Origin of the sequence: Neisseria weixii, assembly GCF_042658245.1 — a bacterium.
GTDB lineage: Bacteria > Pseudomonadota > Gammaproteobacteria > Burkholderiales > Neisseriaceae > Neisseria > Neisseria weixii.
Genome location: NZ_JBHSPY010000018.1, coordinates 1 through 42,560, shown reverse-complemented (window position 1 = coordinate 42,560; position 42,560 = coordinate 1). Strand labels below are relative to the sequence as shown.

The 42,560-nt window shown below is 54.1% G+C and carries 67 protein-coding genes; 64 read left to right on the top strand and 3 right to left on the bottom strand.

The genetic code is table 11. From position 1 onward, the window contains the following. Nucleotides 1–188: 188 nt before the first annotated feature. The gene (locus tag ACFPVS_RS09245; protein WP_378595698.1) at nt 189–791 is read right to left on the bottom strand and encodes a S24 family peptidase; all 603 of its coding nucleotides are present in this window, start codon (nt 789–791) and stop codon (nt 189–191) included. A 573-nt stretch (nt 792–1,364) separates the two neighbouring features. Between ACFPVS_RS09245 and ACFPVS_RS09240 the strand changes: the two genes are divergently transcribed. The 34 genes from ACFPVS_RS09240 to ACFPVS_RS09075 all read left to right on the top strand — a co-directional run bounded on the left by ACFPVS_RS09240 (nt 1,365) and on the right by ACFPVS_RS09075 (nt 16,027). Further along, nucleotides 1,365–1,511, top strand: a complete 147-nt coding sequence (locus tag ACFPVS_RS09240; protein ID WP_378595697.1) for a hypothetical protein — start codon at nt 1,365–1,367, stop codon at nt 1,509–1,511. Beyond that, on the top strand, nt 1,495–1,758 hold the full coding sequence (locus ACFPVS_RS09235; protein ID WP_378595696.1) for a helix-turn-helix domain-containing protein: 264 nt from the start codon (nt 1,495–1,497) through the stop codon (nt 1,756–1,758). The genes ACFPVS_RS09240 and ACFPVS_RS09235 overlap by 17 nt, the downstream gene beginning before the upstream one ends. Beyond that, nucleotides 1,755–3,887, top strand: a complete 2,133-nt coding sequence (locus tag ACFPVS_RS09230; protein WP_378595695.1) for a Mu transposase C-terminal domain-containing protein — start codon at nt 1,755–1,757, stop codon at nt 3,885–3,887. The genes ACFPVS_RS09235 and ACFPVS_RS09230 overlap by 4 nt, the downstream gene beginning before the upstream one ends. Nucleotides 3,888–3,916: 29 nt before the next feature. Beyond that, on the top strand, nt 3,917–4,069 hold the full coding sequence (locus tag ACFPVS_RS09225; RefSeq protein WP_378595694.1) for a hypothetical protein: 153 nt from the start codon (nt 3,917–3,919) through the stop codon (nt 4,067–4,069). 11 nt (nt 4,070–4,080) lie between these two features. Then, nucleotides 4,081–4,800 carry an AAA family ATPase gene (locus tag ACFPVS_RS09220; protein ID WP_378595693.1) on the top strand — a complete coding sequence of 240 codons (720 nt, stop codon included), beginning with the start codon at nt 4,081–4,083 and terminating at the stop codon, nt 4,798–4,800. Beyond that, nucleotides 4,797–5,366, top strand: coding sequence for a hypothetical protein (locus ACFPVS_RS09215; protein ID WP_378595692.1), 570 nt, complete (start codon nt 4,797–4,799; stop codon nt 5,364–5,366). The genes ACFPVS_RS09220 and ACFPVS_RS09215 overlap by 4 nt, the downstream gene beginning before the upstream one ends. Continuing rightward, nucleotides 5,359–5,688: an XRE family transcriptional regulator gene (locus ACFPVS_RS09210; RefSeq protein ID WP_378595691.1), complete on the top strand. Its 330-nt coding sequence runs from the start codon at nt 5,359–5,361 to the stop codon at nt 5,686–5,688. Before ACFPVS_RS09215 ends, ACFPVS_RS09210 begins: the two co-directional genes overlap by 8 nt. Before the next feature lie 70 nt (nt 5,689–5,758). Then, on the top strand, nt 5,759–5,938 hold the full coding sequence (locus tag ACFPVS_RS09205; protein WP_378595690.1) for a hypothetical protein: 180 nt from the start codon (nt 5,759–5,761) through the stop codon (nt 5,936–5,938). Further along, complete coding sequence (locus tag ACFPVS_RS09200; RefSeq protein ID WP_378595689.1) at nt 5,935–6,156, top strand: hypothetical protein; 222 nt, start codon at nt 5,935–5,937, stop codon at nt 6,154–6,156. The genes ACFPVS_RS09205 and ACFPVS_RS09200 overlap by 4 nt, the downstream gene beginning before the upstream one ends. Further along, nucleotides 6,149–6,271, top strand: a complete 123-nt coding sequence (locus ACFPVS_RS09195; RefSeq protein WP_378595688.1) for a hypothetical protein — start codon at nt 6,149–6,151, stop codon at nt 6,269–6,271. The genes ACFPVS_RS09200 and ACFPVS_RS09195 overlap by 8 nt, the downstream gene beginning before the upstream one ends. Continuing rightward, nucleotides 6,268–6,429 carry a hypothetical protein gene (locus ACFPVS_RS09190; RefSeq protein ID WP_378595687.1) on the top strand — a complete coding sequence of 54 codons (162 nt, stop codon included), beginning with the start codon at nt 6,268–6,270 and terminating at the stop codon, nt 6,427–6,429. Before ACFPVS_RS09195 ends, ACFPVS_RS09190 begins: the two co-directional genes overlap by 4 nt. Nucleotides 6,430–6,617: 188 nt before the next feature. Beyond that, complete coding sequence (locus tag ACFPVS_RS09185) at nt 6,618–7,295, top strand: DUF7168 domain-containing protein (RefSeq protein ID WP_378595686.1); 678 nt, start codon at nt 6,618–6,620, stop codon at nt 7,293–7,295. Next, the gene (locus ACFPVS_RS09180; RefSeq protein WP_378595685.1) at nt 7,292–7,456 is read left to right on the top strand and encodes a hypothetical protein; all 165 of its coding nucleotides are present in this window, start codon (nt 7,292–7,294) and stop codon (nt 7,454–7,456) included. The genes ACFPVS_RS09185 and ACFPVS_RS09180 overlap by 4 nt, the downstream gene beginning before the upstream one ends. Continuing rightward, entirely contained in the window at nt 7,456–7,767 is a 312-nt protein-coding gene (locus ACFPVS_RS09175) for a hypothetical protein (RefSeq protein WP_378595684.1), read from the top strand. Before ACFPVS_RS09180 ends, ACFPVS_RS09175 begins: the two co-directional genes overlap by 1 nt. Next, nucleotides 7,767–7,943 (top strand): hypothetical protein, encoded by a 177-nt coding sequence (locus ACFPVS_RS09170; protein WP_378595683.1) that lies wholly within the window; start codon nt 7,767–7,769, stop codon nt 7,941–7,943. Before ACFPVS_RS09175 ends, ACFPVS_RS09170 begins: the two co-directional genes overlap by 1 nt. Beyond that, the gene (locus tag ACFPVS_RS09165; RefSeq protein WP_378595682.1) at nt 7,940–8,425 is read left to right on the top strand and encodes a hypothetical protein; all 486 of its coding nucleotides are present in this window, start codon (nt 7,940–7,942) and stop codon (nt 8,423–8,425) included. The genes ACFPVS_RS09170 and ACFPVS_RS09165 overlap by 4 nt, the downstream gene beginning before the upstream one ends. Then, nucleotides 8,422–8,823, top strand: a complete 402-nt coding sequence (locus tag ACFPVS_RS09160; RefSeq protein ID WP_378595681.1) for a hypothetical protein — start codon at nt 8,422–8,424, stop codon at nt 8,821–8,823. The genes ACFPVS_RS09165 and ACFPVS_RS09160 overlap by 4 nt, the downstream gene beginning before the upstream one ends. Further along, nucleotides 8,820–8,966: a hypothetical protein gene (locus ACFPVS_RS09155; RefSeq protein WP_378595680.1), complete on the top strand. Its 147-nt coding sequence runs from the start codon at nt 8,820–8,822 to the stop codon at nt 8,964–8,966. Before ACFPVS_RS09160 ends, ACFPVS_RS09155 begins: the two co-directional genes overlap by 4 nt. Beyond that, a complete protein-coding gene (locus ACFPVS_RS09150; RefSeq protein WP_378595679.1) occupies nt 8,959–9,480 on the top strand; it encodes a host-nuclease inhibitor Gam family protein in 522 nt (173 codons plus the stop codon). The genes ACFPVS_RS09155 and ACFPVS_RS09150 overlap by 8 nt, the downstream gene beginning before the upstream one ends. Beyond that, the gene (locus ACFPVS_RS09145) at nt 9,481–9,681 is read left to right on the top strand and encodes a hypothetical protein (RefSeq protein ID WP_378595678.1); all 201 of its coding nucleotides are present in this window, start codon (nt 9,481–9,483) and stop codon (nt 9,679–9,681) included. 44 nt (nt 9,682–9,725) lie between these two features. Next, nucleotides 9,726–10,613, top strand: a complete 888-nt coding sequence (locus ACFPVS_RS09140; RefSeq protein ID WP_378595677.1) for a recombination-associated protein RdgC — start codon at nt 9,726–9,728, stop codon at nt 10,611–10,613. Nucleotides 10,614–10,807: 194 nt separating this feature from the next. Next, nucleotides 10,808–11,005: a hypothetical protein gene (locus ACFPVS_RS09135; protein WP_378595676.1), complete on the top strand. Its 198-nt coding sequence runs from the start codon at nt 10,808–10,810 to the stop codon at nt 11,003–11,005. A gap of 289 nt (nt 11,006–11,294) precedes the next feature. Next, nucleotides 11,295–11,951 carry an antA/AntB antirepressor family protein gene (locus tag ACFPVS_RS09130; protein WP_378595675.1) on the top strand — a complete coding sequence of 219 codons (657 nt, stop codon included), beginning with the start codon at nt 11,295–11,297 and terminating at the stop codon, nt 11,949–11,951. Between the two features lie 3 nt (nt 11,952–11,954). Then, nucleotides 11,955–12,119, top strand: a complete 165-nt coding sequence (locus tag ACFPVS_RS09125) for a DNA polymerase III (RefSeq protein WP_378595674.1) — start codon at nt 11,955–11,957, stop codon at nt 12,117–12,119. 263 nt (nt 12,120–12,382) lie between these two features. Further along, a complete protein-coding gene (locus tag ACFPVS_RS09120; protein WP_378595673.1) occupies nt 12,383–12,574 on the top strand; it encodes a hypothetical protein in 192 nt (63 codons plus the stop codon). Continuing rightward, nucleotides 12,571–13,041, top strand: a complete 471-nt coding sequence (locus ACFPVS_RS09115) for a DUF2335 domain-containing protein (RefSeq protein ID WP_123804350.1) — start codon at nt 12,571–12,573, stop codon at nt 13,039–13,041. The genes ACFPVS_RS09120 and ACFPVS_RS09115 overlap by 4 nt, the downstream gene beginning before the upstream one ends. A 183-nt stretch (nt 13,042–13,224) precedes the next feature. Next, nucleotides 13,225–13,629 carry a gp16 family protein gene (locus tag ACFPVS_RS09110; protein ID WP_378595699.1) on the top strand — a complete coding sequence of 135 codons (405 nt, stop codon included), beginning with the start codon at nt 13,225–13,227 and terminating at the stop codon, nt 13,627–13,629. After that, nucleotides 13,626–14,138 carry a Mor transcription activator family protein gene (locus tag ACFPVS_RS09105; protein ID WP_378595672.1) on the top strand — a complete coding sequence of 171 codons (513 nt, stop codon included), beginning with the start codon at nt 13,626–13,628 and terminating at the stop codon, nt 14,136–14,138. The genes ACFPVS_RS09110 and ACFPVS_RS09105 overlap by 4 nt, the downstream gene beginning before the upstream one ends. A gap of 152 nt (nt 14,139–14,290) precedes the next feature. Then, complete coding sequence (locus tag ACFPVS_RS09100) at nt 14,291–14,836, top strand: N-acetylmuramoyl-L-alanine amidase (RefSeq protein ID WP_378595671.1); 546 nt, start codon at nt 14,291–14,293, stop codon at nt 14,834–14,836. After that, a complete protein-coding gene (locus tag ACFPVS_RS09095; protein WP_378595670.1) occupies nt 14,833–15,027 on the top strand; it encodes a hypothetical protein in 195 nt (64 codons plus the stop codon). The genes ACFPVS_RS09100 and ACFPVS_RS09095 overlap by 4 nt, the downstream gene beginning before the upstream one ends. Nucleotides 15,028–15,030: 3 nt before the next feature. Continuing rightward, nucleotides 15,031–15,216: a hypothetical protein gene (locus ACFPVS_RS09090; protein ID WP_378595669.1), complete on the top strand. Its 186-nt coding sequence runs from the start codon at nt 15,031–15,033 to the stop codon at nt 15,214–15,216. 11 nt (nt 15,217–15,227) lie between these two features. Beyond that, nucleotides 15,228–15,458 carry a hypothetical protein gene (locus tag ACFPVS_RS09085; RefSeq protein ID WP_378595668.1) on the top strand — a complete coding sequence of 77 codons (231 nt, stop codon included), beginning with the start codon at nt 15,228–15,230 and terminating at the stop codon, nt 15,456–15,458. Further along, entirely contained in the window at nt 15,436–15,843 is a 408-nt protein-coding gene (locus ACFPVS_RS09080; protein ID WP_378595667.1) for a hypothetical protein, read from the top strand. Before ACFPVS_RS09085 ends, ACFPVS_RS09080 begins: the two co-directional genes overlap by 23 nt. Beyond that, on the top strand, nt 15,740–16,027 hold the full coding sequence (locus ACFPVS_RS09075; RefSeq protein ID WP_378595666.1) for a hypothetical protein: 288 nt from the start codon (nt 15,740–15,742) through the stop codon (nt 16,025–16,027). Before ACFPVS_RS09080 ends, ACFPVS_RS09075 begins: the two co-directional genes overlap by 104 nt. A 58-nt stretch (nt 16,028–16,085) precedes the next feature. On the opposite strand, the gene ACFPVS_RS09070 is transcribed toward ACFPVS_RS09075, so the two are convergent. After that, the gene (locus tag ACFPVS_RS09070; RefSeq protein ID WP_123804358.1) at nt 16,086–16,265 is read right to left on the bottom strand and encodes a YegP family protein; all 180 of its coding nucleotides are present in this window, start codon (nt 16,263–16,265) and stop codon (nt 16,086–16,088) included. Between the two features lie 80 nt (nt 16,266–16,345). Between ACFPVS_RS09070 and ACFPVS_RS09065 the strand changes: the two genes are divergently transcribed. From ACFPVS_RS09065 to ACFPVS_RS08985, 17 genes are all read left to right on the top strand, one after another. Continuing rightward, a complete protein-coding gene (locus ACFPVS_RS09065; protein ID WP_233572111.1) occupies nt 16,346–16,495 on the top strand; it encodes a hypothetical protein in 150 nt (49 codons plus the stop codon). Beyond that, entirely contained in the window at nt 16,492–16,833 is a 342-nt protein-coding gene (locus ACFPVS_RS09060; RefSeq protein WP_123804360.1) for a hypothetical protein, read from the top strand. Before ACFPVS_RS09065 ends, ACFPVS_RS09060 begins: the two co-directional genes overlap by 4 nt. After that, nucleotides 16,830–17,096, top strand: coding sequence for a 6TM ABC transporter family protein (locus tag ACFPVS_RS09055; protein ID WP_233572112.1), 267 nt, complete (start codon nt 16,830–16,832; stop codon nt 17,094–17,096). Before ACFPVS_RS09060 ends, ACFPVS_RS09055 begins: the two co-directional genes overlap by 4 nt. Before the next feature lie 10 nt (nt 17,097–17,106). Beyond that, nucleotides 17,107–17,322: a hypothetical protein gene (locus ACFPVS_RS09050; protein ID WP_378595665.1), complete on the top strand. Its 216-nt coding sequence runs from the start codon at nt 17,107–17,109 to the stop codon at nt 17,320–17,322. 2 nt (nt 17,323–17,324) lie between these two features. Then, complete coding sequence (locus tag ACFPVS_RS09045) at nt 17,325–17,840, top strand: DUF1804 family protein (protein ID WP_378595664.1); 516 nt, start codon at nt 17,325–17,327, stop codon at nt 17,838–17,840. A 113-nt stretch (nt 17,841–17,953) separates the two neighbouring features. After that, entirely contained in the window at nt 17,954–19,579 is a 1,626-nt protein-coding gene (terL, locus tag ACFPVS_RS09040; protein WP_378595663.1) for a phage terminase large subunit, read from the top strand. 46 nt (nt 19,580–19,625) lie between these two features. Continuing rightward, nucleotides 19,626–21,059, top strand: a complete 1,434-nt coding sequence (locus tag ACFPVS_RS09035) for a phage portal protein family protein (protein WP_378595662.1) — start codon at nt 19,626–19,628, stop codon at nt 21,057–21,059. Further along, nucleotides 21,052–22,356: a phage minor head protein gene (locus ACFPVS_RS09030; protein WP_378595661.1), complete on the top strand. Its 1,305-nt coding sequence runs from the start codon at nt 21,052–21,054 to the stop codon at nt 22,354–22,356. The genes ACFPVS_RS09035 and ACFPVS_RS09030 overlap by 8 nt, the downstream gene beginning before the upstream one ends. Then, complete coding sequence (locus ACFPVS_RS09025) at nt 22,353–22,661, top strand: hypothetical protein (RefSeq protein WP_378595660.1); 309 nt, start codon at nt 22,353–22,355, stop codon at nt 22,659–22,661. Before ACFPVS_RS09030 ends, ACFPVS_RS09025 begins: the two co-directional genes overlap by 4 nt. Before the next feature lie 54 nt (nt 22,662–22,715). Beyond that, nucleotides 22,716–23,075: a DUF2513 domain-containing protein gene (locus ACFPVS_RS09020; protein WP_378595659.1), complete on the top strand. Its 360-nt coding sequence runs from the start codon at nt 22,716–22,718 to the stop codon at nt 23,073–23,075. 403 nt (nt 23,076–23,478) lie between these two features. Further along, a complete protein-coding gene (locus tag ACFPVS_RS09015) occupies nt 23,479–24,411 on the top strand; it encodes a hypothetical protein (RefSeq protein WP_378595658.1) in 933 nt (310 codons plus the stop codon). Continuing rightward, complete coding sequence (locus ACFPVS_RS09010; protein WP_378595657.1) at nt 24,404–24,745, top strand: oxaloacetate decarboxylase alpha chain; 342 nt, start codon at nt 24,404–24,406, stop codon at nt 24,743–24,745. Before ACFPVS_RS09015 ends, ACFPVS_RS09010 begins: the two co-directional genes overlap by 8 nt. A gap of 64 nt (nt 24,746–24,809) precedes the next feature. Further along, on the top strand, nt 24,810–25,799 hold the full coding sequence (locus ACFPVS_RS09005) for a major capsid protein (RefSeq protein ID WP_378595656.1): 990 nt from the start codon (nt 24,810–24,812) through the stop codon (nt 25,797–25,799). 11 nt (nt 25,800–25,810) lie between these two features. Continuing rightward, nucleotides 25,811–26,227, top strand: coding sequence for a phage protein Gp36 family protein (locus tag ACFPVS_RS09000; protein ID WP_378595655.1), 417 nt, complete (start codon nt 25,811–25,813; stop codon nt 26,225–26,227). A 2-nt stretch (nt 26,228–26,229) separates the two neighbouring features. After that, nucleotides 26,230–26,664 carry a phage virion morphogenesis protein gene (locus tag ACFPVS_RS08995; RefSeq protein ID WP_378595654.1) on the top strand — a complete coding sequence of 145 codons (435 nt, stop codon included), beginning with the start codon at nt 26,230–26,232 and terminating at the stop codon, nt 26,662–26,664. After that, entirely contained in the window at nt 26,657–27,118 is a 462-nt protein-coding gene (locus tag ACFPVS_RS08990) for a phage tail terminator protein (RefSeq protein WP_378595653.1), read from the top strand. The genes ACFPVS_RS08995 and ACFPVS_RS08990 overlap by 8 nt, the downstream gene beginning before the upstream one ends. Before the next feature lie 11 nt (nt 27,119–27,129). Continuing rightward, nucleotides 27,130–27,885, top strand: a complete 756-nt coding sequence (locus tag ACFPVS_RS08985) for a phage tail tube protein (RefSeq protein ID WP_378595652.1) — start codon at nt 27,130–27,132, stop codon at nt 27,883–27,885. 90 nt (nt 27,886–27,975) lie between these two features. Here the strand turns inward: ACFPVS_RS08985 and ACFPVS_RS08980 are convergent, their stop codons facing one another. Beyond that, on the bottom strand, nt 27,976–28,200 hold the full coding sequence (locus ACFPVS_RS08980) for a hypothetical protein (protein ID WP_378595651.1): 225 nt from the start codon (nt 28,198–28,200) through the stop codon (nt 27,976–27,978). Nucleotides 28,201–28,238: 38 nt separating this feature from the next. Between ACFPVS_RS08980 and ACFPVS_RS08975 the strand changes: the two genes are divergently transcribed. The 13 genes from ACFPVS_RS08975 to ACFPVS_RS08915 all read left to right on the top strand — a co-directional run bounded on the left by ACFPVS_RS08975 (nt 28,239) and on the right by ACFPVS_RS08915 (nt 42,474). Next, a complete protein-coding gene (locus ACFPVS_RS08975; protein ID WP_378595650.1) occupies nt 28,239–32,420 on the top strand; it encodes a phage tail tape measure protein in 4,182 nt (1,393 codons plus the stop codon). Between the two features lie 98 nt (nt 32,421–32,518). After that, entirely contained in the window at nt 32,519–32,929 is a 411-nt protein-coding gene (locus ACFPVS_RS08970; protein WP_096294368.1) for a hypothetical protein, read from the top strand. Nucleotides 32,930–32,943: 14 nt separating this feature from the next. Further along, a complete protein-coding gene (locus ACFPVS_RS08965; protein WP_096294369.1) occupies nt 32,944–36,438 on the top strand; it encodes a hypothetical protein in 3,495 nt (1,164 codons plus the stop codon). A gap of 134 nt (nt 36,439–36,572) precedes the next feature. Next, nucleotides 36,573–37,475, top strand: coding sequence for a hypothetical protein (locus tag ACFPVS_RS08960; RefSeq protein WP_096294370.1), 903 nt, complete (start codon nt 36,573–36,575; stop codon nt 37,473–37,475). Next, nucleotides 37,475–37,843: a hypothetical protein gene (locus ACFPVS_RS08955; protein ID WP_096294371.1), complete on the top strand. Its 369-nt coding sequence runs from the start codon at nt 37,475–37,477 to the stop codon at nt 37,841–37,843. Before ACFPVS_RS08960 ends, ACFPVS_RS08955 begins: the two co-directional genes overlap by 1 nt. Nucleotides 37,844–37,856: 13 nt before the next feature. Beyond that, complete coding sequence (locus ACFPVS_RS08950) at nt 37,857–39,734, top strand: hypothetical protein (protein WP_096294372.1); 1,878 nt, start codon at nt 37,857–37,859, stop codon at nt 39,732–39,734. Nucleotides 39,735–39,768: 34 nt separating this feature from the next. Further along, nucleotides 39,769–39,996, top strand: a complete 228-nt coding sequence (locus ACFPVS_RS08945; RefSeq protein WP_096294373.1) for a hypothetical protein — start codon at nt 39,769–39,771, stop codon at nt 39,994–39,996. 1 nt (nt 39,997) lies between these two features. After that, nucleotides 39,998–40,339 carry a hypothetical protein gene (locus tag ACFPVS_RS08940; protein ID WP_096294374.1) on the top strand — a complete coding sequence of 114 codons (342 nt, stop codon included), beginning with the start codon at nt 39,998–40,000 and terminating at the stop codon, nt 40,337–40,339. Continuing rightward, nucleotides 40,329–40,529 (top strand): hypothetical protein, encoded by a 201-nt coding sequence (locus ACFPVS_RS08935; protein ID WP_096294375.1) that lies wholly within the window; start codon nt 40,329–40,331, stop codon nt 40,527–40,529. Before ACFPVS_RS08940 ends, ACFPVS_RS08935 begins: the two co-directional genes overlap by 11 nt. Before the next feature lie 13 nt (nt 40,530–40,542). After that, complete coding sequence (locus tag ACFPVS_RS08930; protein WP_096294376.1) at nt 40,543–41,043, top strand: hypothetical protein; 501 nt, start codon at nt 40,543–40,545, stop codon at nt 41,041–41,043. Beyond that, nucleotides 41,040–41,417, top strand: a complete 378-nt coding sequence (locus ACFPVS_RS08925; RefSeq protein WP_096294377.1) for an H-type lectin domain-containing protein — start codon at nt 41,040–41,042, stop codon at nt 41,415–41,417. Before ACFPVS_RS08930 ends, ACFPVS_RS08925 begins: the two co-directional genes overlap by 4 nt. Nucleotides 41,418–41,497: 80 nt before the next feature. After that, nucleotides 41,498–41,593, top strand: coding sequence for a Com family DNA-binding transcriptional regulator (locus ACFPVS_RS08920; RefSeq protein ID WP_096294378.1), 96 nt, complete (start codon nt 41,498–41,500; stop codon nt 41,591–41,593). A gap of 47 nt (nt 41,594–41,640) precedes the next feature. Further along, complete coding sequence (locus tag ACFPVS_RS08915) at nt 41,641–42,474, top strand: DNA adenine methylase (RefSeq protein WP_096294379.1); 834 nt, start codon at nt 41,641–41,643, stop codon at nt 42,472–42,474. The last annotated feature ends 86 nt before the right edge of the window (nt 42,475–42,560 follow it).

Genomic DNA, 42,560 nt, shown 5'->3' with positions numbered 1-42,560 from the left:
GCTGTGGGGTGGTGTTAGTTTTGTCATGGGACAATAAATACCATAAACGGAAAAAAATCCAAATAAAACAAAAAATAAGGGGAAATTTGAGTAGAAAACAGAAATGCGAAAAAACGCGCGAAAATGAGCAGATTTCTGACATTTTCGCGCGTTTTTTGTCATAGGAATGAGCAGAAAGTTAGCGGTTTTTATTTTGAGATACCGCAGCTCCACAGATAGCGTCCCAATATCTCAAAATCGTGCGGTTCGATTTGGGTTAAATCAAGCTCGGTTGTGGGGTAGATGCCTTTGTTCGGGTTGTCGCTGATGATGTTGAAGGTGTGTGCATTCAGGCGTTGCAGGCGTTTGATGCGGATTTCGTCGTATTGGCGGAACAGGTAGATACCTTCCTCCGTGTAGCGTGCGGTGGCGTACCATAGCACGGTGCCGAGGTCGATAAGGGTTGGGAACATGCTGTCGCCTTTAACGCGGGTACAGAAGCAGCGGTTGGGGTTTACGCCCAAGTGTTTGAAAAACGAAGCTCTGAACCACATGGCTTCAGCCTCTTCGGCATTCCACGCGATTGCTCCGTTACCCGCACTGCCGTACACATTGACATGGTAGCGCACCGGCACGATGCCGCCGGTGTCTTGGGCGGTTGCCCATGCGCCATAGCTTTTGACCAAGTTTTCCATGCCCGAGGGCAAAGGTTCGGCGGCAAACACGGGATTTTCTTTATAAACAGGCGTTTCAGACGGCCTGTTTTTTTCTTCGTACGGCAACTCCGCACCCTCTTCAATCAGGTGTAGCAAGCCTTTTTCTTTAAGTTCATCAATAATATATGTTGGAATTGTGTAGATTTTTTTATATCCACCTTTCCCGCCTTTTGTTGGAATTTCCGAATATTCCCAATTTTCTTCTTTTGCACGATACCCAATACCGGCTGGAGTTGCCGGGAAGGATAGCTGAATCCCATTTGATTTAGCAGTTTGTGCGATGTCGCATATTTCTGCAACGCTTCTTTTGAAAGTTTTCATGTTTAATTCCTTTTTAAAGCTAATCCAACCAGCTTTAAAGAAATAGCTTTAAAAAGAAACAACAGAAATATTAAATAATATTTAATAAATTCAAATCGTTATTAAAATTAAGCCCAAACCAATATCTTTTTAGCTTGAAAATAATCTTTTTAAAGCTATAATGTTTAGAAACGACGAAACAACAGCTTTAAAACATTATAGCTGATTTTTCAATGCTCTTTAACAACTTGGAAAAACGTCAAATAAACGCTACAAACGGTTTTTTATGAGAAGGCCGTTTAACAGGCCGTCTGAAGATTCGGACGGCCGATTAAACGGTTTTGATTTTTTTATTCAAGGAGGTTGGAAATGGATGATTTGGACTTGAAGCAGAAACTGGCAGAACGCCGAAATGAGGAAATGCTGGAGCGCAGCGATATTTTGTTGTCCGGAATAGACATTCAGAAAAAGCAGGTTGAAGCCCTGCTGCAAAAACTGAATGCGATGGGGGTCTGATATGCACCCTGAACTGATTCGAGCACATTTAAGAATGAAAGGTTACTCCTTGGACGACGTAGCCAAGGAAGCAGGAATCGGAGCAGCGACTGTCCGACAGGCTTTAAGCAAACCATCAGCAGCAGGAGAAAAAGCGATTGCCAAAATTTTGAATAAATCACTACACGAATTATGGCCAGAGCGGTGGACTAAGGATGGAAAGCGTATCCGACCCCGATATGCTCACTTATATAAGGAGCCAGCATGAAAGAAATATATTCTCTTGCAGAGTTAGCTTCGATGAGGCTTGAGGGCTTATCCCATACTGTGCAAGGGTTATCGTATAAAGCCAAAAAAGAAAAATGGCCTTTCGTTGAAGTTAATTGCAAAGGCGGTAAAAACGGCCTGCGCCGCGAGTATGCCCCGCCTGCCGAGGTGATGGCGCAAATCAAGGCGAAGGCAACGGAAAAGCTGCTGGCCGAAACCGCGCCTGCACCGCTGCCGGTGGCTGCCAAACCGGCGCTGCCTGCGGTGGCCGATACGGCGTTTGCCAGCACCCAAGCGCAGCGCGACTGCGAAGGGGCGCGGATGGCGGTGTTGAATGCGGTGGAGCGGCTGATGGCGGAATCGGATGTGAGCAAAGAAGCGGCGATGACCACGCTGCTGACGCAGGCGAAGCTGCCCGGTTACGAGCATCTGGCCAAGATGTTTGCTTTGGCCACCGACGGGCGTGGCGGCTCTGGCGGCCTGCCGAGCAGCCGCACCATCAAACGCTGGTTTGAGCGGCGCGACCGCCATGCGCTGGCACCGAAAGCGGTGCAGGCGGATATGGCGATGCCGGCCTGGCTGCCGCTGTTTTTGAAGTTTTACCGGCAGCCCACCAAGCCTTCGGTGCCGATGGCTTATGAGGCTTTTCTGGTTGCACTGGCGGCTGAAAACCCGTTGGCGAAAGTGCCGAGCATTCATGCGGTGCGGCGGGCATTGGGCAAAGTGGGCAAGGTGGCTTTGCAGGAAGGCCGTAAAGGGCCGCGCGAGCTGAAAAACGATTTGCCGTTTACGCGGCGTGAGTTTTTGCACCTGCCGCCTGCGGCGATTTACACGGCCGACGGCCATACGTTTGATGCGGAGGTGTTGAATCCGTTGAGCGGCAAGCCGTTCCGCCCTGAAATCACTACGGTGGTGGATGTGGCAACGCGGCGGTGTATGGGTTGGAGCGTGGGGCTGGCGGAAAGCCGCTTTACGGTGCTGGAAGCCTTGTGCCATGCAAGCCGCACGGCCATCGGTGCGGTGTGGTATGTGGACTGGGGCAAGGGTTTTGAAAACCTGATGATGACCGATGAGGCAACGGGTTTGATGGGAAGACTGGGCATGACGATGAAGCATTCTCGAGCCTACAACTCTCAAGCTAAGGGCGCGTCGGAACGCAGCCACCATATTTTCACCCGCGCGGCGAAAAAGCTGGCGACGTATGTGGGCAAGGATATGGACGCGGAAGCGCGCAAGGCGATGTTTCATTGGACACGCAAGGAAATCAGGCTGCAAGGCAAGATTGTGAGCAGCCCGATTCAGACGTGGGACGAGTTTAAGGCCTTTATTGAGGCGGAAATCGAAGCCTACAACAATAAGCCGCACCGCAGCCTGCTGAAATTTACCGATGCCGACGGCAAGAAACGCCATATGACGCCGAACGAAATGTGGGCGTTGAAGGTAAAGGAATTCGGCGAACCGCCGAAGGTTGAGCAAGGCGATGAAGGCTGGCTGTTCCGCCCGCAGATTATGCGGACGGTGCGACGCGGCGAAATCAGCCTGTTTAACAATGTTTATTTCTCGAATTTATTGGAGGAATTCAACGGCGAAACGCTCAGGGTCGGCTACGACGTGCAGGACGCGCAACGGGTGTGGGTGTATGACGACGAAGGCCGCTTGATTTGCAGGGCGGAATGGCACGGCAACTCGACATCCTATATGCCGGAAAGCGTGATTGAGCAGGCCTTGGACAAGCGCAACGATGCGGCTTTGAAACGCGTGGAGCAGAAACGTCAAAACGTGTTGGCGGAACGCAGGCAGGCGGTAATCGAACACCAAGACAGCGTAAACATCGGCGGCTTGGTGCTGGATATGAACCGCTTGAAAACAGAGGCAGACAAGCTGCCGCGCCGCGAAGAGCCGGAAACGGTGGATGCGGTATTTAAGGAAATCAAGACCGAGCCGTTTCAGACGGCCACGGTTTGGGAAGCACCCGATGCGATGAATCCGAAGGCGCAGTATGCGGAATACCGCTTACTTGCCGCCCTGCCGGAAACGGGACTAAGCGAAGCGCAGGCGAAATGGCTGGATTGGTACAAAGCCAGCGGCCGCGTGGAACTGATGGAACAGATGGCACGGGCTTACGGTTGATTTAACTTATGTTTAAAGGAGTATCAAAAATGGATTGGTATGAGTTGGAACAAAACGGCATCACGGTCAAAAACATCCGCCCGGCCAAGCGTCACCGCGCATGGCCTTGGATGGCGGTGTTTGCCGTAACGGTATTGTTGGGATTGGCCGCAGTAGTGGCAGATATTTTTAAAATTATTTAGGAAACAACATCATGAAAATTGCAAACATCAATAATTTATCTTTGGCTGCGATTGCGATGCAGCGGTTGGTTGCCCGACAAGACGGCCTGCCGGGTTTGGGCGTGTTGTACGGTCCGAGCGGATACGGCAAGACAACGGCGACGGTGGCGGTGGCCAATCAGACGCGCGCTTATTATGTACAGGTGAGAAGCGCGTGGAGCAAAAAAACGCTGCTGGAAAAAATCTGTTTTGAAATGGGCGTACCTGCCGCCAAAACCACCGCGGCCTGTCTGGACATTATCTGCGAACAGTTGGCCGCGAGCCAGCGGCCTTTGATTATCGACGAGGCGGATTATTTAGTTACCAAAGCAGGCATGGTGGAGCTGGTACGCGATATTTACGAGGGCAGCCAAGCCCCCGTGATGTTGGTCGGCGAAGAAATGCTGCCCACCAAGCTGAAAAAATACGAGCGTTTCCACGGCCGCGTGCTGGCTTGGGTGCCGGCGCAACCGGTGAGCTTGGATGATGCGGCGGAACTGGCGGCGGTATATGCGCCGAAAGTCTCGGTGTCGTCGGATTTGCTGAAACATTTGGTGGAAATCGCCCACGGCTCGGTGCGCCGGGTAACGGTGAACTTGGTCAATTTGGCTGCGTTTGCCGCCGAAAAAGGCATGAGCGAGTTGGGTTTGGGCGACATCGCCAAAGCGGAGCTGTATAAAGGCGAAGCACCGAAACGCGGGGTAAAAGTATGAGCGTGAAGGAACTGACCAAGCCGCGCAACCTACGACAGGATGTTTGGGATCTGTTGCGCAACAACCGCGAGCGTTTTCAGACGGTGGACGAAATTTCGGCGGCAACCGGATCTAATTATTCGGCGGTGTATGCCTATCTGCGATGCCTGTTCAACGGCGGCTATATCGGGATACAGCAAGGATTCCGTTTTTCCCGCCGTTTGGGCTACCGGCTGGAACGCGATACGGGCGCGGAAGCCCCGCGCCTCAGGGCGGACGGCAGCATGTGCAACGGTACGGTGATAGAAGCGATGTGGAGGACAATGAAAATCCTGCGGCATTTTGACATTGATACGCTGGTCTCCCATGTCAACATGACCCACCGCCTGACCCGGAATATGGCCAACCGCTACACCGCAGCGCTGGAATGCGCCGGATACCTGACCAATACCGGCAGCCCGCGGTTTAAAAAATTTACGCTGGTCAAAAACACGGGGGCGAAAGCACCGCAGATGGTAGAAGTGCACGAGCTTTACGATCCGAATTTAGACGAAATTATTTTAAGAGAAGTACCTGATTATGAATAAAGATTATATGAAAGAAGAATGGTTTGCGGTGTTGAAGGCGGAAACCGGAAAGAGCAGCCAGGCGGCGGTGGCGGAAAAACTGGGGTATAGCGGCACGTCAATAAATCTGGTGCTAAACGGCAAATACAACGGCAACCCTGCCCGAATCGCGCAAAAAGTCAAGGGTGTGTATTTTAAAGTCGGCTGCCCGCATTTGGAAACAACCATTACCTTAAACGATTGCCGGGATTATGCGCACGCCGCCGCCCCTACCCACAATCCGGCAAAAATGGCGCATTGGCGCGCCTGCCTGAATTGTTCGAAGCGTCCGGGAAATAAGTAAGCCCTTGACACGGCTATATATTTTTTAACTTGGATTTTAAATAACTTATTGATTTTAAAGGAATTAGAAAATGAGCAAGAAATTGAATTGGGAAAAAAGAACCATCCGGAACGGCCTGTTTGAATTTGAAAACCGTTTCTTTTGCCTGATTGGATATCCGGGCAATGAAGACGGGGGGATGGAAATTTTAGTTGCAAAAAATAGGAATGGCGATGTTGTTGTCAAAGGTCCAAAGAAAGGAAAAAAATGATTGAGTATGTAAAACATCTGATGGCGGGCATGGTGAGCGCTACGGTCATGCTGTTGGCCGGAGTCTTGTTGCACTCATGTACCGAAGAAGCCTGGGCAGAGACACCCGATTTGCAGCGTGCCGCGGAGATGGCGGCGCAAGCGGAAATCATGAAAATCGAAGCGGAGTACGAGAGTATGAGCACGGAAAGCAAGATGGATGGGGTGGTCTATGAGTAAAAAACAGGCCAAACGCCCGACACGCAAGGCGCGTGAGCTGGCATTGAAACAGGCGGTGGCGGACATCAAACGCCGCTACGGGGATAAGGCGATAGAGAAAGGATGGCGCAAATGAGTTTCGGCAGACGTAATCAGGATTGGCAGGCTTACGGCCAACACCGCCGCCGCGTTTGGGCACGGCAGGCGCGGAAAAAGCAGGAAACGGCGGAAGAATATCAGGCGCGGATGATGCGGGAAACGGAAGAGTTGCTGAAGAATGAGCGGAAAAAATGATGTGGATTGCAATCGGGCTGGCGGTATTAACCGGGTTGGTCTTGCTGCTGGAGTTTTTGGCGCGGATTGCGCTGCTGCGGATGATCGGCGACGGCTACGACGACAATTAAAACGGCAAACTGTTGATACGGCTATATATTTTTTGCCTTGTGAAAATTACAAGGTATTGATTTAAAAGGATTTTAAAAATGGATAAGGAAAAAGCCTTAGACAAAATCAAAAAGTGTTTGGCCTTGAGTAAATCGGCCAATGAGCATGAGGCGGCGCAGGCGTTGAAGCAGGCGCAGGCCCTGATGAAAAAATTTGAATTGACCGAGATCGAGATAGGTTTGTCGGAAATTTCAGAGGAAATGTCAGGCAGAAAAGTGGCGTTGAAACTGGCTAAATGGCAATGGGACGTTGCCAATTTGGTTGCCGATGTATTCGGCTGCGGAAGCTACAAACAGGGTAATTACATGCACTTTTACGGTTTTGGCAACCGGCCGCAAGTCGCTGCTTATGCCTTTTATGTGGTTTGGCGGCAGATTACCGCTGCACGGCGAAAATATTTGCGCGAGTGTCCGAACGTAATCCCAAGCCGCCGCGAATATCTGGCCAACCGATACTGCGACGGCTGGCTGACCGGAGCAAAGCGTGCCGTACAAATGTTTGCATTTCCCGAAGGGCAGGAGCAAATGATGGAGCGGTATGCAAAAGATGTTTTAAACATCGAAATGGTCAAGCCCAGAACCATCTCCGCGCCACCGACGCTCAGAAATATCGGCGATGATGCCGAATACAGCGGCATGCAAGACGGCAAGGAAATCGAACTGTATCACGCCATGAACGGTGGCGAAGAGCAAAAAATGATTGGAGCGCAAGCATGAACCCGAAAGACCTTATCGAATGGCTCGAAGACCGCGGCGAGCTGGTTATCAGTAAGAGCGACGGCGGTAATTTTGTGGTGGTGGCGCGGCAAAACGGCGTGATGAAAACGGCGGAAGCGGCCACTTTGGAAAGAGCGATTATGTTGTGGGAGGAAGCGTGATGAACATCGCAAAACCTGAAAAACAAGATTTGGCAGCCGCGTGGGATCTGATCCGCATGCTCGATAACGTGAGCTGCGAACTCAACCCCTTAAAACCGGCTGGCGAAGACGGCGATTACGAGTGGTTGGAAGATAAAGACAAGGCCGCCGTGCTGGATGCCGTGATTGAAGCCTACGAAAACTGCAATTTGGGATGGCTGATGACGGCGCTGGAAACCCTGCTTTCGCCAAAAAACAAGATTATCGACCAAGATTCCTACATTTTGGCATTTTCGCCTGAGTTAAAAGCCCTGATGGCAAAGGAGGCGTGATGAAACAAATCGAATTTGCCGTGACCTGCCCGGGCTTGTGCGATGAGTGCGACAGCCGTGTTTTGTTTAAGGCGGATGCCCCAGACAACTGGGACAGTATGACCGACGCAGAAAAAGGCGGATGGGCGGCAGAAACATTTTTCGGCGAACTGGATTGGCATTGGGGGGAATCATGATTTGCCGCTGCCCCAACTGCGGCGCGGTACACAGCTTGGACAGTTTAATCAGCGATGCCGAGGCGGCCGAAGTATTGAAAATGCTGCTGGAACTGGATGCCGACATCGGCAAGGCGGCGATACGGTATATCGGGTTGTTCCGCCCCGAAAAGTCTCAACTGAGCTGGGGGCGCACCGCCAAACTGCTCAAAGAGCTGCTGCCGCAGATTCAGACGGCCACCATCGAACGCGACGGCACGGCCTATGCCGCACCGATGGAGGCATGGCTCTATGCCCTGCACGAAGTCTTGGCGGCACGCGAAGCAGGCCGTCTGAAAACACCGCTGAAATCGCACGGTTATCTGTATGAAATCCTTGTAGGGTGGGCTTGCCAGCCCACCGCAACAGGGAATCAGGTAAGCAGACCGACCCGAGCCGCAACACCTGCAAAACCCAGCCAAACCCTAACCGCAGCCGCCGAGCTGCAAGGATTGAAAAGATGAAAGAACTGCCTACCCAACTGCACAACACCATGATCGACGGCCTGACCATGCTGCTGACCCTGCGCCTGACCGGGTCGCCCGCCGCCGACACCGTGGCGGCCACCGCGCAGACATGGAGCCGCGTACTGGCACACGGACGAGAGTGGGACGAGACGCGCGATTTAAAACGCTTTCAGACGGCCTTTATGGTACTGGCGGCGGAAACCAACCGCTGGCCGAGCCCGCGCGACTTTTTGGACGTGCTGCCGCCACCGCCCGAGACGATGAAGCTGACACACCGCTATAACCCGACAGCCGAAGAAAAAGCCCGAGGCCAAGCGGCTTTAAAACAGATTCAAAGCGCCGTTAAAGCCATCTTAAACGGCAAAACCAACCCAACCGAAAGGAAAACATCATGATTGAACAATACGAATACAGCCTGCTGAATGATTATTTGGAGCAGGACTGGGACGCTTTTATCAGTTTTGCCGAAACACAAGGCTTTGACGCAAGCGAAGTCTATCAATTACTTAACAAACTGGAGGACAAGGCAAATGACTAAAAACCGAATCAAACAGCCCGCCATCGCAGCGGCGCAAGACAAAGCAGAAGTCACCACGTTTATCCGAAAAATCGGCGATTTACATCGCGAAGTCAAGCGGCTGGAAACCGAAGCCGGCGACAAGAAAGCCGCCATCGAAGAAGAGTATGCCGCGCTTGCCGCACCGCTGTGTGCCGAAATCACGAGCCTGACCGAGCGTGTGGCCGCCTACTGCGAAGCACACAAAGACGAGCTGACCGACAACGGCAAAACCAAAACCGTCGACTTTACCACCGGTCTGATTAAATGGCGCATCCGCCCGCCGTCGGTCAAAGTAACCGGCGTGGCCGCCGTATTGGCGTGGCTCTCCGAAAAATCCGCCTTTGCCGAGTTTGTGCGCACGAAGAAGGAAATCGACAAAGACGCGATCCTGAACCAAAAAGAGCGTTTTGCAGACGGTCAAGTTCCGGGGATTAAGATTGTGAGCGGCGTGGAGGATTTTGTGATTGAACCGAGCGAACAGGAACTGGGTTAAATGGCAAAAATCATCATCACGATACAAGACGAGATGCCGATAAACGGCCTGCGCGGCGTAACCATCAGTTATGACGGCGACCTTGAGCCGAACGGCCAGATCACAATGGCTCAGATGACGGCCTATAACATCAAAAAGCTGATGGATGCGATTGAGTTTGAGGCAGCCAAAAAAGCGAATAAAGCAAACAAAGCAAATTGATTCATAGCGGGCAACAGCCCGCCATTTTTAAAAAGGAAAAAATCATGTGGTTTAAACAATTAACCCCCTTCCGGCTGCCGGAAATGCCCGAAGCGCGCCAACTGGACGAAGCACTCGGCACGCATTGGTTTACCGAGCCGCAGGGTTCGGACTGGTTCGGCGAAGGCTTTACCCACCCGAACGCATTTACCGACCTCGCCGTGTATGAAGCACAAAAGGCCATGCTTGTCAGTTTGAAACGCGAAGAAAAAGTACTGCCGAATGCGGTGATTAAAAATAAGCTGGACGAAAAAGTCGCCAAAATCCAAACAGCCGAAGGCCGCAATGTTGGCCGTGTAGAGAAGCAGGAACTGCGCCAAGCGATTATCGATGACCTGCTGCCCAAGGCCCTGACTAAAAGCAGCCGCACAAAAGGCCTGATGGCCGCAGGCTGGTTGTGGGTGGATACGGCCAGCCGCCGCAAGGCGGAAAACCTGCTCACCAAGCTGCGCGAAGCCCTCGGTGGCCTGCCTGCGCAAATGCCCGTAACCCGCCAATCGCCGTCATCACTGATGACCGACTGGCTGCTGCGCGGCGAAGCGCAAGGCCGTTTTGAGTTGGACAGCGATGTAACCCTTGTGGGCGGCGGCGACGTTGCCCCTAAGGTCAAAATCAGCCGTAAAGACCTGACCGACGACGATGTGGTACATCACGCCAAAAACGGCATGACGGTATCCGAGCTGGGTTTGGTGTGGCACGAACGCGTGGCCTTTATCCTGACACAGGATTTTACGATGAAGCGCATTCAGTGGCTGGATGTGGTGCAGGAGGAAGCTGAAGGCCGCAGCGATGGTGCCAAAAGTCTTACCTACGCCGCGCAGCTACTGATGTCTGCCGCGTTGAGTGAGCTGCTGGCTGAGCTGGTGGAGCTGCTGGGAGGATGGCAGGAATGATGGAGGGTTGGGACTTTTAAGGCTGGTTTAAAGGCCGTCTGAAAACAGTTTGAATACTGTTTCAGCATGTAGGTTGGGTCAAGACCCAACGAAATCTTTAAACTGAAATCCCAAATCCAAGCGGGTTGCAACCCAGCCCGCTTCAGTTTGGTTTTTTAAGTTACAATTAAGCCCTTTTCAAACAGGGTTTAAAAATGGAAAAACAACTGGCCGCCGCGTATGCGGCATACATCGACCAACACGGGCGCGAGCCTGATTATCTCAAGACCAACCAAGCCCACTACTACGCGATAGAGGCTTGCTGCCACACCGACTACGACACCGGCACGGACACGCGCTATCAAGGCGCGCTGCTGATGGTGGCCGAGATTGACGGTTGGATTTTTGAATAATCGGTGCAAAAGCTGTTGCAAATTTTATGAAAATGCCGTATTGTAAAAAAAGGTGCTGAAAACACCTTGAATACAAAGACGGACATAACGCCCCGATAGCGCGGCTTTTTTATGCCTATCATTTCAGACGGCCTGTTCAGGCCGCCCGAATCACCGCCTTATGGCCGAGTGTGCGAGGAATACAATACCCGCAAGGGAAATAACTCCGCCGTTTCTTTGTACGGTTTTCAGCACTTGGCCGCCCGTTTCGGGCAATCATCAAATATCCCTCTGAAAAAGGAACAAAGAAATGAACTCTCAATTAATCCCCACCATATCCGGCCAAATCGACGGCCAAACCCAGCCGCTTGTCGATGCGCGCCAACTGCATGAATTTTTGCGCGTCGGACGCGATTTTACAACTTGGATAAAAGGCCGCATCAGCAAATACGGCTTTGCCGAAAATGTCGATTTCTCCCGCTCCCCCGTTTTGGGGAGCGGCAAAAATCAAGGACTTAGCTTCGGCGGCGAAAACAGAACAGATTATTTTTTGACGCTCGATATGGCCAAAGAATTGTGCATGGTTGAGAAATCCGAGATTGGCCGTCAAGCCCGCCGTTACTTTATCGAAATGGAGCGGGTCGCCAAGCAGGGCGTAAACCGTGAATACGTTGCCCTGCTCGAATCGCAAAACCAAGCCCTTAAAACCGAGCTTGCCCGCGTTGCCCCGCAGTTTGTACGCATCGCCTTTTATCACAACGTCGGCTTGGATATGGCGGAGATGCGCACCCTGACCAAGCGTTCCGCCCGCACCGTGCGCCGAAACCTTGCCCGATTGGCCGCCTGCGGCCTGACCGACTACCAACCGGACCCGTACCTGTCTGCCTGCGGACGCTTGGGCAACCTGCGCCGCCGCCAAAACGCCGAGTTTCTTGCTGCGCAACAGTCTTTGAGCTTGGAGGGCTAAGCCATGAATACCGAACAACTCGAAATCAAACGCAACAGCGTTGCACACGGCTTGGCATTTTTAGGCACCGCCCTGCTGCAAATCGGCGAGATGAAGTCTTCGGAAACCGAACAACTGGGCTGCCTGCTGCTCTGCCTGTCGGAATACGCGCAGTCGCTGGAAGCGTGATTATTCGCAGATGATTTAAAGGCCGTCTGAAACAGTATCGACGCTGTTTCAGACGGCCTTTAAATGACAGATGTGAAATTTTTACAATAACTAAATATGCAGGTTTTTTTCTTCAAATTTTAAAATATACACAAGATATTGTGTTTTTGGCATCTGCTACCGATTGGGTGTTACGGCCAATATTCGCCATGTTTTTCAGATTGTATTAGAATTGTGACGTGATTAACATCGTTATTAACAATTAACAGGCAATAGAGGGAAGCATGATGAATATTACCAGACCGGAAAAAGCGCTGCTGGCCGGATTCGTTTCGTCTTTCGGCCTGATTGCGGCATCTGCCGACATTCCGGTGAAAACCAAACACAGGAATGACCGCCAAGCGCTGGCAGGCGATTGGCAGAATATAGGCAGCGATTTCAGAAAAGCAGTCAAAAAGACAAGCACGGCACGATGAACAACGAAAACGAATTAAAAAACCGCTCGGCAGATACGGGCGGTTTGGCTTTTCCGGAAGAAGAGCAGGAGCTTTTAGAAAAAATAGAAGACCGCCCGCGCCTGATTCAGCAGATTATTGCCCGCCACCATATGGGGCCGCTGCCCGACCCCGACGATATGGCAAGATACGGCAGCATCATCCCTAACGGTGCCGAGCGGATTATGCAGATGGCGGAAAAAGAACAGTCTGCACGCTTGCAAATGGAGGAAAAAGAGCAGCAAGAGCGGTTTTCTTATCTGAAACAGGAGCAAGCCATTAAAAAACGCGGGCAATGGTTCGCCTGTTTTTCGGTTATTGTTTTTGCCGCCATTTCCGTTTATTTGATTTACAGCGGATCGCCCACAGCGGGCGCGTTGTTGATGGGAGCATCGCTGGCCACGGTGGTTTTGGCATTTATCGCCGGGCGAAGCCAGAGCAAAGAATAAGACAGGAATGTTTAAAGGCCGTCTGAAAACAGTATCAACGCTGTTTCAGACGGCCTTTTTGTATGCCTGCCTTTTGCAAAAAAACATCGACTTAAATCAATATATGGTAGATTTTATGCATAAAATACATTAAAATACACAACATATTGTATTTATGGATTTATCATGAACAGCACGCAGAATCTGCGCCGCAGCCTGATTGCCAAAATCAAAATCGCACAAAAGGAGCTGGGTTTGGATGACCCGACCTACCGCGCGGTGTTGGTACGGGTAACGGGCAAAACGTCTTGCACGGAGTGCAGTATCCCCGAACTGGAGCGCGTGGCAGAGGATATGCGCCGGCACGGGTTTAAGCCCAAAAACGGCGCAGGCCGCCGTCCGAACCGCCGTGATTCTGCCGATCCGATGATGCGCAAGATTGAAGCGTTGCTGCTGGACAACGGCTGGCCGTGGAATTATGCGCACGGCACAGCGAAAAAGATGTTTAAGGTTGACCGTGTGGAATGGCTTTCAGACGGCAATATGCACAAACTGGTGGCGGCGTTGCAGATTGTGGCCAACCGTAAAGCAAAAAAGGAGCAATCATGAATTGGGAAATGACCGAGAAAGATTTTGACGAAATCCGCCACCTGCTGCCGGAAAGCGTGGTGTCGCTGATTACGGTGGCAGGGGTAAAGGCGGCTTTGCATTTGGTGCGTAATTTCGGCGGCACCAATTTCCCGGTGTCGAACCGCAAGCGAAACAGCAAGGCCAGTCAGGCGTTGCATGCGGCTTTGGCGGATGAGGTGGGCGAAGAAATTGCGTGCAAAATCGAGACCGCTTATGGCGATGCGCCATATTTTCATATTCCGCGCTGCTGGGGGGCGATGATCGAGCTGCGCAACCGCTTTATGCGCCGCCAATATGACGAGATGACGGGCGGTAAAAACGGCGTGTCCGATACCGTGGCCGTGCGTGATTTGGCCTTGGCGCACCATCTGGCCATCCGCCAAGTGCGCTATATCTTGAAAGACACCGACCGGATTGCCGAAACCGCCCGCGCCAAAACTGCCCAAGGCCAATTATTCGGATTTTCTCCGCCTAGATGTGTTGCATGACCTGCCATCATTTACCCCGCTTTTGCGGGGCTTTTTTTATTTTGGCCGTGCCCGTGGGGCGGCTGGTGCAGCTTTGCGGGACACGGCCATGCGGTCTGAACGGCACAATCAAAGCCTACTGAAAAACTTTGTTTTGATTTTAAAGGGGCTTTATGAGCAAGATTATTTGTCTGACCGCAGGGCACAGCAACCGCGACCCGGGCGCGGTCAACGGCAGCGACCGTGAGGCGGATTTGGCGCAGGATATGCGCAATATTGTGGCGCATATTTTACGCGGCGAGTACGGCCTGACCGTGCGTACCGACGGCGAGGGCAAAGGCAATCTGCCGTTGGCCAAAGCCTTGACGTTGATTAAAGGCGCGGCGGTGGCGGTGGAGTTTCACACCAACGCGGCTGCCGCGAAATCGGCGACGGGTATTGAAGCCTTGACCACGCCTAAAAACAAGCGCGTTGCGCAGGCATTGTGTCAGGCGGTTGCCAATGTAACCGGCTGGAAGTTGCGCGGCGATCAGGGATTTAAACCCGATAACGCGGGGCAGCACAGCCGTTTGGCGTATGCACAACACGGCGGAATTGTGTTTGAGCCGTTTTTTATCTCAAACGACGCGGATTTGGCCTTGTTTAAGGCTAAAAAATGGGTGATTTGCCGTGCGATTGCGACGGCGATTGCGATGGAAGTGGGAGCGGCACGCGTATGAAAAGAGGATTGATTGCTTTGGCATTGGGTGCGTTGGCCGATATGGGGCGTTTAAGTGCGCCGCCAATGCCGGAATTTAAGTTTGCCCCTGCTCCGGTGTATCAGGTGCGGCAACATCCGAGCCTGCGCCGCGGCAAATCAGGCGTGGCCGCCGCCAAACGCGCGGCGCGTAAACGTAAAAACAAGGGTTAAAAAATGGATGTGCAAACGATATTGATTTGTGTGCTGTCATCTCTCGTGACGGGTTATTTTTTTGCTGCTGTCGTATTTGCGGTGTTGTGTAAAAACATCTTGAAAAGAATTGACCGCACCGGTCATTTTGAAATCGGCAATCGTCTGTTTGAGGTGCGCGAAGTGTTTAAAACCCGTTATCCCTTATAAGGCCGTCTGAAATGGGACTGTTAGACATCATCAAAAACCCCGCAACAGGCAAAGTATCACATTCCAAATTGTGGGCAAACGTAGCCTGCGCCGCCGCAACTTATAAATTTGTCGCCGCACCGGATGCGCCGTCTGAAATCTGGGCGGTGTATTTGGGCGTGGTCGGCGGCTATGCCGTCGCCCGCTCGTATGTGAGCGTGAAACGGCAGGAGGCTGAAAATGCTGCAAGCGAAGCTGATTAAGTACGGTTTGCCCGCGCTGGCGGCGGTATTGCTGCTGTGTGCCGTGTGGGTGGGCGGTTTTCAGACGGCCTTTAAGCGTCAGCAAGTAGTGATTGGGCAAATCAAGGCTGAAGCCGCTGAAAGCCGCTTGCAAGCCGAGCAGATTTACTCGGCGGAGCTGGAAAAAGCCCTGACCGAACAGAAAAAATGGCAAGACTTTGCCCAATCTGAAAGCGCGAAACTGGCGCAAGCCAACCGCGAACTCGACCGTCGCGCGGCTGCGTTGGAGAAGGAAATTAAAAATGTCATCGAAAAAGACAAAAGCGCAAACGGCGGCCGCTGTATTGACGGCCTTGGTGCTGACGGCCTGCGGCTCTACCTCCAAGCCCTCGGCTACGCCGATTAAAACCATCGGAAAGCCGGTGATGCCGCCCGTGCCTGCCGCGCTGCTGGACACGCCGTTACGCCCCGAGCCGCCCGAATCGGGCAAGCCGGAAGACCTTTTGCATCACGCCGTCCGATTTGGCAGTTATGTGCAAAAGCTGGAAGCGCAAAACCAAGGCTGGCGCGATTGGGCTAGTGGCTTTTAGAACACGTCTTCGTGCAATTAAAAAGCCCGCTGTTGGCGGGCTGTCCGTGGAGAAAAGTTTAAATCAAGGTCAAATCTTTTACAGATGTAAAGGAATTGGTACCTTTCACTAAATTAATAGCGTTTTGGCAGTTTTGCTTGCTGGTGTAGCCTTCGCCTTGTGCAATGATTTCATGGTTAGCTGTTCTTAAACGCCAGCGGAATTGGCCTGCCACATCTTTGTAAATTTCAAAATACATAGGATTTCCTTATGAAAGAGTATACGTTTTCTTACCGTTTTGACGGCAAGTCCTGGTCACTCAGCATTTGGGCAGACAGCGTGGAAGAAGCAAAAGCCAAATTCCGTGCCGCCTGTGACAATGCAAAATATGACGGTGAAGTTTTAGCAAAAATTCACACGCCTGTAAATGTAACCTTAGTAAGAAAAGTGCTGAAATGGTTTAAAAATTTGACGGGCAGCAAAAAATGACCACCTACCGCGAATTGGTACAGCGCGTCTTGGCCTGCCGCCATGCCGATACCGAGCTGGGTTTAGGCCGTGCGCGCGAGCAGGAAGGCTTTATCCTCAACGTATCACGGCTGCTGGACAAAGGTGGTTGGACATACCGCGTGCGCATGGATTCGGCGTTTAACGTGACTTTTGCGGTTGAGTGGGACGGCGGCGGCTTTGAAACGCAAATCCGTGCGTTGTGGCAGACGGTGGCGGCAATCTACCCCGTCCACCGCTACGGCGATGTGATTGAAGTGGACAGCGTGCGACCCGACGGGTACGGCTGCCGCATTGTTTTTGGGGATGTGCCGCAATGATGGATTGGGAATTTGCCTTTAAGACACTTTGGGGTATCGGCACGGCGGCGTTTTGGCTGTGGGTCAATACGCTGTCAGGCCGTCTGAAAGAAGCCGAAAAAGAGCGCGCCGCCTTGCAGCGTGAAATCCACGATGTGAAGCTGGCCTACTCGACCAAGCAGGAGGCGGCGGCCAATCAGCAAAACGTGATGGCCGGCCTAAACCGGCTGGAAGCAAAAATTGACAAGTTAGATGAAAAAATCGACCGCAAGGCCGACAAATAGAGAACACACTATGGAAAACCGAGACCCGATTTTAGCAGCCTTGGCGCGCATCGAAGCCAAGACCGACGAAACCCTGCAGAACCAAAAGGTAATGAAAGCCGAAATTGCTGAAATCCACAAGGACACCAAACGCACGGCAGCGGTGGTCGGCGGCGTATCCGGCGCGGTCGGCGGCGGCATTGTGTCGGTGGGCTGGCAGCTGATTAAAGCCAAGATGGGATTTTAATCATGGCGCATCCGCAGGAAAAACGCGAACGTCTGCGCCAGCTTTATGTGTCGGGTGCGCAGACGCTGGAAACGGCGGCGATGATGTGCGAAATCCCGCAAGCCACCGCCCGCGCGTGGAAGCGTGCCGACAAGGAAAAAGGCGACGACTGGGACAAAATGCGCGCCGCCTACACGCTGGCAGGCGGCGGCATCGAAGATTTGAGCCGCGCGATGCTGGCGGGCTTTATGGTGCAGTACAACAGCACGATGACGATGTTGCAGGATACGTCGGTGGAAGATTTAACGCCGTCTGAACGCGCCAAAATGCTGGCCAGCTTGGCCGATGCGTTTACCAAGACCGTGGCCGCCAATGCGCGCGTGATGCCGGAAACATCGAAGCTGGCAACGGCGTTGGAACTGATTGAATTTCTGATGGCCTTTGTGCAGGAGAAGCATACTAAGCATTTGGGCGCGTTTGTCGAGGTATTGGAGCCGTTCGGGGCGGAAGTTGAAAAGAAATTCGGAAAGGCCGTCTGAAAAATGAATCCGATTGACTGGTGCAAAAGCCAAATCGAAAAAAACCAATCCGCAGCAGATTACCGCGCATGGCAGGATTATCAGGTTCTGCTGAAACTTTGGGAAACCCGTGTATGAAAAATAAAGAGTTTCTGAAAAATCTTGCGGCGATGGCCAACCAGTACCGCCGCGTGATTGAAGCGGAGGTGGAAGGCTTCACCACGTCGCCCAAGGCATCCGCCGAGCGTCGGGCGAAGGTGTTCGACCCTGTCGGCGGTTACGAATATTTCGTCAATACCTACTTTCCGCACTATGTCCGCTCAAAAACCAAGTCGGAATTTCATGAGTACATGTTCGGTTTGCTGCCGGCCATACTGCAAAACCCTGAGGCCTGCGCCGAAGCGGCGGGCGCGGCGCGCGGTGAGGCGAAATCCACGCTGGTGACACAGTTGTTTACGCTGTATTGCATTGTAACGGAACAAAAGCATTACGTCGTTATTGTGATGGACAGTATCGACCAGGCATACCCGATGTTAGAAGCGATTAAAGCGGAGCTGGAATTTAACCCGCGCTTAAAAACCGATTTCCCCGATGCCTGCGGTCAGGGGCGCGTGTGGCAGGCGGGTACGGCGGTCACGGCCAACGATGTCAAAATCCAAGTGGCGGGCTCCGGAAAAAAATTACGCGGCCTGCGCCACGGCCCTTACCGACCCGATTTGTGCGTACTCGACGACATTGAGAACGACGAGCAGGTGCGCAACCCCGACCAGCGCGACAAGCTGATGGATTGGGTCAATAAAACCATTCTGCCCTTGGGCGCGGCGGGGTCTAAGTACGATGTGATTTATATCGGAACGGTGCTGCATTACGACAGCGTGCTGAACCGTACGTTTAACAATCCGATGTGGCACTCGCGCAAGTTTAAAGCGCTGAAACGCTGGCCTGACCGCATGGATTTGTGGGACGAATGGGAAAGTATTTTGCGCAACAACGGCAATGCCGGCGCAGCGATGGCCGATGCGTTTTATCAGGCAAACAAAACCGGAATGGACAAAGGCGCGGAAGTGTCGTGGCAGCAGCGGCCTGTATTGGAGCTGATGAAAATCCGCGCCCGCGTCGGCCATGCGGCTTTTGACTCCGAATATCAAAACGACCCTGTATCAGGCGATGACGCGCCGTTTGCGAAAGTGTTGGACGGCTGTATCTACACCGATTCCGATCTGCCGCGCGATGTGGTGATGTACGGCGCGCTTGACCCGTCTCTGGGCAAGGCCGGAGCAGGACGCGACCCGAGCGCGATTTTGGTGGGTGCCTACCAAAAATCTACCGGCATCCTGTATGTCGTGGACGCGCAAATCAAGCGGCGCGTACCGGATTTGATTATCGAAGACGTGATTGCGCTGCAAGCCAAGCGTAAGTGCCAAGTCTGGGCGGTGGAGACGGTGCAGTTTCAGGAGTTTTTAAAAACGGAACTGGTCAAGCGCAGCGCGGCGCGGGGCAATCCGGTGCCGGCGCGCGCGGTCAAGCCGTCCACCGACAAGATGTTGCGTATTGAGAGTTTGCAGCCGCACATTGCCAACGGCCTGATTAAGTTTAAGCAGGAGCATACCGAGCTGCTTAACCAGCTGCGCCACTTCCCAAAAGCTGACCACGACGACGGCCCCGATGCGCTGCATATGCTTTGGATGGCGGCGACCACGGGCGCGTCATCGGCTCAGGCGCGGGCAATCAATATCCCGCTGCCGGATTTGACGATGTAAACAAGGCCGTCTGAATTTCAGACGGCCTTTAGACAAGGATTAAAAAATGTTCGGGCTGATTAAATCCAAACAAAAAACCGCCATCAAAAATTTAGTCAACGCCACCGAAGAGGCCTTAAACAGCCTCTACGGCAGCATGGAGGGAGACGACACCCTGCTGGAGCGTTTGGGGGTTGACCGCCAATATGCGTTTGACGCAATCATGGCTGACGATGAAGTAGCCGCCTGCCTTGAAGACCTTCGCGCGGCCATGCTGTCTAAGCCGTTCCGTGTCTATGGCGAGAATCTGGACGAAGAAACCTCTGACCGCCTGTGGAAAACCCTGCGCCGTCAACTGCCCAATCTTGTAGAGATTGTATTGGCGGCGCGTTTGGGCGGCTACGGTGTGGCGCGCTATGTGTATGCGCCCGAGCCGGACGGTTTTATCGGTATCCGGCAGGTATCGAACAAGGCGGGCGAGCTTTACCGTTTCCGTCCGTGGCGCGACGGCTCGCTGGTTTATCGCGGTGTCGGCGGCGAAGAGCCGTGCGACACCAATATCCAGTATCTGTTTTTGGCGCACCGGCCGACCAGTACCAACCCTGCCGGCGAGATGGCCGCCGCGCGCCTGTATGCGCCGGTTGCCCTGCGCAAAAAAGGCTTTGTTTATGCCGCGCAATTCATCACGCGCTATGCCCAGCCTTACCTTGTCGCCCAAATCCAAGCCAACGACGAAACGGAGCACAACGGCTTTTTAGGCCGTCTGTATCAGATGATTAACGGCGGCGCGATGACCATCAACCGTGAGGATACTATCCAAATGCTGCAAAACAGCGCGGACGGCCAGGCGTTTAAACGGCTGGAAAGTCTCGCCAACGCACGCATCCAAAAAACCTTGCTCGGCAAGGTCAAAACATCGGATTTGGAGACATCCAGCCGCGCGGCGCAGGAAACCGAAGAAGCCGCACGCGTTGAGCGTATCGGCGCATACATGATGATGTTGAGCCAAGCGTGCCAGCATTTTATCGACGCGCTGGTTATGGTCAACAACGTTTGGGGCGTGGGTATCAATGCGCCTAAGGGGGTATGGTTTGAATTTGAGGAGGAAGTTAAAGTCGATGTGCAGCGCGCCGAGCGTGACAAAAAATACTTGGAAAGCGGCAGCCTGCGCCTGACACGCGACTACTACCGCGATGTCTTGGGCTTTGACGAGGCACATTTTGAAATTGCCGAACCGGTGGCGGCGACGGTGCAGGCGGCTCAATTGGCCATGCGCCTTTCAGACGGCCTGAACAATGCCAATCAGCCGCTGACTGTGGAACAAACCGTCATGCAGCCCAAAATCCAAGCGGTTTTGTCTGCGCTGGAAGAGTGCAGCGGTTACGCCGAATTTGAAGCCCGCCTGCCGGAACTGGATTTGAGCCAAACCGACAATATCCTGATTCAGCGTTTGGTTTCAGACGGCCTGAAAGCATGGTCGGAAGGGGCGACGGATGAGTGATGTCGGGTACAAACCGTCGGGCTTGGTCGACAAAGCCGCGCTGGAGCATTTCAAATCCAAGCGGATTCTGCCCGGTTTCAGCCATTACGACGTATGGCTGTATCAGCACAGCTTGGCGTTTACCGTGGCTAAGATGATGGACGCCGATATGCTGGCCGAGGTCAAACAGGCGATTGAGCAGGCGCAGCAGAACGGCACGGGTTTTGCCGATTTCAAAAAACGGCTGAAGCCGTATTTGATGGCTAAAGGCTGGTGGGGCGAGCAAATCATGACCGACCCGCTGGACGGCGTGCAAAAGCTGGTACAGCTCGGCAGCACCCGCCGCCTGAAAACCATCTTCAGCACCAATATGCAGACCGCCTTTGCCGCCGGGCAATGGCAGCGCATACAGGCCAACAAAGACGCGCTGCCCTACCTGCGCTACAACGCGTCTGCCGCCGGTACGCCGCGCGACAGCCACAAACGCTACTACGGCATGATTCTGCCTGTTGACCATGAGATTTGGCAGGTGGTGTTTCCGCCCAACGGTTACGGCTGCAAGTGTTCGGTTTCCGCGTTGACCCGCCGCCAAGCCGAACGCGAGGGCATCAGTGACGGGCCGGATGTAGAGATGGTGGAATTTACCAATCCGCGCACGGGGCAGACGGTGCAGATTCCGAGCGACATCACGCCGAGCTTTGCGCACAATCACGGCGACAGGCTGGGCGCGATGACCGCGCTGTTTGCCGACAAGCACGGCGAGACCGCTTTAAATGCCATGATTGCCACGCGCGAGGCATGGCTCGACAAACGCTATACTATGCCGTCTGAAGCGGTGACCGTATTGGCCTTGCCGGAAAAAGTGCCCTCCAAAGAAGTAAAACGTCTGACTCAGAACAATGCCGCCAATAACGTTGCCACGCACGAAGCCGAAGCTGCCGCCGCTTGGCAGTTGGTAACGGGCGACAGGTTGGAAGTGTTCGATTTGGCGGTTGGAAAAGGCGAAGGACAGGCGGATTACCTGATTGTTTCAGACGGCCTGCCGCGTGAGAAATGGCTGCGCTTGGATTTTATGTATACATGGCATGCCGCCGAATTCGAGCGGATTGCCAAGTTGAATCAGTTTCTGACTGCTACGCCGCAGCAATGGGCAAACCAAACCGCCAAAATCGGGCAGCACTTGGAAAAAGCCGACATCGTGCCCTTGGATTTCCGCCGTCTGAATGCGCAAAACCGCCATAAAATCCTGCAATTCGTGTTATCATTGCCGAAAGAACAACGGGATAAAATCCGCATTTTGGTACAGGAGCGAAAATGAGTACGTCTGAATTTTGGATAGACAGGGAAAACGGCCGGACAAACGAAGTGGTCATGACCAAGCGCGCCTGCGCCGACCTGTTTGCCTATATGGTGCCGCGTATGTATGGTATCGCCCCCGAATATGCAGAAGAGTTCGAATATGGCAATTGGGAAGTATTCTCTATCGGCGGTGCGCCCGAAAAATATTACCGCGCCATCTGCGGTTTGGTGTTGGGCGGCGCGGACGAATTGCCGTCGGTAGCCCCGTATAAAGCCGATTTGAAAGCCGTCCTCGAAGCCGACCCGCGCTTTAAAGCCGCTTAAAACCCGCCCGCCGCAAGGCGGGTTTTTGCCAACCCGAACCGAAAGGCCGCCGAAATGAAACGCGGCTGGGATTTGATCCGCGAAATCTTAACCGCCCTGGAAGAGGCGGACGGCACCGACGTACGCCTGATGGCTAAAGACTTCCCCGATTGGCCGTCTGAAAGCGTGTCGTATCATTTGTGGCTGCTGATACAGAGCGGCCTGATTGTCGGGCGCTGCAACCACGATATGCCGCGCAAAGGATTTCAGTGTTACGGGGTATGTATGACGTGGACGGGGCAGGAATTTTTGGCGGCTGTGCGCAGCGACACGGCTTGGAAGAAGATTAAGACGCTGCTGAAAAACAAGGCGGTGGATTTGTCTTACGAATCCATCAAGTCGGCCGCATTGGAAGCACTGAAGAGCAGTTTCTGAGTATTCCGCCCGAATTTGCGTTTTCAGCGCATTTGACCGCCCGGCACAGGCAAACCCCTGTGCGGCGTTTTGAAATCAATCTGACGCAAATCTAAAGGCACTCTAAATGCGGTTTGCAAACCGTTTCCCCTGCCGTTTTTTTCAATCCGCCAAAAAATGCGTTTTCAGCGCGTTTTATCCCTTAGGGCAGGTAAAGGTATCAACCGCGTTGCAAACGCAATCTGGCGGGGGCTTAAAAGGCCTCTGAAAACGATTTTTACGACCCGTTCCAAAAATATTCTGCCGGTGCCGTCTGAAACGGTTTCAGACGGCCTGCCTTTGCCCTCAAAAATATTCCGTCATCCGGCCGCCAAGTGCAGCCGTGCCGCCCTTTATCCCCCGTCTGCCGCCTTATCATGCGGCTATGAATACCAAAACCCCACTCAAAATCAAATTATCCGCCGCCGGGCCGGTCAGCCTGCTGACTGCTGCCGATGCGCCGCGCTCGTTTAAGGGTACGGCCAATTCGGGCAAGCCGTTCGGCTACGGCGGTTATCAGACCGTGATTGACTTTGACGGCCTGAAACACAAACCCAAAATGCCGGTGCTGTTGGAACACAGCCCCGTCAAGATGGCGGGTGTGTGCAGCCTGTCGGTCACTTCGGACGGCCTGATTGCCGAAGGAACATTGCTTGACAACGAACACGGCAACGAAATCGCGGCAGCCGCCGACCAAGGTTTCCCTTGGGAGATGTCGGTTTATGTTCAGGCTGCCGCTTATGAAGAGTTGGCGGCGGGTGCGGCGGAAACGGTCAACGGCCATGAAGTTACCGGCCCCGTTGTGATTATGCGCCAATGTACCATCCGCGAAGTGTCGTTTACCGCCATAGGTGTCGACGGCAATACCGAAGCCGTGGTATTGAGCGACGGCGCACCCTTCAAACCTTTTGAAAAACTGGAGCTATCCATGACCAAAGAAGAACAGGCCGCTTTTGACGCACTCAAAGCCGAAGTGGCTGCCCTGAAAGAAGAGAAGGCGGCGGCTCAGGCCGAAGCCGAAAAAGCCAAGGCGGAAAAGAAAAAAGCCGATGTGGCCGCCAAATTGTCGGCAGCCGGTTTCAAACAGACCGCCGACGGCTGGGACGGCCTGTCGCAAGCGACCGTCAATCTGCTGTTGTCGGCAGAACCCGAAGCCGCCGCCACCATCATTGCCGATTTGAAGCCGACTGCGCAGGCAGCGGCCATTCCGCCTGCCCTGTTGTCGGACAGTCCGGCAGCCCCGGCAGCGGAAGAAGGCGTGAAATTGTCCGCCGCCACAGCAACCAGTACGTTTAATAAGGGTTTGAACTATGTCTGAATACAAAAACAAAACCGTATCGCATGAGTTGGGCAATACCGTCAGCGACTACATCAAATATGAGGCCACCTATCAGACGCGTGTCGCCGTGGCCGCCGCCCCGGGTACCAAGGCCGGTACGTTTGTCGATTTTCCGTTGCGCGGCAAAAAATTGATTGCCCTGACCGACGAATCCGACGGCAAAGTCTTGGTACAGCCGCACAACTGCGTGATTGACCTGTCTCTGCTGACCGCGGCCGCCGTCAACGCCGCCACGGCCGAATCCGGTCTCGACGGCCTGAAAAAAGAAGGCGACCCTTACGGCATCGTCTACACCGGCACGCCGAAAGACTAAATGTTTGCAGGCTGTTTCAGACGGCCTGCCCCCGATTTTTTGATTTTTTAAAGAGGTTTTAGCAATGCCATTATCCAATGACAGCAAATTCGGCGTCAAAGCCCTGACGATGGCCGTCAACAAAGTGCCGGCCACGCCCACCCAAATCCGAGAGCTGGGTATTTTCGAACCGCAATACCTGACGACCACATCGGTAGACGTGGAATACCAGGAAGGCCGCCTGAATCTGGTACAGAGCCGCGAGCGCGGTATGGGCGGTCAGCCGGTGCCGAAGAAAAGCCGCAATATCCGCACCTTTAAAATCCCGCACCTGCCGCAAGACGATGTGGTGCGCGCCGACGAAGTGCAAAACCTGCGCGCATTCGGCACGGAACAGGCCGCCACCGTGGAAAGTGTGGTCAACGACAAGCTGGCCGACGGCAAACTGAATTTGGAATACACCCGCGAGCATTTGATGCTGGGTGCGTTGCAGGGCAAGATTTTGGATGCCGACGGCACCGTGCTTTATGACCTGTACAAAGAATTCGGCATTACCCGCAATTCGGCCAACTGGAAACTCGGCACCAAAACCACCGAAGTCGGCGCGGAAGTCGACAAAGTCATTACCGCCCAACGCGCCAAGCAAAAAGGCGCGATGGTTACCGGCTGGGTGGCTCTGTGCGGCGCGGACTTCTTAACCGCGCTGAAATACCACGACAAAATCAAACCGCTGTACGAGCGTTATCAAGACGGCGCGGCCTACCGCGAAGGCAGCCTGAACCCGATTGCGTTTGAGCATAACGGCATCAAGTTTATCCAGTATGTCGGCGATTTCGGCGAAAACGGTGCGAAAATCGACGCAGACAAGGCGATTTTGCTGCCGGTAGGCCGCAAACTCTACACCGAGGTATTCGCCCCTGCGGACATGAATGCCGCCGTCAACACCCGCGCGCTGCCGTATTACGCCAGCCGCGAGAAGCTGCAGCACGACAAAGGCTGGAGCCTGCACATGCAGTCCAACCCGCTGCCGGTTGCCCTGCGTCCCGAATTGGTTATGACCTTGTCTGCCGGTTAAGGCCGTCTGAAATGGCTCTGATTACCGCAGAAGACATGGTTGCGCGTTTCGGCGAGAAAGAACTCGCCGAGCGCACCGACCATGACAGCTACGAAGTCATCAACGAAGACGTGCTGGCCAAGGCCATGACCGACGCGGAAGACGAAGCCGGTGCGTATCTGCGCGCCGCCAAACTCTCCTACGACGCGGACGGCAATCCGCCGCCGAGGGTGCTGGTGATTAAGGTGTGCGACATCGCGCGCTACTACCTGTATCAGGACGCGGTGACGCAGATTGTCGAAGACCGCTACAAGTCGGCAGTCTCATGGCTCAAGTCGGTAGTGTCCAATCCGGGCTTGCTCGATCCGACCCGTTACGATACGGCGGACAAGCCGTCCGTGTGCGCAGTGATGCCCAACTGCCCGCCTGATTTGAAAGACTGGATGTAGCCATGCAGATTGTCATCCATCATAACCTTGACGAGATTTCAGGCCGTCTGAACCGGTTGGCCGGTACGCTAGGCGGCGGTTTGACCAAACCCATGCGCGCCATCGGCGGCGTGGTGGAATCATCGGCCCGCCGCCGCATTGCCGAAACCAAAACCGCCCCGGGCGGTAAAAGATGGGCGGATTTGGCCCCGCAGACCGTCGAAGCCAAAAAAGGCAAAGGCGGTATCTTGGTGGAGCACGGCAACCTGCTCGGCAGCATTACCCATCAGGCCGCCAAAGACAGCGTCATCGTCGGCTCGGTCATGGGTTATGCGGTCCATTTGCAGCAAGGCACGCGCCATATGCCCGCGCGCCCGTTTTTGGGCTTGTCGGGGCAGGATTATCAGGACATCGACGATTTGCTGGCCGACTGGCTGGAGGGATTGATACATGCTTAAGCAACACGGCAACCTGCTGGCCGTCTATCCGCTCATACTCGAGCGCATGGCGACGGTCGACGGCGTGAAAGCGGTAAAAGAAATCGGCGACTTGGCTGAAATGCTGGCCGCCGCCAAAGAGAAACGGCGCGTATCGCCGTTGGACGGTGCGGTGTATGTGGTGTACGGCGGCGAGACCGTGGCCGATACCGCCAACCGCAGCGGCCAAACCAAGCATACGCTGCATTTTACCTTTGTCTTGGCCAAAACCTACACCGCAGGCGGCAAATCGCCGCTTTATGAAGCCGGAGCGGTGTTGACCGCGATTCAGACGGCCTTTGCCGGATGGGACGCGGGGCGGGAGTACGCCGCTTCCGAATTCCGCCGCGAACCGTCGCCCGCCATCGAATACAACGACGGCTATGCCTTTTTTCCCATTTCGTTTGCCGCCGACGTGGTGGTCAAACCCAACTAAAGGAGTGATTTATGTCACGCAACCATGACGACGGCCTGTTGTTCGCAGGCACCGTATACGCCCGCAACCGCCGGATCGAAGGCAGCGGCTTTTACGATATCGGCAACACCACCGGCCTGTCGATTAAAAGCGATGCCGAAAAAATCCAGCGCACCAGCAAACGCAAAGACAGCTACGGCCAGCCGTTAGACAGTCTGGCCAACAAGAAGCCGTCCGAATTGAGCTACACGCTTGACACCTTTGACCGCACCAACTTGGCAATGGCCTTGATGGGTGAGGCGGCGGTGATTGAGGCCAAAGCCGTTAAAGTGACCGACGAAGCGGTTACCGTCGGCAACAAGGGGCAATGGTACAAAATCAGTATCGACAACATTGACGGCAAAGTGACCGTTAAAAATGCCGCCGACCAAGCGGTCAAACCCGAGTATATCGAGGTCAACGCCACCTTGGGCATGATTCTGATTAAAGAAGAATGCGACAACGTGAACAACGGCGAAACCGTCAAAGTCACCGCGTCCACCGGCGCGAAAGGCGGCTTTATGATTGAAGCCGACACCGTGGGCGACTACGACTTGGAAATCATGCTCGACGGCGTGAACCGCGTCAGCGGCGAAAACGTCAAGCTGCACATCCCGTCCGCCGTGGTGTCGTCCGACAGCGAGCTGGATTGGTTCGCCGACGACTTTAACGAGGCGAGCTTTACCGGCAACCCCGTGCTGGTCGACGGCAACAAGTCGGGCTATACCGTTAAAGTGTTCAGCGTCTAAAGGCATACAACAAGGCCGTCTGAAAACCAGTTATTAAGGATTACTTAAATACTGATTTCAGACGGCCTTTTTGTATGGTTCAGACGGGGTTTAAAGACCCGGTAAATGGTGTTTGGCCAAAGCGGCAGCTGCCGCAATGGAAGCAAGCAAAAGAGCTACAGCTGCCACCGACACCAAGGCAAGCAGCACGCGCGACCCCTTAACCGCGCCCAAATGCTGTTTGTCAAAAGCAGCGGCCGGCGGATAAGTATGTTTGACAGGTTTGGCAAGCCAGTAAAAAAAGCCGCACAAAACAAAAAAGCCGATGATTTGCATGATGTCCCCTTTATTATTTTCACTAAGGTAGCAAAAAAATGACAAATATTCAAGCAGGTATTGAGATTAAGGCAGGTGTTTCTGGTGTCGAAGACATCAAACACCTGTCACAGACCATCAAAGAGGCAGGTGTCGATACCGGCGGTTTGACTGCCCATACCGAAGAGCTGGCACAGTCTTTCAGCCGTATGGCCGAACAGCAGGCATTAATCAATCAGTATAAACAGTTAAGCCAAGAAGTCGGCTATACCGGAACCGCGCTCAAGCAGGCTAAATCCGCATTGGCGGAAATGTCTACGCAAATGCAAAACGGTGCAACCAAGGAGCAAAAAGCCCGGTATAACGCACTGGCGCAAGAAGTGAAAAATCTGGAAGCGCAGCAAGGCCGTCTGAAAAGCCGTTTGGCCGATACCGGAAACGAGATGGCCAAAGCGGGCATCAATGCCAAAGATTTGGCCGCTGCCGAACAAAAACTGGCGGCGGAATCTGCCGCTGCCGCCGTCAAAATGGACAAACTCAATGCCGAAACCAAAGAGTTGAAAGCCTTGGCCGATGCGCGCGTACAGCTCGGTATCGATACCGACGACAAGGCGCGGCAGGAAATCCAAAAAACCAAAGATGCCTACGAGCTTTTGAAAAACAGCGGCACGCTCTCGCATGAAGAGTTAAGCCGGGCCGCCGAATTGCAGCGCGATAAAATCTACCGCTTGGAATCAGGGCTGAAAGAGCTGCGCCCGAGTTTGGCCGATGTTGCCAATGAAGTTTCCGGTATCGTAACCCGTGCGGGCGGGCTGGCCTATGTGTCCAAAGAAGCGATGGCGTTTGAAAGCGCAATGGCCGGCGTCAAAAAAGTGGTGGACGGCACACCCGAACAGATGGGCGAATTGGAAGGCAAGCTCAAAGACCTGTCCGTGCAGTTGGGCATTATGCCTGCGGAGATGGCCAACATTGCCGCCGCGGGCGGACAGCTCGGCATCGAAATGCAGAAACTGCCGCAGTTTGCCGAAATCGCGTCCCAAATGTCCACCGCTTTCGGCATGACGGCTGATGAGGCGGGCAACGCCGCGGCCACCATTTCCAACGTGTTCCAAATGCCGATTGAACGCGTGCAGGAATTGGGCGATGCCATCAACGTTTTGGGTAATAACACCGCTGCAAGGGAAAAAGACATTGTGGCGGCAATGGCGCGCATCGGCGGTACGGCCAATCAGTTCGGCTTGGCGGCGGAGGAAGCCGCAGCGCTTGCCGATGCCTTTATTGCTTTGGGCAAACCGCCCGAAGTGGCGGCTACCGCCATCAATGCACTGTTGCAAAAGCTGCAAACCGCGCAGACGCAAGGGGCAGGATTCCAAGATGCACTTAAAAGTATAGGTTTGAGTGCGGATGAGATGGCCGCCAATATCGCCGCCAATCCGCAACAGGCATTAACCGGCTTTTTGAGCAAGTTGCAGGATTTGGACAAACAGAGCCGCGCCCTGGTGCTGTCGAAACTGTTCGGCACGGAATACAGCGACGATATTGCCCTTTTGGTCGGCTCGCTCGGCGAGTATGAAAAGGCCTTGGCCTTGGTCGGTGATAAAAGCAAAGTGGCCGGTGCCATGCAGGAAGAGCTGGCTAACGTGATGGGTACGACGGAAGCCCAAATCAACCGTGCCAAAGCAGCATTTTCGGTGGCGGCGGCAGAAATCGGCAGCGCGCTGCTGCCCGCGATTACGACAGCCGCCGAAGCTGCCGCCTCTGTTGCGGGCGGCGTGGCTAAAGTTGCCCAAGAATTTCCTGTTCTCACCCAGTTGGCCGCGCTGTATGCCGGTGCACGTTTGGCGGTGCAAGCCTATGAAACCGCCGTGCGACTGACGGGCGGCTCGTCGGCGGCATCGTTTGCCAAACAACAGGTCAGCATTAACGGTGTGCGCACATCTTTACAGTCGGCTACACAGGCCGCGCGTGAATTGACGGTGCAGCTGACGGCGGCAAACGGAGCCGGCATGGGCAAGGTCAAAGGCTCGATTGCGACTTTGGGCGGTACGCTGAAATCGGTGGCAGCCAATGCAGGGGCATTGTGGGCAGCATTTGAGACAGGCCGCTCAATTGGAGACGGCCTTTACAAAAACAGCGAGATTGTGCGCAGCTTCGGAGATGAATTGGCGCGTATCCCGGCGATTATCGATTCGCTTTGGACAACGGGCGGGCTGGAAAAATACAACGAAAATTTCAAAACATCGGCTCAATCCGCCCGTGAATTGGCCGCAGCAGGGGAAGAGCTGGCCAAACAGAATGCGCTGAAAAAAGAAAAAGCCGAACAGGCCGCAGCCGCAGAAGCTGCCGCCATCAAAGCCCTGCAAGCCGAATACCGGCAATCGGCATCAGAAGCCGCCGCGCTGGAAACCACGCTCAATGCCTTGCGCGCCGGTGGCCGTGAAAACACCGCCATGTATGCCGAATTTGCCGTGCAGCTTGGAGTTGCCCGAGAAAAAATGGCTGCTTTGAAAGCCGAACTTGACGCTAAAAACGCCAAAATCAGTGTGGATACGGGCGATTTGGCACGCGCCACCGCCGCGCTGGAAGAATTGGGCTTGAGCACGCAGCAAGTTACCACCGGCATGAGCGATAACGCCAATAAAGCCTTGGACAGTTTCAGTCTGGCCGCACGGCAGTTCGGTAATGATGCCGACCAGATGGGGCGGCTGTTTCAGGCGGCCTTGTCCAAAATGGACAGCCCTGAGGCAGTGGAAGCACTTAAAGGCCGTCTGAACGAGGTCGGTAAAGAAGCAGGCCTGACCGCTGAAGAAATCGAAAAAATCGGCGATGCCGCCCCAAAAGCCGCCGGCAAAGTATCCGAAGCCTTCGCCAAAATCGGCGTGGATGTCGATTCCGTCACCACCGGCATCAGCAGCAAGGCCAAACAGGCGTTTGCGGATTTTCAGACGGCCTCGAAAACGGCGGCGCAGCACGGTATCGACGGTGCCAACCTGATCCGCGCGTCGTTCGAGCAGATGATGGGCAAGCTGGAAAGCCGCCAAGAATTTGAAGCATTCCGCGCCCAATTGGAGGCCAACGGCCAAACGGCCAAACTGACCCAAGACCAAATCGCGCGCCTTAATGAGGCGGCGGCAAAAGGTGCGGGTGCGGCCAAAACGGCTTATGACCAGCTTGGCGGCAGTATTAAGGCGGCCGGAGACCCTGCTACGCTTAACCAAATCGCGAAACAGGCGCAGGCGGCTTTTGAGAGCGGCTCAATCAGCGCGGCGCAATACGACCGAGTGATTGAACAGGTCAACGCGCGCGCGCAGGAATTGGCGCAAAACACGGCCAAAGGCGGCGACCAAGCCGTGCAGGCACACCAAAAAGCCGCCGAATCCGCGCGGCAGCGCGAATCCGCCGAACGCCGTGCGGCCAATGCCGTCGGGGAATCAGCCAAGGCAACAGAAAAAGCGTCGGCAGCCGTTACCGACTACGGCTACCGAATGAGCCAAACCCACGGCTATGTCAAGCTGACGACCGAGGAGATGGAAAAGCTTAACCGTGCATTTTCGGGCGTTAAATTCGGCGCGGCCGCTGATTTGGTAACAGCCCAAGTTAAAGATTGGACCGAAAAAATAGCCAACGCCAACGCGGCGATGGAGCGGTTAAACCAATCAACATCAGCCGGCATGGTCAATAATGCCGACCTACAGCGTGCCATCACTGCGACCAATGCGGCGGCGGACAAATTGGGCGAGGTCAAATTAAGCCGATTCCGCGCGGCCATTGAAGATGCCCGCGCCCGAATGCAGGCCTTAAGGCAAGAAGCCAGCGATGCTACCGCGTCTTTGCAGGCACAGCTTGACGAACTGAACGGCAATGCCGAAGCGACTTATGCGTATCAGCACCAAAAGCAGCTTGCTGATTTGCAGGCGAAATTGGCCGAGGCGCAACGGTTCCAGCAGGCCGAAGTGGCGGCGGAATATCAAAAGCAAATCAAGTTGCTCGAGCAGATTTACCAAAAACAAAAAAGCAACCGCCAAGCCGAGCGGGTGCAAGCCCAATCGGTTAGCACGCCCGTCTATTCAGGCGGCGGCAACAGCAATTCCGGTGCGAGTGCCGATGTGTTGCGCCAAATCGGCACAGGCGGGGTCAATATCGACTTGGGCCGTCTGAGCAGCGTGCTCAAAGAGCGCGATCAGGCTGTGGTCGACAGTATGTTTAAGCAGCTTGAGGACGGTTTAAAGCGCAGTACCTGATTTCAGACTGCCGCCAAGCCGTAAAGTGCAGCCATGCCCCGCCCAATCAGGCGGGGCTTTTGTTTTAATCAGGTATTAACCACGAAAGGCCGTCTGAAATGGCAAACGATGTTTGGATTCTGAAACGCAACGATACCAATGAACGGATTGAGCTGCCGCAGGATATACGCTGGCGTGATGAGTTTGAGTGGTCGAAAGTGGCGCAAGCCGCGCCGCAGCGGACTTTGTCGGGCGGTTTGATTATCCAGCAAGGAGTCAAGCTCAACGGCAGACCGATTACGCTGTCCGGCTCGTGGGTATGGCACACACTGGGCACGGTGCGCCGGCTACGCGAATGGTCTGATACACCCGAACTGGAGATGACGCTTAGCCATTACGACGGACGCGAATTTAATGTCGTGTTCCGCCTGCACGATTCCGCGCTCGGCAATGTCGAGCCTGTACGTTATGCCACGCCTGAAGCGGGCAGCGAACGCTACACCGCCGAAATCTTATTAATGACTTTTTAAACAGGCTTTAAACCATGAATAAAACCACCCGCCTTACCCAGCAGGATTTGCAGATTTACCCGAGCCAGCGCATGACCGACACGCCGGACGGCGGCGGCCTGATGACGGGGACGCCCCTGACCGGTGCCGATAATGAGATTTTTCCGCCGGTGTCGGATGTTGACCGCACAATGGGCAGCTTTGACGCGCGTCTGCTCTACCCTGCCGTGTTGCGCAACGATGCCGAGCCGCTTTACGGCGGCCATTTCATCATCAGCGAGCCGCCGAAATCGCCGAATGTGTCGTTTTTGGCGTTTAAAGCGCGCAATTACGGCGAAGAGCGGCAGGACATCATGCCGCGCATCGAAGCCTACAGCGTGCCGACGGTCGAAAGCCGCATGACCATGATGGGGCGGCATTTGTCCGGCGTGCGCCTGATTCAGGCCTACCAGCGCGTCGAAGCCCCGCTGCCGAAGGTCGGCGAGCGTTATTGCCTTGAATTTACCGATACCCGAAATTCCGCCGCCGCGCGGCGTTACGAGTATTTCCGTATCCAGAATTTGGAGTCGGAAATCCGCACGTTTGAAATCCCGTTGCCAAACGGAGAAACCAAAGAAATCCGGCGTCGCGTGGTTAAAATGGAAATTACCAATCCGCTGGTCAACGATTATGAGGGCGTAAACTACCCGGTCGAGGGATATGCTAACGCCCCCGTTAAGATTTTGGAAACTCAGGTTGCCGATTCGGCCAGCTATTACGGTGTCAAACCCGTATCCGCGCCGCTGAAAAAAGGCGACGCCGCGCTGACCGTGTCCGGCATTTACGAAAAACTGGTGCCGACATCAACAGTTGAAACCGCCATCGCCGACCAATATCCGGTGCCGTCTGAAATGTGGATACCATCCGCGCCCGTGGGCGTGGTGTTTGCGGGATACCATAACGGCGGTAATCTGTATTTCCCGCAGCCGGTTTTGCCGGGCAGCATCGCATGGGGCAATTTTAAAGACAATGCTGCCGGCCTGCTTTCGGACGGCCGCAACAGCTACTCCGTCGATTACCATCGCGGTGTGATTGAAAACCTGCCGTCCGGCCGCTACACCATCAGCGGCCAATTCGGTGCCAAGTCGTCAGCCGCCCGTTACTCTACCTATGTCGAAGTCAAAGAGACCAACCAAGGCACAGCATGGGCACCGCTGCTCAAGCCGCTGCCCGCCCCGGGCGCATTGGCCGTGTCGTTTATGGCTTTGGGCGTGTGGTACACCCTGAAAGATTTTGGTGACGGTATTATCCGTGACGAGGCCAACACACAGGTCGGCACGGTGTCGTATGTGTCCGGCTCGGTGATTCTTAATCTGCCCGCCATGCCCGATGTCGGCAGTAAAATCGTATTCCAATGGGGCGGCGACGGTTTTCAGACCTTTGACGGCAAGGCCGCGGGGTCGGTGATGGTCGGCACGCCAAGCGGCGGCGACGGCGTGTACGACATCGGACAAGCCGTCAAGCCCGGCACCGTGCGCCTGAGTTGGACGGACGGTGGAGCCAAAACCGCCCGGGACAACGGCGCAGGCGGCATAACAGGTGACATCACCGGCACCATCGACTATGCGTCGGGTGTGATTAAAACGACCGTGGTGCGAGCGGGAAACATCGGCATCGCCCGCGAAGAGTACACGGCAGCAGATGCAAAAGGCGAAGCCCAATGGAAGAAGGGCAACTTGGTGTTAGACATCGGCCGTACCGCGCCGGGCAGTTTTATGGCGGTGTTGTCGGGGAGCCTAAATGTAAAGGTGATCTACATTAAATATCTGATTGACTCTTCCAGTCGCTTTCGTTTTCGTTATGGCGACCGCCGGATTGTCGAAAGTAACTATACCGCCAGGTCTTTTAATTTGGTGATTTCTGACAACGGCTCGGGTGGCCTGCTTTTGGACGGTAACCTGTTGAGTGGCGGCAGCATTGACTATTCAAGCGGCGCAGTAAGAATTCCGGCTGCATCGCTAGATTTGAAGGTGTATGATTCACGGCAAGGCTATGTGGATCCGGGTGAAGGTTTTTCCCGGGTCAGAATAAGTGAGATAGCCGACCGCGAAGTAAGGGTCACGCCCAACGGCAAAATCGTTTGGGTCAAAAAAGAATCTTCCGCCGCCGAGTCCAAATCGGGCAGCGTGCGCGGCTCTTTGGTGTTGGATGCGCTCAAAGGCGGCTATGCCAACGATACTGCGGTATTTGACACATGGCGGTTTTCAGACGGCAAAACCGACATCGTCGAGCGCGGCGGCGTGCTGTATAAAAATTGGGATACCGCATCCGGCAGCGGCCAGATGGTCGGCAACATGGATGATCACGGTAAAGTCGACTTGACCGATGATGCCGTTGACGGCGGCAGCCTCAAAATCACGGCAGGCATTGTAAAGCGGCCTGAAACACTCATGTACAGCTATTCCGGCCGCACGGATTCTGCTCCGGTCAAGCCGGAGAGCTTTACGGTGTATGCAGGTGATTCCGTGGCCAAATCCGATGCCGACGGCAATATTACCGGCGCATTCAACGGCACTATTGATTATGAGACAGGTTTCTACAGCGTCGAATCCGCCGACGGCTTTTATCCGTCGACCATGCGTTACAACGCCGTCACCCAAGACAATCTGCCCTTGGATTCATCGATTATCGGCATCGACTCAGTGCGGCTGCCGTCAGACGGGCGCGTGCCGATTTACCGCAAAGGCGACATGATTGTCATCGGCAGCCATCTCAAGCAGGATTTGGGCGGGTCGTTTACCGGCGGACAGCAAATCACGCTTAACCGCCAAAACATCGACCGCCTGTGTCTGCTGGACGCCGACGGCAAACACGTCCTGGCCGAAAAATACAGCATGGATTTAAAAACGGGCGAGCTGACTTTTTCCGAGCCGCTGGATTTGTCGCAATACGCCATGCCCCTGACCGCATCAATGGCATGGGAAGAAGAAAACCGCATCACCGGTGTGGATATTTCAGGCCGTCTGAAACTGCAATTCGCCCTGTCGCGCGATTACCCGCAGGAAAACACCTACGTTTCCAGCGCGCTCATCGGCGGCGATTTGCTGGTGCGCGCCACCGAGCCTTTCAGCCAGCGGGCGTGGGACAACGTATGGGCGGATGCTATGCGCGGCGAAGAGATTTTGGCCAAACTCAACGTCAAAGACTACCCGTTTAAACTGACCAGCAACGGCGCGGTTACCGAGCGTTGGCTGATACAGTTTACCGGCGAGAGCCAATACCGGCTCTACGGCGAGCAGTTGGGCTTGGTGTTGGCATCGGACACGCTGACCGGATTGGCACCCGCCAATCCGGCCACCGGCAAACCGTATTTCCGCCTGCCAGCCGCGGCATTCGGCGGCGGCTGGGAGCGCGGCAACTGCATCCGGTTCAACACATTCGGCACGCCGCTGCCCGTATGGGTATTGCGCAGCGTCCACCCCAGCCCCGACAAGCAGGCCGGGCGCGACGGTTTCACCGCCTGTCTGCGCGGCAATACGGTGGCCGGGTAAGGCCGTCTGAAAGCCGCAGGCTTCTGCGAAGCTGAAGACAAACTGCCGCCAAGCCGCAAAGTGCATCCGTGCAAGCCCCGGTTTCCGGGGCTTTTCTGCATAATGAGTGCATATGTTTTTTTAGGGATTCAACCATGTTTAATACTACCCGCACGCCCGTAAAATTATATAAGTGGGATGACCCGGGTGCGCCTCAGGTCAGCTATACCCAAGGCTCAATTAAAACCGTTTTAAAAGCGTGCTTGATTAGCGGTTACGGCGATGGAGACAACCGTAAAGAGCCGTTAGGGTGGAAAATCAGCTTTGAGGAGGATTATAAAGCTGTTTTCGCGCCGAAGGATGACGAGGCGGAAGGCTGGGCGCTGTCAGCGGATGATTCTTGGCGGGGCAATACCGGCAACCAGACCGACTCAGGAGCGCGTTGTCGGATTATTTTAAACCCGACATCAATTTCAAACGGTGAAATTGTCAATTCCGAGGCCTGGTGTGGTTTTAGTTATTCGTCATTTAAAGGTTCCGGTAAGTGGTGGCTTGTTGGCAATGGCAGAGCATTTGTTTTGGTTACCTCTGATTCATCGTCGTCTAGAGAATGCGGCTTTCTTTATTTTGGCTTATTCCCGTCGGTTGCTGATCGGCAGTCCGGTAATTTGTGTTTGGGTTTTGTGGGCGGGTTTGGGTCAGCTGCTTATACCGGCGGGAGTTTGCATATCCAATATGCGCGCAGCTATGACTATTTATCGGGGGCAGGAGGAAGGATAGTTTCTAAAGCTAACGGTTATTATTCTGTTAAATACCCTAACCCGGCTACCGGCGGGTTTTGTGCCGACGACTGCTATCTGTTGGAGACTGCCAACTCATTGAACATGCTTGCCGGCTCTTTACCCGGCTGTATGATGATTTTCGAGGATATGCCTACGTCAAACGAAGTGCCGTTTGGCAAGATTTTTAAGGATCTTGACGGCAGCGGTGACCAATACCTTTATTGCAGAGTTAATGGCCGGGGCATGCTGGTCAACCTTAATGCGTGGGAAATGTGATGGCCGACCTGTTTTTCCGCAGCCGCCCGGTATTTTATTACAGGCAATTGAGTTATCAAAACCATTTGTTGCAAAGTAACTGTTTTTTAAGGTCGGCACACCATAAATACGGCGGCAAGGGCTGCATCGCCGGCGAAGCAGACGGCATCGTCACCGTCGACGGCCAACCCGCGTCACGCCGCATCTACCTGTTTGCCCTACCCGCGATGGAATGCATCGCCGACACATGGAGCAAGCCTGACGGCAGTTACCGTTTTGACCGTCTCAACACCGATAAAGAGTACATGATGGTTGCGCGCGACTACAAAAAACAATACGAGCCGGTGAGCTACGACTACATTAAGCCGTATGTAGATTCAGACGGCTGAGAGGCCGTCTGAAATGTCCGACCCTAAAAAATACACCGCCAATGCCATACCGCTGCCGTTTGCGCAGCGGATTGACGGGCGGTCTGAAGCCAACCGCCTGCCGTTGCCTTTCAGACGGCCTTTGGGCTATGCCGGTGATGACACGCCGCCCCATGATACGGGGCAGCAGCCGGATAACCCTTTGCCGCAGCCCAAGCCTGACGACGGTTATGCGCGTGTGTCTCAAGGATGGGGATTTGTGCAGCACGCGGTCGGGTCGGCAGCGGTTTGCCGGGGTGCCGGTTATACCCATGCCGCTTTGCGGCTGCCTTTTCAGACGGCGTGGGATGCCGCGTCGGATGTGTCGGTGTGTTTAGAGCCGTTTACCGACGCTTTGGCCGATGTGCGCCGTGATACCGCCGCACATTACAGGCCGTCTGAAAAACTCGGCGGCTGCGGCCATGTGCAAACCGGCGGTATTGCCGATTTGAGACGCTGTGAGCAACCGCACACAAGCGGCAGCGCGGTTCGGGCAAACGGCAATCATGACGACACGTCGGCGGTTTCCGGCCTGTTTGTCGATACCTGCACGCAACCCCGTACCAGTGCGAGCGGTGCAGTGGGCTTGTGTTTGGATTCGGACTTGCACGCGGCGCAGGATTTGGCGGCCTGTCTGCACCCCCGATACCAACCGGCCTTAAGCGTGCCGTGCGAATACTACGAGATTCCGCTCGAGCCGGAACCGGACAACACCGAAAAGACCTATATCTGCGGCATCCGTCCGCCGTCCAACCGCATGGCATTGCGGTTTCAGCGGCGCAAAATCGCCCACGCCGCCCACGCCATACCGTTGCCGTTTGCCTGTTTTGACCAATCGGCCACCCCGATTTTAAAAGGCTACATCATGCAAAACACCGTTTCCGCCGCCGTTGACGGCCGGCCGCTCAATCTCTTGTCGGCTTCCTTTACCTGCGACACCGGCGGCTACTGCTGGCAGGGCAGCGTGACCCTGCCGCCTGATGATTTCGTGCGGCTCAATATCGACGGACGCGCCAAAGGCAGCCCGGCCTTAATCAGTTGCCGCATTAATGGCGATAATTTTGTTTTCATGGCCGAGGATTACAGCGACAACCGACAGTTCGGCCAAAAATCCTACACCGTTACCGGGCGCAGCCAAACGGCCCTGCTGGGCGACGACTACGCGGCAAAAGGCGACGGCACTTACCGCAACCCGATTTATGCGGCGCAAATCGCCAACGGGCAGCTTAAGTTCGGCAGCGTCAAGCTGGACGGCTGGGGCATCGCCGATTGGCTGATTCCTGCCGATGTGTATTCCGTGACGGACAAAACGCCGATGGCCGTGCTGCAGGAGCTGGCGGCCGCTGCAGGCGGTTTTGTCGAGAGTGACCGAGCCGAAGCCGTGGTACGGCTCAAACCGAAATGGCCTAAGGCTGCGTGGGAGATTGATTCTGCCGCCCCTGATGTCGCCGTGCCGTCCAGCGTGATTATCAAAATCAGCGGCCGGCGCAGCGTGTCGGAAAAAGCCAACGGCGTATTCGTTTGGGCAAACCATGACAAAGGTGTGGGCGGCGACATTTACCGCAGCGGCAGCGGCCGCGAGCCGCGCGCATCGGCTTTGAGCGGCGCGCTCTACACCGACCAAGCCGTGTTGACTGCCGCCGGTATCACCGCCTTGAGTGCCACGGGAATCCATAAAAAAGAGACGGTGACGCTGCCGGTATCCGACAAGTACGCCATCCCTTTGGCCGCGCTGGGGCAGATTTGGCAAATCCAAGAGCCGGTCGGCATGTGGCAAGGCGTGGTTACCGGCGTAACGCTGGACGTATCCGTTGCCGACGATGCGCCGGTGGTGACGCAAACCTTGAGCATAGACCGTTATTTGGACGATTAAACCGTTTCAGACGGCCTTTAAAGATTTTTGACGTATGAATAACTATCAAAGATTAAGCAGCATTTTAAGCCGTCAGCAGCAAGGCGTTGCCCAAATCACCGGCGACTTGGGTGGCGGCGCATGGGCGGCGCGCTCGCAGGGCGGCAGTAATTTGGTGCTGAGCGGTCAGGCGGCAATCGGCAATAAAGTGTTTTACGACATTAAGACCAACAAAATCTTGAGCCAAGCCCCGGATTTGCGGTTGATTGAGTTGGGAGTGTGACATGACAAAAAATCCCGAATTGAGGTTCAAGCGCGGCGAAACGGTGGAAATTACCGTTTTATTCGATATTTTGGATGATTACGGCATTTCGTCGCTGACAGGCGTGACCGCCGTTGCCCAATTGCGGCGCAAACACGGCGGTGATACCGTGGCGGATTTTGACGTATCCGTCTACCCCGAAACACCGCGCGTTTTACTGACTTTGACTGCCGGTGTCTGCGCCGCACTCGATGCCGGCCAATATGTGACCGATGTGATGTTCACCCGCCTTTCAGACGGCCTGACCCAATACAGCGGCGACATTGCCGTCAACATTATCAAGAGTACCAGCCATGCTGACTGATTTTAAAGTATACCGCGGCAACATCGAACATGCCGGCCATCGATACGATGACGATTTATACCGCGTGTGGCTCGCGCAGCCCGGCAACCGCGACAAGTCGTTTGACGATTTTACCGAGTGGCTCGCACAAAGCAAAAGCAGCCAAGAAGCCCCTGATTTCGTCGCCCGATTTATTCTTGCCCTCAACTGATTTAGGAAAAAAAATGAAACTGATTGACCGTATTAACCAGTTTATCGATGCCGCCGGAGCCGCCATTAAAGGCATCCGCACCGACATCGGCCAAAAAACCAACTTGCAAACCAGCGACAAAAACAGCTTGGTCGGGGCCATCAATGAGCTTAAAAGCATGGTTGACAACAATCAGGCCGGCGGCGCATTGATTGACGACGTATCGGCAGCATCAGCCACAACCGTATATTCCAGCCAAAAAACCGAGCAATTGATTGCCGCCGAAGGCCAAAACATCCGCAATCAAATCTTAGACGGCGCAGATACCGCTTACGATACGCTAAAAGAAATCGGTGATTACATTAAAGAAGACAAAAGCGGCGCGGCAACGATGGCCGAGCAAATCGGCAAACGTCTGCGCATCGATGAGGCGCAGGAATTGACGGCCGAGCAAAAAAACGCCGTCGAAACCACCCTTAACTTAGGCGATACCGATACCGACTTCGCCGCACGATTTAAGGCAGCCCTAAAATGACCTTGGAAGAGCGAATCGAAGCATTGTCTATAGCGGTGGCAGAAGAGTTAAACAGCCGCAAGGAGCAAGCCGCACCACTCAATATCCAAAGAGGACGTGTGGTGTTCAATGATGCCGTTCTGAAAAACGATTTATCAGGATGGACAGGCTTACTTAATGGCGCAATTGCCAATTCATCTGTTTATAACATCAGATTTAAAAAGCCTTTTAAAAAAGTGCCGGTAGTGACCCTTGCCCAGCAACGCACAGATACGCCAAGCTGGCGATTTATTGAGATAGTCACCGTGACCGAAGAGATGTTCAGCATCCGCTGCAACTACTGGGGCAATAACTTGATATTGCATTGGATGGCAATGGAAGAAGAGACGGCATAGCAGAAAATAGATTTACCAGAACGGAATTTAAATAATGTCATGTTCAACAGGTTCCCCCGCCCGAAAAAATCTCAAATGAAATGCGGTGTATGAATTGTAACAAGCTGCTGGCTAAAGGATGTGGCTGTGTACAAATCAAATGTCCGCGTTGCAAAACATTCAATCAATTTAAATAAGCCTTTGAGCTTTGTCTTCGAGTGCCGCGAGCACCGGAGATTAAAAAGTGACTAAAGTTTGGAATCAAGCCCCGATCCCTTTTGTTGGACAGAAACGGTTTTTTCTACAATTATTTAAAGAGTCTTTGAAACAAATTCCTGATGATGGTGCGGGGTGGGTGATTGTCGACGTATTCGGCGGCAGCGGCCTATTGGCACATACCGCCAAACGCAATAAACCCGCAGCGCGAGTCATCTATAATGACTTCGATGGGTATGCCGAAAGATTAAATAATATCCCTGATTACAACCGCCTATTGGCAGAGATTCAGGCACTTACAAAAGACGTGCCAAGAGAAGTGAGATTGCCGCAGGATGTGGAAGCGGCAGTAAAATCGGCCATCCGTAATTTCGACGGTGCAATTGATGTCAGGGTGTTATCATCATGGCTGCTTTTTAGTACCAAACAGGCAGTTGATATTGCGCAATTATTGGGCTGGGAATTTTATAACAAGGTGCGCAAAACCCCGTTTAATACGTGTGATGGTTATTTGGACGGGTTGGAAATTGTTTCTGAGGACTACGAAAATCTCATGCACCATTATCAGCATGGCGAGAATATCTTATTTGTACTTGATCCGCCTTATGTGGGCACGGAGCAATTTGCCTACAAGAACGAGAAATATTTCAATATGGTCGCATTTCTGAAGCTAATCCACCTGACACGTCCGCCTTTCATCTTATTCAGCAGCAATCGGAGTGAGATTTGTGAGTATCTTGACTATTTAAAAGAGTACGAACCGCAGGCTTGGAGTAAGTTTGCAGATGCACAAATACATAAGTTACCTGTCAAGATGGCTAAGGGGGTTTCTTATGAGGATAATATGGTGGTTAAATTTTAGATTTTGCGTTTTTTTGTCATGGATAAACTACAGGGAAGCTATGACAAAAAAACGCAAAACTATGACAAAACGCGCGCTACCTTACA

What these genes read in the sequence shown, in the direction of transcription:
- ACFPVS_RS09240 (WP_378595697.1), top strand. Translation starts at nt 1,365, where the DNA reads ATGGATGATTTGGACTTGAAGCAGAAACTGGCAGAACGCCGAAATGAG.
- ACFPVS_RS09235 (WP_378595696.1), top strand. Translation starts at nt 1,495, where the DNA reads ATGCGATGGGGGTCTGATATGCACCCTGAACTGATTCGAGCACATTTA.
- ACFPVS_RS09230 (WP_378595695.1), top strand. Translation starts at nt 1,755, where the DNA reads ATGAAAGAAATATATTCTCTTGCAGAGTTAGCTTCGATGAGGCTTGAG.
- ACFPVS_RS09225 (WP_378595694.1), top strand. Translation starts at nt 3,917, where the DNA reads ATGGATTGGTATGAGTTGGAACAAAACGGCATCACGGTCAAAAACATC.
- ACFPVS_RS09220 (WP_378595693.1), top strand. Translation starts at nt 4,081, where the DNA reads ATGAAAATTGCAAACATCAATAATTTATCTTTGGCTGCGATTGCGATG.
- ACFPVS_RS09215 (WP_378595692.1), top strand. Translation starts at nt 4,797, where the DNA reads ATGAGCGTGAAGGAACTGACCAAGCCGCGCAACCTACGACAGGATGTT.
- ACFPVS_RS09210 (WP_378595691.1), top strand. Translation starts at nt 5,359, where the DNA reads ATGAATAAAGATTATATGAAAGAAGAATGGTTTGCGGTGTTGAAGGCG.
- ACFPVS_RS09205 (WP_378595690.1), top strand. Translation starts at nt 5,759, where the DNA reads ATGAGCAAGAAATTGAATTGGGAAAAAAGAACCATCCGGAACGGCCTG.
- ACFPVS_RS09200 (WP_378595689.1), top strand. Translation starts at nt 5,935, where the DNA reads ATGATTGAGTATGTAAAACATCTGATGGCGGGCATGGTGAGCGCTACG.
- ACFPVS_RS09195 (WP_378595688.1), top strand. Translation starts at nt 6,149, where the DNA reads ATGAGTAAAAAACAGGCCAAACGCCCGACACGCAAGGCGCGTGAGCTG.
- ACFPVS_RS09190 (WP_378595687.1), top strand. Translation starts at nt 6,268, where the DNA reads ATGAGTTTCGGCAGACGTAATCAGGATTGGCAGGCTTACGGCCAACAC.
- ACFPVS_RS09185 (WP_378595686.1), top strand. Translation starts at nt 6,618, where the DNA reads ATGGATAAGGAAAAAGCCTTAGACAAAATCAAAAAGTGTTTGGCCTTG.
- ACFPVS_RS09180 (WP_378595685.1), top strand. Translation starts at nt 7,292, where the DNA reads ATGAACCCGAAAGACCTTATCGAATGGCTCGAAGACCGCGGCGAGCTG.
- ACFPVS_RS09175 (WP_378595684.1), top strand. Translation starts at nt 7,456, where the DNA reads ATGAACATCGCAAAACCTGAAAAACAAGATTTGGCAGCCGCGTGGGAT.
- ACFPVS_RS09170 (WP_378595683.1), top strand. Translation starts at nt 7,767, where the DNA reads ATGAAACAAATCGAATTTGCCGTGACCTGCCCGGGCTTGTGCGATGAG.
- ACFPVS_RS09165 (WP_378595682.1), top strand. Translation starts at nt 7,940, where the DNA reads ATGATTTGCCGCTGCCCCAACTGCGGCGCGGTACACAGCTTGGACAGT.
- ACFPVS_RS09160 (WP_378595681.1), top strand. Translation starts at nt 8,422, where the DNA reads ATGAAAGAACTGCCTACCCAACTGCACAACACCATGATCGACGGCCTG.
- ACFPVS_RS09155 (WP_378595680.1), top strand. Translation starts at nt 8,820, where the DNA reads ATGATTGAACAATACGAATACAGCCTGCTGAATGATTATTTGGAGCAG.
- ACFPVS_RS09150 (WP_378595679.1), top strand. Translation starts at nt 8,959, where the DNA reads ATGACTAAAAACCGAATCAAACAGCCCGCCATCGCAGCGGCGCAAGAC.
- ACFPVS_RS09145 (WP_378595678.1), top strand. Translation starts at nt 9,481, where the DNA reads ATGGCAAAAATCATCATCACGATACAAGACGAGATGCCGATAAACGGC.
- ACFPVS_RS09140 (WP_378595677.1), top strand. Translation starts at nt 9,726, where the DNA reads ATGTGGTTTAAACAATTAACCCCCTTCCGGCTGCCGGAAATGCCCGAA.
- ACFPVS_RS09135 (WP_378595676.1), top strand. Translation starts at nt 10,808, where the DNA reads ATGGAAAAACAACTGGCCGCCGCGTATGCGGCATACATCGACCAACAC.
- ACFPVS_RS09130 (WP_378595675.1), top strand. Translation starts at nt 11,295, where the DNA reads ATGAACTCTCAATTAATCCCCACCATATCCGGCCAAATCGACGGCCAA.
- ACFPVS_RS09125 (WP_378595674.1), top strand. Translation starts at nt 11,955, where the DNA reads ATGAATACCGAACAACTCGAAATCAAACGCAACAGCGTTGCACACGGC.
- ACFPVS_RS09120 (WP_378595673.1), top strand. Translation starts at nt 12,383, where the DNA reads ATGATGAATATTACCAGACCGGAAAAAGCGCTGCTGGCCGGATTCGTT.
- ACFPVS_RS09115 (WP_123804350.1), top strand. Translation starts at nt 12,571, where the DNA reads ATGAACAACGAAAACGAATTAAAAAACCGCTCGGCAGATACGGGCGGT.
- ACFPVS_RS09105 (WP_378595672.1), top strand. Translation starts at nt 13,626, where the DNA reads ATGAATTGGGAAATGACCGAGAAAGATTTTGACGAAATCCGCCACCTG.
- ACFPVS_RS09100 (WP_378595671.1), top strand. Translation starts at nt 14,291, where the DNA reads ATGAGCAAGATTATTTGTCTGACCGCAGGGCACAGCAACCGCGACCCG.
- ACFPVS_RS09095 (WP_378595670.1), top strand. Translation starts at nt 14,833, where the DNA reads ATGAAAAGAGGATTGATTGCTTTGGCATTGGGTGCGTTGGCCGATATG.
- ACFPVS_RS09090 (WP_378595669.1), top strand. Translation starts at nt 15,031, where the DNA reads ATGGATGTGCAAACGATATTGATTTGTGTGCTGTCATCTCTCGTGACG.
- ACFPVS_RS09085 (WP_378595668.1), top strand. Translation starts at nt 15,228, where the DNA reads ATGGGACTGTTAGACATCATCAAAAACCCCGCAACAGGCAAAGTATCA.
- ACFPVS_RS09080 (WP_378595667.1), top strand. Translation starts at nt 15,436, where the DNA reads ATGCTGCAAGCGAAGCTGATTAAGTACGGTTTGCCCGCGCTGGCGGCG.
- ACFPVS_RS09075 (WP_378595666.1), top strand. Translation starts at nt 15,740, where the DNA reads ATGTCATCGAAAAAGACAAAAGCGCAAACGGCGGCCGCTGTATTGACG.
- ACFPVS_RS09070 (WP_123804358.1), bottom strand. Translation starts at nt 16,265, where the DNA reads ATGTATTTTGAAATTTACAAAGATGTGGCAGGCCAATTCCGCTGGCGT.
- ACFPVS_RS09060 (WP_123804360.1), top strand. Translation starts at nt 16,492, where the DNA reads ATGACCACCTACCGCGAATTGGTACAGCGCGTCTTGGCCTGCCGCCAT.
- ACFPVS_RS09055 (WP_233572112.1), top strand. Translation starts at nt 16,830, where the DNA reads ATGATGGATTGGGAATTTGCCTTTAAGACACTTTGGGGTATCGGCACG.
- ACFPVS_RS09050 (WP_378595665.1), top strand. Translation starts at nt 17,107, where the DNA reads ATGGAAAACCGAGACCCGATTTTAGCAGCCTTGGCGCGCATCGAAGCC.
- ACFPVS_RS09045 (WP_378595664.1), top strand. Translation starts at nt 17,325, where the DNA reads ATGGCGCATCCGCAGGAAAAACGCGAACGTCTGCGCCAGCTTTATGTG.
- terL (WP_378595663.1), top strand. Translation starts at nt 17,954, where the DNA reads ATGAAAAATAAAGAGTTTCTGAAAAATCTTGCGGCGATGGCCAACCAG.
- ACFPVS_RS09035 (WP_378595662.1), top strand. Translation starts at nt 19,626, where the DNA reads ATGTTCGGGCTGATTAAATCCAAACAAAAAACCGCCATCAAAAATTTA.
- ACFPVS_RS09030 (WP_378595661.1), top strand. Translation starts at nt 21,052, where the DNA reads ATGAGTGATGTCGGGTACAAACCGTCGGGCTTGGTCGACAAAGCCGCG.
- ACFPVS_RS09025 (WP_378595660.1), top strand. Translation starts at nt 22,353, where the DNA reads ATGAGTACGTCTGAATTTTGGATAGACAGGGAAAACGGCCGGACAAAC.
- ACFPVS_RS09020 (WP_378595659.1), top strand. Translation starts at nt 22,716, where the DNA reads ATGAAACGCGGCTGGGATTTGATCCGCGAAATCTTAACCGCCCTGGAA.
- ACFPVS_RS09015 (WP_378595658.1), top strand. Translation starts at nt 23,479, where the DNA reads ATGAATACCAAAACCCCACTCAAAATCAAATTATCCGCCGCCGGGCCG.
- ACFPVS_RS09010 (WP_378595657.1), top strand. Translation starts at nt 24,404, where the DNA reads ATGTCTGAATACAAAAACAAAACCGTATCGCATGAGTTGGGCAATACC.
- ACFPVS_RS09005 (WP_378595656.1), top strand. Translation starts at nt 24,810, where the DNA reads ATGCCATTATCCAATGACAGCAAATTCGGCGTCAAAGCCCTGACGATG.
- ACFPVS_RS09000 (WP_378595655.1), top strand. Translation starts at nt 25,811, where the DNA reads ATGGCTCTGATTACCGCAGAAGACATGGTTGCGCGTTTCGGCGAGAAA.
- ACFPVS_RS08995 (WP_378595654.1), top strand. Translation starts at nt 26,230, where the DNA reads ATGCAGATTGTCATCCATCATAACCTTGACGAGATTTCAGGCCGTCTG.
- ACFPVS_RS08990 (WP_378595653.1), top strand. Translation starts at nt 26,657, where the DNA reads ATGCTTAAGCAACACGGCAACCTGCTGGCCGTCTATCCGCTCATACTC.
- ACFPVS_RS08985 (WP_378595652.1), top strand. Translation starts at nt 27,130, where the DNA reads ATGTCACGCAACCATGACGACGGCCTGTTGTTCGCAGGCACCGTATAC.
- ACFPVS_RS08980 (WP_378595651.1), bottom strand. Translation starts at nt 28,200, where the DNA reads ATGCAAATCATCGGCTTTTTTGTTTTGTGCGGCTTTTTTTACTGGCTT.
- ACFPVS_RS08975 (WP_378595650.1), top strand. Translation starts at nt 28,239, where the DNA reads ATGACAAATATTCAAGCAGGTATTGAGATTAAGGCAGGTGTTTCTGGT.
- ACFPVS_RS08970 (WP_096294368.1), top strand. Translation starts at nt 32,519, where the DNA reads ATGGCAAACGATGTTTGGATTCTGAAACGCAACGATACCAATGAACGG.
- ACFPVS_RS08965 (WP_096294369.1), top strand. Translation starts at nt 32,944, where the DNA reads ATGAATAAAACCACCCGCCTTACCCAGCAGGATTTGCAGATTTACCCG.
- ACFPVS_RS08960 (WP_096294370.1), top strand. Translation starts at nt 36,573, where the DNA reads ATGTTTAATACTACCCGCACGCCCGTAAAATTATATAAGTGGGATGAC.
- ACFPVS_RS08955 (WP_096294371.1), top strand. Translation starts at nt 37,475, where the DNA reads ATGGCCGACCTGTTTTTCCGCAGCCGCCCGGTATTTTATTACAGGCAA.
- ACFPVS_RS08950 (WP_096294372.1), top strand. Translation starts at nt 37,857, where the DNA reads ATGTCCGACCCTAAAAAATACACCGCCAATGCCATACCGCTGCCGTTT.
- ACFPVS_RS08945 (WP_096294373.1), top strand. Translation starts at nt 39,769, where the DNA reads ATGAATAACTATCAAAGATTAAGCAGCATTTTAAGCCGTCAGCAGCAA.
- ACFPVS_RS08940 (WP_096294374.1), top strand. Translation starts at nt 39,998, where the DNA reads ATGACAAAAAATCCCGAATTGAGGTTCAAGCGCGGCGAAACGGTGGAA.
- ACFPVS_RS08935 (WP_096294375.1), top strand. Translation starts at nt 40,329, where the DNA reads ATGCTGACTGATTTTAAAGTATACCGCGGCAACATCGAACATGCCGGC.
- ACFPVS_RS08930 (WP_096294376.1), top strand. Translation starts at nt 40,543, where the DNA reads ATGAAACTGATTGACCGTATTAACCAGTTTATCGATGCCGCCGGAGCC.
- ACFPVS_RS08925 (WP_096294377.1), top strand. Translation starts at nt 41,040, where the DNA reads ATGACCTTGGAAGAGCGAATCGAAGCATTGTCTATAGCGGTGGCAGAA.
- ACFPVS_RS08920 (WP_096294378.1), top strand. Translation starts at nt 41,498, where the DNA reads ATGCGGTGTATGAATTGTAACAAGCTGCTGGCTAAAGGATGTGGCTGT.